The organism is Eubacterium sp. AF34-35BH, assembly GCF_003477765.1.
Lineage (GTDB): Bacteria > Bacillota > Clostridia > Lachnospirales > Lachnospiraceae > Eubacterium_G.
The window spans coordinates 340-49,435 of the sequence record NZ_QUDZ01000013.1 but is presented as its reverse complement, the minus strand read 5'-3'; the positions used below and the strand labels follow the sequence as shown (position 1 = coordinate 49,435).

Below are 49,096 nucleotides of genomic sequence, written 5' to 3'. Positions count from 1 at the left end.
AGTAGCGGGCATTATGATACGCCCCGGTCAGATAGACAGGGGAGTATCATGAATAATAGAAGTATAGTATATTGATACTCCATAACTTAATTTCTTTTATCTACAAACAATTTTACTTATTCAATGTATCAATATACTATACTTCTATTATTCATTATCGTTTACTTCTCGCTTTTTAATATTCGTTTTCCTGCTCGATGATGTCTATTGCTTCGGCAATACCACTTACCAGATGGGTAGCTTGTTTCTGGACAGATTCCGGTGAAGAATGAAAAGTAAATGAGACATCCACGGTTTCTAACATTGGAAGGTCATTATAGGAGTCGCCGATACCATAAATTTTATTTGCCTTTAAGTGTTTTTTCACAAATTTAATGCCAGTTCCTTTGGAATTTCCTTTGCAGACAATATCCACACTGGTTGAGTTCTGGTATCCGATGATTGTATCTCCGTATCGGGCATTGAGTTCCTCACAAAGTGTGCGGGACGCTTCTAAGCTGTCTAAAACATAGGATACACCGATAAATTCTAAATCAGACATATCATAGATGGACTGATAAATATCCGTGTCAACATCATATACTTTTTCCTGAACGCAACAAAAACTCTTTTCTGTTACAAGCAATGGATTGTAACCATATTTATTTTTGAAATGTAAATACATATTTTTAATGACAGAAAAGGGAATGGAGGCTTTATGTAGTATCTTATAGTTTTTATCCAAAATCAATGCACCTGACACAAGAATATAAAAGTCAAAATCGATAATATCTTTTGCATCAAAAAACACATCGAAAAGTGCGCGTCCGGTGCAGAGACCAAAGAGATTTCCCACTGCCTGAAACTGTTCTATTTTTTCTATGTCTTCCTTTCGAATATAGCCATTTTCTCCCTGATGGTAAAACAGCGTATTGTCAAAGTCACTTGCAAATATTATCATTTGATACCTCCTTAAAAACTTTCTATTGAAATAGTATAACACAACTGGTATAATAATAGCAAGAATTGGAATGCAAATAAAACCAAAAAGAAAAGAAAGCAGGTGAAATTATGCCATCTGGCAGAAAGGTATTCCTGAAAGAATTTTTTGTTTTAGCACTTCCTATCATGCTTCAACAATTATCAGGAACGATCTTAAATATTTGTGACACAATTATGGTAGGAAAAATATCAGATAAAGCGATTAGTGCTGTAACTGTAGCAAACAAGACATATTTAATATACGCATTATTCATATATGGAATCAGTAGCGGTATTATGATGTTTATGAGCCAGTATTATGGGGCTAAAAAATACAAATTGGCGAAAAATACATTAAAGTTTGGCTTGGAGGTATGTATCATTATAACAGCAATATTTGTTATTGCAATTGTACTTTTTCCAACTTTTTTTATACATATCTTTGTGAGCGGAAAAGAGATATTAGATTTAGGTACCCAGTATATTAGGATTGTTGTATGGTCCTATATCCCAATGGCATTAAGTCAGATACTGGCAGTGTATTTCAGAGTTTTTAAAAAGCAGAATATTCCAGGCGTAATGAGTATGGTTTCTGTAGGATTAAACATTTTATTTAACTATATGTTTATTTACGGAAAACTAGGGATGCCAAGACTGGAAATCGAGGGAGCAGCGTTAGCTACTACAGTAGCAAGATATATTGAGTTTATGTTTTTATTTACAATTCTTATGCTGTTTCATAATGGAAAAGAAATTTTTAAAGCAAGTGCTGTCAAATTAAGTATTTCAAAGAAAATAGAGATTATTCGAAAAACCATTCCGTTGATGTTCAATGAGGGAATGTGGGCAATTGCATTGAGTTTAGTATTCAGAAATTATTGCCGTGTAAGCGAGACATATATTCCTGCGATAACTGTAGTAGATAATGTCTTTGACTTGTTGAATGTAGCCTATTATGGTTGTTCCGTGGCAGCAGGTATTGTGATTGGAAAAGTTCTTGGAACAGGTAATATGAAAAAAGCATGGACGACATCGAAAAAACTCATTGCTATTTGCCTTACAACAAGTATCAGTGCCACGGTGTTAATTTGTGCCACATCGGGAGTTTTACCAAGATTCTTCTCATTGACGGGAAGTGTATATACGATGGCAACTACATTACTGATTATGAAAGCAATGTTTGGATGGACGCAGGGGTATAGTGAGACAATATACTATATTATCAGAGCAGGTGGGGATGTAAAAGCAGTTTTGGTAATTGATGGATTGTTTATGCTATATGGACCGTTTTTGATGAGTACAATTGTTTCTTATGGAACAAACTGGCCGATTCAGATTGTTTATCTCTGTACGGAAGCAACATATATTATTAAAATTATCGTTGCCACATATTTTTATCGGAGAAAGAAATGGTGTAGAAACCTAACAGAATAATTGTTTTTATATAAAATGATTGGAAGGTGGGGACTGAAAGATACTTTCAATCTTCGCCTTGGTTTTCATTGTAAGTATCAAAAGATTTTAGGAGGTAGAATATGATTCGAGTAGGTGCAGTTGGAGATAACTGTGTAGATATGTACGATAATATCGGTGAACTTTATGTTGGAGGAAATCCAGTGAATGTGGCTGTATATATTAAAAGACTTGGTGGAGAGTCAATATATGCAGGTGTGGTAGGAAGCGATGGCTATGGAAAATGGGTGAAAGAAGAACTGAACAAAAAAGGTGTAGATGTTTCTATGGTAAAAACAATCGAAGGCACTACAGCCATCAGTCATATTGATTTAATTGAGAAAGAAAGGGTGTTTGGCGAATATGAAGAGGGCGTATTGCCCAAACTGTATTTGACAGAAGAAGACTTGAGTAAACTGGCAGACTGTGATGTGGTTGTAAGCAGCGTGTGGAGTTATGCAGAACATTATTTTGAAAAAATTAAAAAACTGGGTGCTGTTACAGCCATGGATTTCTCTACAGAATTAGATTCGGAAATCATTGACGTAGTTGGACCTTATTTAGATTATGCGTTTTTCTCCTTTGAAGAGGGCGACAAGAAATTAGAAAATTTTATGAAGGATATTTATCAGCGAATAAAAGGAATGGTTGTCGTTACCAGAGGAGAAGAGGGCAGTGTGGTTTATGATGGTAAGGAATTTATCTATCATGGAATAGAACCTTGTGAGGTTGTGGATACATTAGGTGCAGGAGATAGTTTTATTGCAGGTTTTTTATATGGTATGTCAGAGGGATTATCCGTCAAGGAAAGTATGATAAAAGGAGCAAAAAACAGTAGTGTTACGATTGGATATAAAGGTGCATGGTAAAAGGAAAGGGAGTTGATACATATGGAAAAGAATATGCAGTATTATGTAAAAATATCAAATGAGGTAATGCTTAAAAATGTTCATAGAAGAAAGGCATTGACAAAAGACCTGGTGGAAAAATATTTATCTTCTGGCAAATATAATATATGTATTGTAGCCTCAGGTTCCTCTTTAAACGCTGCACTAACAGCAGAAATGTTTATGAATAAATATTTGGGAGCAAAAGTTACAATTATCAGTCCTACGGAGTATATGTATTACAGAAAAGCGTTAGTGAAAGATGATTTTATTATTGTGATTTCCCAGAGTGGATGTAGTACCAATATTATTGAAGCAGTGCTGGATATGAAGCAGGATGGAATTGTACCTATGGCATTGACAGGAGATATGGAAGGAAGTCTGAAAAGATATGTGGATACATTGATAGAATATGGTGTGGGAAATGAGACGGTAGAATATGTGACGTTGGGTATGATAACACTGGTGGAATATCTGATATTGTTTGCACTGGAGGTTTCACTTTCTAGAAAGGTTATTTCTGAAGGAGAATATAAAAAAATAGTGGAAGATATGATTCTCTGCTGTGGTGCAAACAAAGAGGCATATGATAAATCTGTGGTGTTTACAAAGAAATATTATAAAGAATTATTTCAAATGGACCGAGCGATTATTGTGGCAGATGGGGCCAATATGGGAATTGCCAGAGAGGCTAGTCTGAAATTTGGCGAAACGCTAAAAATTCCTGTGCTGTATTGTGAAAGTGAGGAGTATGTTCATGGACCGAATATGCAGTTGACGCCGGAGTATTCTGTGTTTTTTATTGATACGAATCCAAAGACAGACAGAATGTATGATGTCTTTAAGGCAACAGGAAAGGTGATACGTCACGTATATCTGGTAACCAACAAACCAGTACAAGATGGGGAGAATATACTACAATTTGATGTAGATGTTCTTCCAGAGCTGACACCGTTGTTTACTGTAGTGTTGTTTCAGTATATTAGTGCCACGGTAACAATCGAAAAAAATAACTTTAAATGTCACCCGTTTTTTGAGAAATTTGAAAAAACTATAAAGATAAAGACCGATGAATATGAAGAAATATATAAAGCGAAACATGAACAGTAATAGAAAATTTATATTAGAATTTATGGCACTGGCACTTCCAATTATGTTGCAGTCTTTGACTGGAAATATTTTAAATATTTGTGACACTATGATGGTTGGAAAGGTATCGTCCATTGCAATCAGTGCAGTAACAGTATCAAATAAAATTTTTATGATTTTTTCCTTATGTACATTTGGAATGGCAAGTGGCATTAGTATGTTTATGAGTCAGTACTATGGTGCAGAAAATATAAAAAAGGCAAAAAATACGTATAAGTTTGGATTACAGGCATGTATTATAATTGGAATATTATTTCTTGGAGCGTTGACTATTATGCCGGAGCCTTTAATCAGAATCTTTGTAAAGGGCGATGAGATTGTTTATCTGGCACTGAAATATGTGGATGTAGTAAAATGGTCCTATGTTCCTTTTGCAATAAATCAGATTTGTGCAGTTTATTTCAGAGTGTTTAAAAAACAGCATATTCCAATGAATGTAAGTATTGTTTCCGTTGGAGTAAATATTATATTGAATTATATTTTGATTTATGGAAAAATGGGAATGCCGGCTTTTGGTGTTAGTGGTGCAGCGACAGCTACTCTATTGTCCAGATGTATAGAATGTAGTACTTTATTGATAATTATACTGGTGATTGGTCGGGAAAAAGAAGTTTTTACACGAGGATATGGTTCATTAAGCAGAAGAATGAAAATGGAAATTATGAAAAAAACAATTCCGTTAATGTTTAATGAAGGAATTTATGCTGTTGCCTTAACGTTAGTTTTTCGAAATTATTGCGTGGTAAATGAGGCATATATTCCGGCAGTAACGGTGGTGGACAACGTATTTGATCTGGTTAATGTAGCGTTTATGGGATGTGCCCATGCGGCAGGAATTGTTATTGGGAAAGTTCTTGGTTCCGGTAATATCGAAGAAGCCAAAGCAAAATCAAAGAAATTAATTGTGTTAGGGCTGGTGGTCAGTCTGATGTGCAGTTTTGTTGTGATTACAATATCCGGTTTCGTGCCAATGCTGTTTTCTCTTACAGGAAATTTATTTGGCATGGCAACGACGCTTCTTCGAACAAAAGCTTTGTTTAGCTGGGGACAGGGGTATGGTCTTACCGTGTATTTTATTTTAAGGGCTGGTGGAGATGTAAAAGCAGTTCTGCTGTTAGATGGGTTATTTAATTTGTATGGACCGTTTTTGATTAGCACGCTTGTAACATATTGCACAGCTTGGCCGATACAGATTGTATATATGTGTACAGAAGCAACATATTTGTTAAAGATATTTATTGCTACATATTTCTATAAGCGTGGAAAGTGGTGCCGAAATCTTGCAGTAGAATAAAGAAAAAAGGAGGAACATGTATTATGAAAAAAATATTGAATCGCATGGCAAAAATCGGACTGGAGATTGTTATGTATCTTTTTGAACATATTTTCTTAGTTATTGGAATCGCTATTCTTATCATTTTGTTAATCGCAAAAATGTAATGAAAAAAATAAAAAATGAAAAAAAGGGTTGCATTCCACAAAATTAACTGGTATATTAAAAATACAAAGTGGATTGCTAATAGAACCAAAGTGCACGTTGGGCATATTCGAATCTGCTTCGGAAAATGAAATAAATAAAATTCAAAACAGAAAAATCAAAAACAAAAAGCGAAACAGAAGTCGCGGAAAGAGAGGAAAAAATGGCAGAAGTAACAGAGAAGGTAATATTACCAAAGTTTGACAAGGAAAAGTATTTTAAGGATGGAGAAATTGTATACGGTAAGCGTGAAGAAGTTGAGGAAGCAGCAGATAAGGTTTGTGCTGACGGATTCAAGAATATCGTTCTTCTTGGAATCGGTGGAACAGAATTTGAATTGGCACCAATCGAGTATCAGGTAAAGAAATACAGTGATATTGATATTTCAGCGTATAATGCGGCAGATGCAAATACTGTACATCCAAAAAATATCACAAAAGATACAGTTGTTGTTACAGCAAGTGCCAGTGGTGATACAGTAGAAATTGTTGAAGCAACAGAGTGGATTGTGGAAACAGGTGCTCAGGTTATTGCATTTACAAAGAAAGAAGGAAAGTTAGGAAAATTCTTAACAGAAAAAGGAAAAATTGTCATTGAGGCAGATGTAACAACTGGTGGATGTGAGTTTTCCTATGTACTGTTTAACTTTCTTGCATTTAAGATTATGAATAACAAGGGAGCATTCCCGAAATATAAAGAATTTGCAGATGGAATGAAGGGTGTATTCCAAAATCTTTATGACATCAGAGTACAGTTTGATGCCAGAGCTGAGGAAGCAGCAAAGAAATATTACAATGCTCCATACAGTATTTTCTGTGGAAGTGGTGCAGCATGGGGAGAGACATTACTCTTCGCTATGTGTATCTTAGAGGAAATGCAGTGGGTAAGAACACGTCCGGTGACATCCGCACAGTTCTTCCATGGAACATTAGAATTGGTAGAAAAAGGAGTGCCTGTATTTGTTGTTAAGGGTGAAGATGAATATCGTGCTCAGGATACAAGAGTTGAGAACTTCTTGAAGAAGATTGGGCATGAAGATGCAGTGGTTATCGATCTTGCAGAGTTTGCACTGGATGGAGTAGATAAGGAATTCAGACCGATTTACTCACCAATGATTACAACAGCACTTTTAACAGACAGAATGGCAAGTTATTATGAGACATATACAAAACACAATTTGAACTATCGTCGTTATTATCGTCAGTTTGAATATTAAAATATGGATATTGTCTAACTCTTGAGGGCGGGAAGATTTGCTTTTTACGTCCTCCCTTCCTATAATAAGAAATTGGAGGATATAAAAGATGAGTACACAGAAAATAGAATTGGCAGCAATGAACTGTCATCATAGATTTTATGAGTTGGAAGATTTCTTTGCAAGTGCAAAAGAGAATGGATATAAGTATGTAGAAATCTGGACCGGACCACAACATTTTTTTATGGATTACAATGGTTATGAAAGTGTGGAAAAACTGAGAAGATTAGAAGAAAAGTATGGAATTAAAGTCATTGGAATCTGTCCGGAGCAGACGAATCCGAAGCCGAATAATATGGCTGCAAAGGATGAAAAAATGCAGGAGAGGGTTTTGAAATACTTTAAGAATGCTATAGATGTGGCATGTGAAGTGAAAGCCAATCAGGTCGTGGTCACCAGTGGATGGGGATTTTTAAGTGAAAGTGTGGAAGAGGCATATCATAGAAGTGTCATTATGCTGAGAAAGGTGGCAGAGTATGCCGCAGAAAAAGGTATGAATCATATATAAAGATGATCCGGAAGGATATGCAGCAGCACTTACCAGACACGTTGCATTCTTTAATATTACACCACAGTTAGCACCTTTTGTTGGTGGTATCGCAGTATCTATGGAAGAAAAGGTTGCCACAGGGGAACTTGAGGGAGCCGCAGTAGATTCAGTAAAAGCAGCTTTGATGGGACCGTTATCAGGTATTGGTGATTCGATATTCCTTGGATGTATCCGAGTAATTGCTGTAGCAGTAGGTGCATCATTGGCAGCAACGGGAAATGTTTTAGGACCTATCCTTTATTTCCTTATTTACAATATTCCTGCATTTTTAGTTCGTATTTTTGGCGCACGTCTTGGATATGATTTAGGTTTCTCATTCCTGACCAATGCACAAAAGAGTGGATTGATGGATAAGATTATGTACGCCGCAGGTATTGTAGGTACAATGGTTATCGGTGCAATGAGTAGTAATATGTTCTGGGCAACACTCCCTACAAAGATTGGAAGTGGTGATTCAGCAACAACACTTCAGGAAATATTAGATGGCATTATGCCTGGTATGTTAGGAATTGCAGCACTTGGTATTTATTACTGGTTGTTAAAGAAGAAGGTAAACCCGATGATTCTTATTGTTGGTACCATGATTCTTGGTATTGTAGGTGCATTCTTCGGATTCCTGGCTTAGGATGAGTAAAAACGGTTAGATATAATCGGCAGATAAATATAGGGACCTGTCTGAATAGCAGGCAGGTCTCCAGTTATAAGGAGGTATTGGTATGGCAGTTGAAAAATATATTGATTATATAGATGATCCAAATGATACATATGAAGAATATTTAGAGAAAGCGAAAAAGTATAATTTCCGATGCGTATTTTTCGATGGGGAAGATCTGGATAGTTATCAAAAAGGTTTGGAAATATTAAAAGGAACAGATATTGTTTTAGCAGGAGCAATCGACTTCCCGGAAGGTGTTATGTCTTTAGAGGAAAAAATGAAAGATTTTGAAAAAATGGCGGCAATGGGAGTTCCTGAAATAGATTATGTTTTGAATCAGAAAGCGGTAGAATCAAGAGATTTTGAAACGATTGAAAAAGAGATGACAACGATTGCAGAATTCTGCAGAAAGAATAAGATAAAAGATAAAGTTATCGTTGAAATGTGTAAATTAGATGGCGATGAAGAAGCAAAAAGAAAAGTATGTGAAATTGCCTTAAAAGCAAAACCTGTTTATCTGAAAACTTCCACAGGAAGAAGTTTTAAAGGAGCAGATTTAAATGATGTAAAATTAATGAAAAGTATTTTGAAAGATGCAGTGAAAATCAAAGCTGCCGGTGGCATACATAATTATGAAGAGGCGAAGGCATTTATTGATGCAGGGGCATCAGCTCTTGGAGCAAGTGCTGGTATTGCCATTGTAGAAGGGGAGTCGAAATAAAAATTGAAAATTTATAAAATAAAAATAATGAGAAGCGAAAGGTGATGACAAAATAGATGAGAAAATATATTATTGCTACGCATGGACATATGGCTTACGGAATCAATACAACGTTGAATATGTTGATTGGTGCGCAGGAAAACCTTACAATTATTAATGCATATACGGATGAGTGTAAGGATCCGATACCGGAATTCGAAAAAATAATTGCAGAAAATCCGGAGGATGATATCGTTATTATGACAGATTTATTTGGTGGCAGTGTCAATAATAATGCTATGCTGATGACTAAAAATGAAAGAGTCCATGTTGTTACCGGAATCAATCTGGCTGTTGTAATTTCGATTGTTATGTCAGACAGTAGTACACCGACAAAACAGATGATAGAAGAGGCGGTAGCCAGTGCAAAAGACATGATTATTTATTGCAACAATTTGGCAGTGGAGACTAACGAAGAGGAGGAGAACTTTTAAAGAAGATAGAGATTGAAAGAAAATTATGCTGGTAATGGAGGAATCATGATTAAGGCAGTTATATTTGACATGGATGGTGTCATTATCGACAGTGAACCATTATATCTGGGGTGGTATAGGAAGTTTCTTGAAGAAAATAATATTTTTGTAGAAGATAGAGAATTTAATAAAATCGCCGGTGCCTATGCAAAGGTGGAAGAAGAACTTTTGGCAAAATGGTGGAATGAGGCGAAAGCAGATCATAAAACCGGTGAAGAGATATTTTGTTTATTCGATGAATTTTATGAAGAATATGTAAAAGAACATCCGTATTCGTATAATGATATTAAGGATAAAGATATTCATGATGTCATGTGTACGCTGAAGCAGAATGGTTACAAAATTGCCATTGCATCATCTACACCGATGGATGGTATTCAATATGTTATCAAAGAAATTGGCATTGTGGAGTTTGTGGATGTTATTGTAAGTGGTGAGATGTTTCAGGAAAGTAAACCAAACCCGGAAATTTATAATTATACATTAAGCAAATTGAACTTAAAGCCGGAAGAGTGTATTGCCATAGAGGATTCTACTTATGGAATACAGGCGGCAAAAGGTGCAGGGATTACTACATTTGCAAAGAGAGATGACAGATTTCATTTTGAGCAGGATATGGCAGATGTGGTAATTGATGATTTATTACAGATTATCAGATTTTTTAAAATATAAATATCATAACTTTCTCTAAAAGTATTAATTACTTTTACCCCTCGTCTTGTGGCGAGGGGGTTTTTGTTGCAAAAGCCCTGCAAGCGATATTGTGCTTGCACAAAATATCATTTGCAGGGCGTAAGAACAACGAGAAGCTGTGCTTCGAGATGCTCGCTTGCGAAATCGAGTAGGAGTCAGCCTACTCGATTTTAGAAAAAGGAATTTGAATATTAATGAAAAAATGCTATAATAATTGTATTAATCAAAATATTGTAAAAATAGATATAAGTACCATATTTTATCTGAAAGGCACGGATTATATGAAATTATTGAATAAGGATGAATTTATAGCCAATGAAATAAAATATATGCTCATTGAAAAAAAATATCAGGAAGGAGATAAACTTCCTTCGGAGAGAGAAATGGCTGAACAGTATGGAGTGCAGAGAGCGACCGTTAGAGATGCATACCATATTTTAGAAGAGGAAGGTATTATCGAGATTCGTGAGCGAAGTGGCAGATACATGAGACATACCAGAATTAAAACAAGTCTGGAGGAGATTAAATCGTTTCGGAAGAAATTAAATGATATTGGAATGAAAGTGAAAAATAAACTGATTTCCTTTGAGATTATTGAACTGGATAAAGAATTATATAAAAAGATGAAATTGCCGATTGGTACATCTGTATATAAAATTACAAGAATTAGAAACGTTGTAAGAGAGGACGGGGATTTCCCAATTGCTATTGAGTATTCGTATATCCCTGAAGCATTGGCAGATAAATTGTTACAATATAACTTAGAGGAAAATTCTTTATTTGAAATTTTGAGAACACAATATGGAAGAGTTCCGAAAAAAGAAGATCAGATTATTGAAATTGTATATGCCAATGAATTTGAGTCAAAAGCGTTAAAAGTAGATCAGATGACAGCGTTGATAAAAAAACATGGCATTACCTATGATGAAGAGGGTAATATATTGCAGTATCTTCATTCGGTAATGAATATGGATTGGGTAGAGTTTGAGAAAGGCAATAAAAAAATAGAAGAAAAGATAAAGGAGGCAGCCTATGGATTATAGAATGCCGCTATATATTCAGTTGCAGGATATTATTATCAAAAAGATTGAAGAAAAAAAATATTTACCAGGGGAAGCAATACCCAGTGAGAGAAAGATGGCAGAGACCTATGGAGTCAATCGAATGACAGTAAAGAGTGCAATCAATAAGTTGGTTGAACAGGGGTATCTGATTAGAAAACCGGGAGCAGGCACTTATGTGGCGCAGAGAGATTATAAAAAGATTGATTTGTCATATATGGATGAGATCACAGGAAACTCAGGTGTAACAGCTATGCTGACAAGGTCTGGTATGGAAACAAGCAGCAAGGTACTGGGATTTGGTGAAGTCGCTCATAGCAAATATTTAAATTACAAATTAGCTCTAGGTGGAGAAGAAACTGTGTACGGATTACATCGTGTACGTTTGGCAGGAAATCAGCCTTTTGCTATCGAGTATACATATATGCCGAAACAAGATTTTGAAGATATTGAAAATTTCGATTTTTCAAAAGTTTCATTGTATGATTATATGGATACAAAGGGACATATGCCAAGGCACTTTATACAGAATTTGATTATTTGTGAGGCAAATGAAAAGGTAGCGGAATTGCTTGGTGTGGAAAGAGGTACAGCAGTATTTAAAATTGAATCCCAAGGTGCAGATAAAGACTATAATTTGGTGGAATATACAAAAAGTTATATGAATCCGGCTTTTGCCGAATTCCGCTTCTTAGCAGAAGAAAAATAAGATAAAGTTACGAAGTATCAAACATCTAAAAATATTATAATTTTAGAAAAGAGATTGTTTCTGGTCCGAGAATATGATAAACTGGTTCTATAAAGAACCAGTTTATTTTTGTTATGGGTCGTGACCCTGTTGAGCTCGCGAAGCGTGCGAAATATCAACCACCCGCTATGCGGGTGCACGGTGTATGTTATACAAAAAAATCACCTTTCCATTTATAATGAGGTTGTTCAAGCCGAAATTATAAATGGAAAGGTGATTTTAATGGCAAATAAGTCAAATAGTTTAGCACACACCAAATGGATGTGTAAGTACCACATAGTATTTATCCCAAAGTATAGGAGAAAAGCAATATATGGAGTATACAAAGAAAGTATACGTGAAATATTGATACAACTATGTAGGTACAAAGGTGTGGAAATATTGGAAGGACATCTAATGCCAGACCATGTGCATATGCTAGTAAGTATTCCACCGAAAATAAGTGTATCACAGTTTATGGGATATCTCAAAGGAAAAAGTGCACTCATGATATTTGATAAGCACGCAAATTTAAAGTATAAGTATGGAAACAGACACTTTTGGGCAGAGGGATATTATGTAAGTACTGTAGGATTAAATGAGGCAACAATAAAAAAATATATCCAAGAGCAGGAAAAGCATGATATTGCAATGGATAAATTAAGTGTAAAAGAATACGAGGACCCTTTTAAGGGTAGCCGGTAGTACAAACGCCCTTTCAAGGGCGGCGACGAGTCAAGGGCATTAAGGCTTGAACAGAGTGAAAGCCAGCGTCTATATGCTCATTATCCATGGAAGTGGCTACTGAAATCGGGAACGGAAGGTGTTGCCACATCTGTTTATGGCAGAAATTTAATGCGTGGAATGATGCAGGTTTATGACGGTAACCAAAAGCGTTATGCACAAATTGCCGGACATGGCTTTCGTATTTTGGCAGAGGCAATGGAAAAGAATCTGCCGTATGAGCTTAAGTGTCCAGCTTTGTTGATATGCGGTACACAGGATCATGCCGGTTCGTGCATACGGTATAACAAAGCGTGGCATAGAAACACGAAAATTCCTTTAACATGGATTGAAGGAGCTGGACATAATTCTAATACAGACAAACCTGAACAGATAAATAGTTTGATAGAAGAATTTGTTACAAATATTTAACAATAGACAACTTCCAATTTGATGGAGTAATGGATATGAAAATACGAGAAGTGAATGAGAATAAAAAGCAGTTTATATCCTTATTGCTATTAGCTGATGAGCAGGAAAATATGATTGATCGCTATCTTGAAAAAGGTACTATGTATGCACTTGAAGATGGTAATGTAAAAGCTGAATGTGTTGTCACCGATGAAGGTAATGAAATACTTGAAATCAAGAATATCGCAGTTGATCCGGAAAATCAGGGAAAGGGCTATGGCAAAGCATTAATTGACTTCCTTGCAAGTAAATATGCAGATGAATATTCTATTTTGCAGGTTGGAACAGGTGACAGCCCGTTGACCGTACCGTTTTATGAAAAATGCGGATTTGTCCGTTCGCACAATATTCCGAATTTCTTTACGGACAATTATGACCACCCAATTTATGAGTGTGGTGTACAGTTAATAGATATGGTATATTTGCAAAGATGTTTATAACTTCCAGTTTAAGAAGTTTATGGGGACTGTCCCAAAGGTGACATCATATTGAATCAAGAAGAAAAACAGTAAGAAGGGACAGAGAGTAAATATGAGCTTTCTGTCTTTCTTTTGCCTTGCATATCAATAATTGATCCAGTAGACCAATTTTGATTCGTGTGGAATTATGTTTTGTTCAGTTGCATCTGGCTCAGTTGAGACCGGACAAAATGATTGAGGATAGACACGTCAATTTGAATTGTTTGTTTTCATAAAATGTGTTATAATCAAGTTAGTTAAAACTAACTAATTATATTGCAAAAAAGGTTACGCAGAAGATTCTGATATTTGAAAAGGACGAACAAAGCATGTGAAAGAGTCTTTATACGTGAATGTAAAACCACACGTCTGATGTTAAAATTGAAATTTTGGAGATTATTATGGCTTTTGATTTTAAGAAAGAATTTAAAGAATTTTATATGCCTAAGAATAAACCAGAGATTGTAAATGTACCTAAGGTAAATTATATTGCAGTTAGAGGAAAAGGCAATCCAAATGAAGAAGGTGGGGCATATCAACAAGCAATCAGTATTCTATATGCTGTTGCATACACATTAAAAATTAGTTACAAGACCGATTATAAAATTGAAGGTTTTTTTGAATATGTTGTTCCGCCATTGGAAGGTTTTTGGTGGCAGGATGATGCCGTTGGTGTAGATTATACAAATAAATCTGCTTTCAACTGGATTTCTGTTATTCGTTTGCCTGATTTCATTTCTAAAGCTGATTTTAACTGGGCGGTAGAAACAGCAACGAAAAAGAAGAAACTCGATTGTTCGTCAGCAGAGTTTCTTACGATTGATGAAGGATTATGTGTTCAAATTATGCATATAGGTTCTTTTGATAATGAGCCAGCAACAGTTGCTCTTATGGATGCTTATTTAGAACAAAATGGGTATGTTAATGATATTAACAAAGATAGATTGAACCACGAGATTTATATGTCTGATGCAAGAAAGGCTGCCCCAGAGAAATGGAAAACTGTAATTAGACATCCGATTAAGAAAGCGTAAAATCGGTATTTAACGAGGAGGTAATGATTATGAGTAGAAATATAAAAGGTGGTTTTTTAACATTAAGTGGTGTTGTTGGTATTGTAGGAATGATAATAGCAGCAATGCAAAATCCAGCAACTGCATGGGTAACGCCACCTGGAAGAATGATTGTAAGTATTTTAGAAAATGGATTATTGATTCCTACGGTTTTATTCCTTGTTCTTTTTATTTATGGATTGTATATTCTCCTAACGGAGAAAAACGATTGAGCAATACCGGTTTGTCGAATTAAGAAAACCGGTATTTGTGGAGGAGGAATTCTGTAATGAAATTTTTTGAAAATACCCGTAAGCCACAAGGCTTCGGCGGAAAATTGATGACGAAGATGATGAACAGTGGTCACGCCAAATTATCGCAATGGGGATTCTCAAATATCTCCGCAAAGTCTGATTCTGAAGTTCTGGACGTCGGCTGTGGCGGCGGAGCAAATATTGCTGTCTGGCTTGATAGATGTAGAAATGGCCACGTGACAGGAATAGATTATTCTGAGGTTAGTGTGGCAGAATCTCAAAAATTGAACGCCCTCGCCATTAAACAAGGGAAATGTAATGTAGTTCAAGGAGATGTATCTGCTATACCATTTTCTGACGCGACTTTTGATTATGTTTCTGCCTTCGAAACAGTTTACTTTTGGCCAGGATTAGTAAAATGCTTTTCCGAGGTCAACCGTGTGCTGAAAAGCGAAGGCATATTCCTGATTTGTAACGAGAGTGACGGAACGAATGCCGCAGATGAAAAATGGACAAAGATGATCAATGGTATGAAGATTTACACATCTAAACAACTTGTTGCCGCTTTGAAAGAAGCGGGTTTTACAGAGATCAAAACGTATTCAAATGCAAAAAATCATTGGATAAGTATTGTTGCAACGAAATAGCCAAATTCCAATTTATCTACGCGATGCATTCGCATTTCGCTTTGCTTCATGCTCATGTCGCGCTGTCGCGCTATGCATCAACACTTGAATGTGTCTGACTGTGAGCAAGCTCCCGTCAGCCAATTCAGTGTAGCTGCGCATCGCTTGTAGAAATGTGCAAATGCTAATTTGTTCATAAGATACTTTATTCTAGCTGAAGTAAGGTTGCCGTATTCATACTCGTTATCAAAAATAAGTGTGTTAGTATCCGGTCCAAACCCGACATTTTCAGAGATATACAAAATCTGTTTTTTGCCGTTAATTACAACACTTTTTCTGATAGCTGCTTTCAAAGTCCTAAATTCCTTTAATTCTCCTGTTTCCAATAATACTTTATACATTTTTTTATCCTCCTTGTTTCTGTGAGTTTGCAATGGCATATTCAGTACCTCCCATAATGAATTTTATGTACATAAAAAGTATTTCCTCGAGTGATTTACATTTTACACATAGGGAAAATGTAATTACAGATAATTCTAAAAATTTTTAAATGCCTACCTAAATTAAAAATAGAACAAGGGAAGAGATTTTTTGTTTATTTCGTCAAAACAGATTATTGAGGGAAATTGGACCATTTGTGCAATGGGAAGAATAGTAGTAGTGTTTAAATACAAATTTTGTTTGGGTTGACGGAAAAAAAGAAAAATAAATAATAAAAATTTGATATAATGTAAATATGAATATACCTATTCAATCAGTTATATTTAGTGGATTAAGAGGTGTAGGAAAGACAGTTCTTATAAATAAATTTAAAGATAAGATGAATATAAGGAATGGATAAAAGAAAATTAATTTATATTAATCGAAAACATACATTATTATTACAAAAGCGACTAATCCATATTCTGATTATGGATTAGTCGCTTAATATTATTTGAAGAATGTTTATAATAATCTTAAATATTGTTTATATGGAGGATCAAAATGTCATATATTGAAAGAAATATTTCACCAATTCTTAAAGATAGAGTACAAAAAAGTAAATGTACTTTAGTCGTTGGTGCAAGACAGGTTGGAAAATCAACATTAATTAAACATGAATTTTCAGAATACAATAGAACTAATTTTGACGATAGATTAACTAGAATACAAGCTAAAGAAGAACCTAAATTATTCTTTTTGAATAACCCATGTCCTCTCTTTATTGATGAAGTACAGAAAGAGGGCGCAATTCTGGAAGAGATTAAACAAATAGTAGATGAATCTGATGAAAGAGGGCAATTCATATTGTCGGGGTCCCAAAAATTAGAATTTATGAAGGGAATTAGCGAATCACTGGCTGGCAGAGTATCAATTTTTGAACTTTCAGGTTTGTCCATGCGTGAAATTAAAAAGATAAAATTTAATAAACATTTTGTGCCTACAGAGGATTATTTGAAAGAGCGTGAAAAAGAATTAAAGAAATATGATAACGTATGGGAAATTATTCATAAGGGTTCATATCCTGAATTATACGATATAGATCGAGATTGGCAGGAGTTTTATTCATCTTATGTATCAACATATTTAGAAAGAGACATAAATGAGTTGATTGCTACTGACAGTATTACATTTACAAAATTTTTAACGGCTGTTGCAGCCAGAACAGGTGAGCTACTTAATTATGCAAATATTGCAAGTGACATAGGTATAAGTGAAATGACTGTAAAAAAATGGATATCAATTTTAGAAAGAACAGGGATAGTTTATTTGTTACAGCCATATAGTGCAAGTGCATTAAACAGAGCTATAAAAACACCAAAAATATATTTTAGGGACACAGGACTTGCCTGTTACCTGACAAGATGGTTGACAGCTGATGCACTAAAGAATTCGGCAGTAGCCGGAAACATGTTTGAAACATTTGTTATTTCTGAAATTTTAAAAACGTATTCTAATGAAGGTAAAGATTATCGTTTCAATATTTATTACTATAGAGGTAAGGACAAAAGAAAAGCAGGAGAAAATGAAATAGATTTAATTATCGAAGAGAATGGAGTATTATATCCTGTTGAAATAAAAATGTCAGGTAATCCAAAGGCCATTATGGGAGCCACAAATCAGGTCCTTGACAAGATACCTGATAAAAAAAGAGGTATGGGAATTATTCTTTGTCTGATAGATAAAAAAACATATTTAAGAGAAAACCTGATAGCTTTGCCAATTGAATATATATAGATTATATTTTGTTAGAACATCAAATATATGGAAACATGTGCAGAGATAAGATGTATTGCGTAAGGAGATTATTATGGCCGAATTATGGGATGTATATGATAAAAAATTTAATAAAATAGAAAATACGACTTTAGTTAGAGGAGGAACAATGACTTTTTTTCATGCATCACAGACGAAAAATATAAAAATTTTAAAACCAAATATATCAAATCACGATATTCCTTTAATTTACTTTTCAGACAAAAGAGAGAATGTATTGGTGTATTTAAGCAATGCTATTGAAAAATTTTGTAAGGAAAAGCATTTTAAGTTTGAGGGCTTCTGGCATAAATGGGGACCGTATGGATTTGATAAAGATGGTAAGTTGTGCCTGGAAGAATATTATCCAAATGCATTGAAAGAAACGTATAGTGGAGTGGAAGGATATATATATTCATGCGACAATATATCAACATACAAAGAGTTAAATATTCACATTCCTAATGCATATATTTCAGATCGACCAACAAAAGTGGAACATTGCGAATATGTTTCAGATGCATATTATGAAGTAATAAAGGCTGAACAGGAAGGCTTAATAACAATTTGCCGATATGATGAATTTATAAAAAAGAGAAAAGAATGGTTACAGAAAACTATTCGAGATGAGTTTGCTAATAGTTTGTTGGCACCGGATTATAGATTTTTCCTTGAAAATAAATTTGCAGATATTTTAGCTGGTAAATAGAAAAATTGGAGCATTTATGAAATATACAATAAAAGAAAATCAATTGGATTATGAAACATATTACAACCTTAGAGAATCAGTTGGATGGAATAACTGGAGCAAGGTACAGGCACAGAAAGCACTCAAAAAATCTTATTACTCAATTGTGATTTATGATAATGAAAATGCAATTGGTATGGGAAGAGTTGTGGGCGATGGCATATATTTTACCATTGTAGATATTGTGGTAAGACCTGAATATCAGGGCAAGAAAATAGGAACGGCAATAATAAACTCTATTTTAAAGTATATTGAAAGAAATATGTATGATGGAAGTAGAGTGAGCGTACAATTGTTAGCAGAGGCAGGTAAGGAACAATTTTACATAAAGCAGGGATTCAAACTTGTGCCACATCAGTATTGTGGACCGGCACTGAGAAAAATAATATATAAAAAATAATTAAGATTTCAGGAGATATAAAATGCATCAAAGTATTTTGAAGAATTAAAAGAGCAGATGCAAAAGCAATATGAATATCATCAAAATATACTTTCTGACGAGACAGAAAAAGTGAAGTTTAATGATAGGCAAATAGGTTATATGGAGGCTTACACACAAGAATTTATAGAGGAAAAACAGCAGGATGTAGTTGATTATATTTTTGGGTGTTGGCCGGGGCAGCAGGCAGAAAAACTTGCTGAAGTAATAGGATATTCTAAATAGACACATAGGAATTAGATAATTTTATTTATATAAATTAAGGAAGTTGCTTGAAAAGGAAAAAATGTATGTTATAATGTAACTACAAGAAAGTTGTATTCTCTGTTGCGGAGAGTTTAAATATGAGCAGAAAAAATAGTTGCTAAAAAAGTTCTGAGATGTTCAGAGCTTTTTTTATATGGAGGATAAAGTATGTATAAACCGGAAGAACTGAAAGAATTACAGAGAAAACCTAAAATTAATGATATTTCACTTATAGTATTAAAAAGATATTATGCTATGTATTTAGTACCATTTATATATACATATAACATAATAAAACCTAGTGGAGATAAGGGTAGAATCAAATTGAAATTTAACAAAGAAAGTTTTTGTCATTTATTGGGATTGGAAACAATTGCAAAAGGAAGCGTAAAATACAAAGAGATATCAGAGTATAGGGGACATAAAGGGTGGAATAATATAGAAAATGGTGAAATTGATTTTAAACATTTAAAGAACTTAAATAAGAAAAAATTTCAAAGTGTAAAAGCAAAATTTGTGTATTTTTACTTGCTTCCTGACTTAATAGAACAACCCATAGCGGTGTTATTCGATAATAAAAGAGTGAATCCTAGAGTAAAAATTGAAAGTGAAATTTTATTTTATAATAAATATGAAAATGCAGTAATTCACTTGGGAATTGATAAAAACGAAAAAGAAGATTTATATTACCCAAGAACTTTTTTTGTAGAAAAGCTAGGAAAAGATAATGTTGAGGACATTTACACAGTTAATCAGATTAAAATAACAGTAGAAAAAGAGAAAAGAATAATTTGTATATAATAGTAATAGTTGTTGTAAAAAATTAAAGTTGTTTAATAGGAAAAAGTTTTATTAAAGAGGCAGTTTGGTGCATTTTAATAAGACTTTTTTGTTTGAATAAAAATAATTAACGTATATCTGATTCAACCCCCAGTTGAAAAATATCGACTTTTAATTTATTGAAAGCCATCTCCATATTATATATAATTTCATTATCGGAGGTGATTACATGGAAAATACAGTCAATATTTTGGCAACTAATATACAAACATATCGTAAAAAATCCGGAATGACACAGGAGGAACTTGCAAATAAGTTGGGAGTTTCTTTTCAGGCAGTTTCAAAGTGGGAAAATGCAAAGTCATTGCCGGATATTTTATTTTTGCCGGTTTTAGCAGAACTGTTTAACTGCAACATAGACGAACTTTTTTCAAGGAAATCAGAACCAAATGTCAATAATGAATATTGTACAGAATTGCCATGGGAGGACGATGGTGTTATTCGTGGTGTGGTTTGCAAAGGTAGAAAAATTTTACAAAAAACAGACAAAATAACTGAAAAGTTTACTTTTGAAATAATTGGTGATGCAAAAAGTGTTCAAAGCCAGTGCAATATATATGTTGAAGGTTGTGTTTCAGGTGGATGCAATGCAAATGGAGAAGTGAATATTACCGGGCATTTAAGTGGTGGTTGTAACTCAAATGGAAATGTTACGGTTGGGGGACATTTCTCAGGAGGGTGTAATGCAGGTGGAAATATAACAGTTGGTGGTGATTTATCGGGTGACATCAATTGTGGAGAAACGGTTCAGGTAAATGGAAATGTTAAGGCAGATAAAATAAAGGGCAACCTTGTTTGTAACTCGATAAAATGTGACAAGGTTGAAGGCAATGTTGTTTGTAATTCAATAGATAGTGATATTGTTAAAGGGGATATTAAAGTTAAAGAATAAATTATCCCCCAAGATGTCCCAAAATGTCCCTCAAGGAGACATTTTATTTTATGGACTACTAGTAAAATAGAATAATATTGAAAAGGCAGATTAAAAAATCTGCCTTTTTTTATAACTTGTATTTATAATCTAAAAGGTGAGATTGCTTAAAAAGCATAATGTAAAAAATCGATGATTATGCATTGAATGTATAATGATTTGTCAGTATACTTAAACCGAAATAACCATATAATTTATGAATCAAGGTGAACGTTATGACAAAAAGAAAAGCATTGGAAATTTTATTAAATATTATAGGAATTGTGCTATTGGTTCTTTTGGCAATTCCATACATTACATACAATACCAAAATAGTAGACCCAAATGCCATGCTACCTTTTGAGGCGTGGAACAGGGCAGGAATGATACTAACACTGGGATTTGTTCCGTTGTTAGCAATAAATATTCTTAGTTTTATTTTATAAAGTTTAAAGAAAAAATTATGGATTTATATTTTTTATTCCAAGTATAATACGCTTTATTATTGTTTTAAGTTAATGGATAAATTAGAAAAAGGAGAAGATAAAAATTGAATTTAGAAGAACAAAAGCAGTATGTTTTAAGTGGAAAAATGTACAATGATTTAACAGATGAATTGGTTAAGGCGCGTGAAGATACAGTTTTTTTAACCAACCAGTACAATGCAAGTTTCGGTCAGCCATCAGAAGAAAGGGAAGCTATTCTTAAGAAGTTGTTGAAATCAATAGGTAAAGGTGTTCATTTTGAACCAAATTTCAGATGTGAGTTTGGCTACAACATTTCTATTGGAAATAATTTTTATGCCAACTTTGACTGCATTATGTTAGACGGTGGTGGCATTGAAATTGGCGATAATGTGTTGTTTGGACCAAGAGTTGGAATATATACTTCAAATCACGCAATAGATTCCTGGGAGCGTACTCATGGTGCATGCTATGCCAAACCAGTAAAAATCGGAAATAACGTTTGGGTCGGAGCCGGAGTCCACATCAACCAGGGCGTAACTATTGGAGATAACACAATTATAGGTTCAGGAAGTGTAATCACAAAGGATATTCCTGCAAATGTAGTTGCAGCAGGTGTGCCATGCAAGGTCATACGTGAAATAACTGAGGACGACAAAACAGGTTATCGCCCATAAGTTAAGCAGTATAGATGCTTAAAATATTATGAATATTAATATATTGAAAATATATGTGTAGGCGAAATGTATATGAATATCAAGTTAGGAGAAATTGCAAATGTGGAAAATTAAACATATATTTGATGGTGACTATGGCTGTGAGGAGAGAAATCCAAACGAAGCTCCCAAAGTATCGGTGACCTTAATAAATGAAGATAATGAAGCGAAGATTATATCTGTAGAGGATCAGTGGCTTACAGATAACAATTTAGATGAAGGCGATGAATGGCCTTATTTGGCACTGTCAGAAGAATAAATTTCTCACACGAAAATTCAACGAACCCCCTTTGACATTTTTAAAAATTAAAAATATAATAACTTATTGAAACGAGTAGCAATAGCGTAAATCCAGTTTTGGCTACTCGTTTTTTCAGTTTTATAATGCAGTTAAAAAGTGTGTTGCTTTATGCGTAAGTCCAACTTATAAATAAGCGCACACTTTTTTTGCGTAGAAAGGGAGGAGAAAATAAAAATGGCTGAAAACAACAAAATGAGGAAAATGCCGGTTAATAAACTGATGGTTCAAATGGGAATACCGATGATTTTATCTATGGCATTGCAGGCAGTTTACAATATTGTAGATAGTGCTTTTGTTGGAAATATGAAAGAGGGAAGCGAGGCAGCACTGAACGCTTTGACACTGGTATTTCCTGTACAAATGCTAATGGTGGCAATTGGAATTGGTACAGGTGTAGGAACCAATGCACTTCTTGCAAGAACGCTGGGACAGGGAAATAACAAAAAGGCTGCAAAAGTTGCAGGAAACAGTTTGTTTTTAGGAGTAATTATTTATGTAATATGTTTGTTCTTTGGAATATTTGGAGTAAGAGTCTACATTGTATCACAGACAGTTGATTCACAGGTTATTTCAATGGGGACATCTTATTTAAGAATATGCTGTGTATTGTCTTTTGGAATTGTATTTTTTTCATTATTTGAAAAATTGTTACAGGCAACAGGACGATCACTTTATTCAACAATTGGTCAGGTAGTTGGGGCAGTAGTAAATATTATCCTTGACCCAATTATGATATATGGTCTTGGACCTGTTCCACAAATGGGAGTAGAAGGGGCTGCCTATGCAACTGTAATCGGTCAGATTGCATCAGCAGTATTGTTATTTATTTTCCATATAAAATTAAATAAAGAATTTGATCATGGCATAAAATATATGAAACCAAAGGGTAGGATTATTAAAGAAATATATTCAATCGGACTTCCTGCCATTATTGCACAGGCTCTTATGTCAATAATGGTTTATGTTATGAATCTTATTTTGAAATTTAGCCCATCAGCCCAGACGGCATATGGCTTGTTCTACAAAGTGCAACAGTTTGTACTGTTCCTTGCATTTGGACTAAGAGATGCAATCACACCGATTATTGCTTTTGCTTACGGTATGGGTAGTAAGAAGCGAATAAAAGACGGTATAAAATATGGTCTAATATACACAGGTGTATTAATGATTTTAGGCATTGCCATTACAGAAATATTCCCGGGAGCATTTGCAACATTATTTAATGCAGGACAATCAAGAGAATATTTTATCGGTGCAATGAGAATTATTTCAGTAAGTTTTATTTTTGCAGGAATCAACGTGGCATATCAGGGAATTTATCAGGCATTAGATGGAGGAATCCAATCACTTATAATTTCGCTGATTAGACAATTGGTTCTCATATTACCACTTGCAGGAATCTTTTCTGTTATTGTAAGAAATGGGCAGGTAGGTGTCTCTCTAATATGGTGGGCATTTCCAATAACAGAGGCAGTAGCCTGTTTAGTGGGATATGTATTTTTGAAGAGAATTGTAAATAAAGACGTTGAAAGTTTAAGCTAAAAGTAAAAAACACATTCAAGTTATATGACGATATTAAAAGGCAATAGATTTACAATTAAAGTTTGCTAATAAGAAAATCGTAGTAACATAACTGAATGTGTTTTTTATTTTATAAGTATTACTGAAAATTGAGAATATGCTATAATATAGAACAGATTTAAAATCGTAAATACTTTTTTGATAAATCAAATGATTTTAGAATATTGTGAAATAAAAAAGCTAATAAATTATAAAATGAAATTTGGATGAATTTCTAAATTTTAATTTGGAGGAAAAACATGGAAATAAAAGAGATAATTCAAAAAAATCAAGGCTACAATAGCAACAACTTAAACGTGCCAAAGTCATTAAAAGCTACAGCACAGAAACTATGTTTTGAATACAATCAGACAGGACCGGACGAGGCTGAAAAGCGTAGAGAGATTCTTAAAAACTTACTTGGAAAATGTTCTGATTTAACATTTATTGAACCATCATTTCACTGTGATTACGGATTCAATATTTTTGTAGATGGACTGGCAGTTATTAATTACAACTGTGTAATATTAGACACATCACCTGTACATATTGGGGCCAATGCTTTCATCGCACCGGGAGTATGCATTGCCTGCGCAGGACATTCCATTAATCCTGAGCAAAGAGCGAAGGGAATCAGTACATCAAAACCAATTACTATCGGAAAAGATGTGTGGATAGGTGCCAACGCTGTCATCTGTGGTGGAGTTACAATAGGAGAAGGTAACATAATTGGTGCAGGAAGTGTTGTAACAAAAGATATACCACCAATGGTAGTAGCTGCTGGAAACCCATGCAGAGTGATTCGTGAAGTAAGAGAAGATGATAAAATTCAGCCGGAGGATTTGGCATTTTAGGAAAACAGAATATTTATATTGTGTAAAGATGTCTTTTTAGGCATCTTTATTTAATAATAGGAATGATTACTATTTTGCTTGACTTAAATTCGAAAATAGGATATACTCTCTATTAAGAATAAATCCTAATAAGGAGAAGCAATGATAACCAGAAGGAATACTATTCAAAAAGAGTTAATACGAAATGCTGTATATGAGATGAAAAGACATGCTACAGCAAATGAAGTGTATGATTTTTTAAAAGAAACATATCCTACAATTGGAAAGGGAACAGTATATAGAAACCTTGATATATTGGCAGAAGAAGGAACTTTGAGAAAAGTTGAAGTGCCGGATGGACCTAATAGATTTGATTTTACTTTGACAAATCACTATCACGTCAGGTGTGTAAAATGTGGTGATGTGTCAGATGTGGATATGGACGAAATACCAAATTTGCTGGAAAGAATTCATGACACTCATGGAATTGAATTTCTAAATTGTGATATTTCATTTAAAGGTATTTGCCCAAAATGCAGAAAGAAGCTAAAGGAGGAATAACATGGATAAAAAAGCAATGTATAAACTAAGTTATGGTTTGTTTGTACTGACGGCAAGGGAATCAGAAAAGGACAACGGATGTATAATTAACACTGCAATTCAGGCAGCTTCGGAACCGAACCAGTTAAGCATCTGTGTTAACAAAGCAAATTATACTCATGATATGATTGAAAGAACAGGAAAATTTACAGTATCAGTTCTAAGTCAGAATGCACAGTTCGAATTATTCAAACATTTTGGTTTTCAGTCAGGAAGGGATACAAATAAGTTTGAATCATTTAGAAAGTGTACAAGAGGTGAAAATGGTATTTATTATATTACAGAGGGTACAAATGCATACATTTCTGTAACAGTTAATAAAACAGAAGATTTAGGTTCACATACAATGTTTATCGGTGAGATAACAGATATGGAAGTGTTAAGTGATATTCCATCGGCAACATATGAGTATTATCAGAATAATATTAAGCCTAAGCCACAGGCAGTTGGAAAAACAGATGATGGTCAGACAATATGGCGATGTAGGATTTGTGGATATGAATATGTAGGAGAGGAATTACCGGATGATTTTATATGCCCTTTATGTAAGCATCCGGCGTCAGATTTTGAGAAAATAGTAAACAAAACGGAGGTAAAAGAAATGGAAGAAAACAAATATGCAGGAACACAAACAGAGAAAAATTTACAGGAGGCATTTGCAGGGGAATCACAGGCAAGAAATAAATATACTTATTTTGCTTCTGTGGCAAAGAAGGAAGGCTATGAGCAGATGTCTGCATTATTTTTAAAGACAGCAGATAATGAGAAAGAACATGCAAAGATGTGGTTCAAGGAGTTAGCAGGAATTGGTGATACAAAGGAAAATTTAGCAGCAGCTGCAGAAGGCGAGAATTATGAGTGGACAGATATGTATGAAGATTTTGCTGAAACAGCTGAGGAAGAAGGCTTCCCAGAGCTTGCAGCAAAATTCAGGGCAGTAGGTGAGATTGAGAAGCACCACGAAGAAAGATATCGTGCACTCCTTAAGAATATTGAAACTGCACAGGTATTTGAAAAGAGTGAAGTTAAGGTGTGGGAATGTCGTAACTGTGGACATATTGTAGTAGGAACAAAGGCTCCGGAAGTATGTCCGGTATGTAATCACCCACAAAGTTACTTTGAAGTACATGAAGAAAATTATTAACATAAATTGATATAACAGGAAAGTCCCACAGTTTGACATAAAAGTTATAATCAAATGTAATCTATTTAAGAATTATATTAAAGTTTTCACTCATCACCGGATGAGTGGTAATAAAGCATTCAAGACTAAATCGTAGGTACGGTGTTTCGGCATTATAAGATTTAGTTTTGAGTGCTTATTTTTTTGAAAGGAGATTAAGGAATTATGGAAATTGTTAATAATCAGGGAAAGTGGGCTGAGTTATTGGCGCAGGTAGGAGCGTCTGATTTTTATGAAAAAACGGGTATATCAAACCAGCTGAAATATGTGACGATGAGGGTTGCCCTCATGTGTGGATGAGAAAGAAACTAATTTGAAAGTTTAGAACAAATAAAAGGTTGTAATATTGCTTTTAATTATTGGTATTGTTATATTTTAACAAGAGTTATCTATTATAAAATTGTTATGTGCTTTAAAGCCATGAAAACAAAAACATGGGAAACACTGTTTGACTAAAAGAAAAAGAGGAAGACAATATGGAATTTTATATGGATGACTATGTTTATAGGTTGGAAATTTAGGAGGTAAAATACATTGAGCAGTAAAACAGCATATTTTCACCTACCGGGATTATTTGAATTTTACGAACTATATAAAGTGTTCCTGCCAATTTTCAGGGAGCATAGAGAATACTTTTATGATTGGTGTGATATAGGTTCCATATATGGCTCACCTATGGATTGTATCTGGAGTGGTGGTCGTGTTGAAGTTGGAGAAGCAGAAACGTGGAAGGTGCTTAATTTAATGCAGGAATACGGCATTTCGGCAAGACTTACTTTTAGTAATTCATTGTTAAAAGAGGAACATCTTTCAGATAAAATATGCAATGACATTTGTTCTTTGTTTGCACAAAACAAAAGTGAAAAAAACAACCAGACTCGGATTAATATACAAAATGCATCAATGGAAAGTTGTGGTACTCAAAATCAAAAAATAATTAATAGCTATGTTTCAAATGGCGTAATAGTTCATTCAGATTTGTTACTTAATTACCTGAAAAAGAATTATCCTGAATTATATTTTGTATCATCAACTACAAAGGTCATAACAGATTTTCAGGAATTTTTAAAAGAATTAAATAGAGAAGATTTTAGGTATGTTGTACCTGATTTTCGATTAAATAAAGAATTTGATAAACTAAAAACATTATCAGAAAAGCAAAAGGATAAAGTAGAGTTTTTGTGTAACGAATGTTGTTGGTTTGGATGCAAGGACAGAAAAGTCTGTTATGAAGCAGTGAGCCACAAAAATCTTGGAGAAGATTTTGAGCATTATTGTAAGGCACCAGATTCAAGTGGTGGATATCAATTTTCAAAGGCAATGGAAAATCCGGGATTTATTAGTGTAGAAAATATTAAAAATGTATACTTGCCAATGGGATTTACCAACTTTAAAATAGAAGGAAGAGGACTTGGAAGTGCTTTGGTTTTGGAATTTTTACTTTACTACATGACAAAGCCTGAGTACCAAATCAATGTTAGAGAAAAAATATATTTAGATAACATGTTGGATTTATTTTGATTTAGAAAGGGTGATAAAAATATAAAGAATGCAAAGACAATTGCAGAAATTATGAGCAATGCAGGTTATGACGTGGAACTTGTTAAGATTTATGTTGATATAGGTTTATAAGTAAAAAAACGGAGGTACAAAAATGTCAAAAACATTCGTAGTATATTATTCATGGTCAAATGGAAATACAAAAAGAATTGCCGAAAAAATGGCAGAAGAATGTAAAGGGGCAGAAATTGTGCATCCTATGGAAATTCAGTTTGACTCACAGGGTGGTCCAAAACTTGAAACATCAGAGAGCAAGATAGGGCAGTGGATTGCAGAAATAATAAGCAGTTTATAGAAAATCAGTATATAATGGTAAAGAGAAAAGCAGGATAACTTGAAAGTGATAGTTAATCTTGCTTTTTTTCATAATAAATAATAATTAAAAAATCATAAATTAGAAAATTCTATTGCTTAATTTTGTCATAAATATAGCTAACACTGCTGAAATAATTCTAACAAAAACGGTGCTCCACCAAATCATTATCTGTCCACCTAAAAGTGGTGGTAATATAAGCATTAATACAAGCATAAGGACAGGTTCAATAAATGTCAGTATATAGGATGATACTGCTTTTTCTGTTGCATAAAATCCGGCTGTTGATATTCTTGTAATTGCAACAAATGGAACAGAAATCAAAAAGATAGGAATGATTTTAGCAGTCTCTGCATTTACTGCATCTGAAGAACCAAATAACGTTCCTATATGCCATCTGCCAAGGTACATGATGGCACAGCCGATGAAAGCTAGAATAATAGCAAAAATATATGCCATACGTTTAACTTCAGCTAAATCTTTTTCCTTATGTTCACCATAATATTGGCTCATAAGTGGCTGACTGCCGTCACCTACCCCCTGTAAAATCAAATAGATAATACAGACTATATAGGATATGCAGGCATAGGTGGCAATCGCTTGTTCTCCACCATAGGATGCAGAAAAACGATTGATGATTACCAAAGAAATATTAGGTGTTAGTGCAAGCCCAAAAGGAGCTAAACCTACTTTGAAAATTGATTTGCAAAGGTTACTAAATTCCACTTTATTTACACTAATAACCAAATTCTTTTTTAATATAGAATATAAGAGAGCAATAAGTAAGGTCACACCTTGACTGATAATCGTAGCAAGTGCAGCCCCTGTTATTCCAAGGCTGTAAACCCATACAAATAAGAAATCAAGAATAATATTAGTGGCAAAACCTCCAAGCATGGCAATCATTGCAAAAGAAGAATTTCCAAAGTTTCGAATAAAAGGAATTAGTCCGGTTCCTCCAATTTGCAATATAGTACCCAAGGCAATGATTTTAATATAGCTTGTTGCATAATCAAGTATCAGTCCATCTGCTCCTAAAAGAGTTAATACAGTATGAGCAGAAAAGAAAGTAAGTAAAGTAAAAATAATACTTGCAGCTATAAGTAGCCACCATGAAGCAGCAATAAACTGTTTTGCTTTTTGATGGTTTCCTTCTGCCATATTGATAGAGTAGTAAACAGCACCACCCATGCCAATGCCGGTTCCCACTGACTGTATCAGTGCAACAATTGGATAAGCTATATTGATTGCAGAAAGACCGGCATCACCTATGGTATTGCCAACAAAATAACCATCTACAATTGCATAAATACCTGACAGGGCAAATGCAATGATAGAGGGGATGACAAATTTAAAAAAAGTGTTACGATTACTCATTTTCTGTTGAATATCCGTTTCGAAATAAGTTTATAAAAAGTTCTGTATCATTATTCATTCTGGTAACGTTATCTACCCCCATGTGATTTATGGCAAACAGCTCTCTTTTATGCAGAGCTTCAATAATTTCACCGGCATAAATCTTCCCTTCCCGTGTAAGTTTTATTAATTTATTACGTTTGTCTGTTTCATCAGTAGATAATTCAATATAATTATTTGAAGAAAAATCTTTTAGAATTGTATTTATGGTTTGTTTAGGAATAGACCAATTTTGTGAAATACTTTTCTGGGTGCAATTATCTTTTGCTTCATAAAGAGAATAGAGTACAAGCACGCCGTTAGATGACAGACCATGCTTCTTTGCCCAATCCTCATACATGGCATTTCCCTCCTTCCAAAGAGCATAAAATCTTTGTAATTGTTCAAATTTATCTTTTTTGCTATTCATATTTACCTCCAAAAAAAAAATGGTACGATAACGTACTAATGAATTATAGTCCTATATAGGACTAATGTCAAGAAAAAAAGTATGACATAAAATGGATATGCGAATCTGTCGATATAAGGTATAGTATATGCATTGAATTTAACAAATCGGAATTGGCACAACATTTTTGGATGAGTAAATGTTGAGTTTTACATTGTGGATATGATAAAATAAGGTCAGATAAATTGGACGAAACTATTATAAAACTTATGTATTCAGTGATTGATTTGTGTCGGATGAAACGCATATTGCAATGTTTTGTATCGGGCAATCAAGGAATATAAGTTTATCTGAAAGGAGTATTGTTATGTACAAAAAAATAATATCATATCTGTTAATTTTTACCTTATTTTTAGGAACATTACAAAATGTAGGAATAGTCAGAGGTGATACAGGAAATGAAGAAAGCTGGGAAATAGATTTATCATCGAATAACACCAGTATGACATTTATGTACGAACCAAAGAGTGATGGAATATATCAGATATATACGAAAGGATCCTATTGGAATAGGGTTTTATTGACGGTAAAGGATATTTCTACGGGAACAATTATTTCTAGTACAACAGGTGATTGGGCAACTGCACGAAATGATCATTTAGAATTATTTAACTATAAAAGATATTCATTTACTTTTTCGTTGATTGATGACGATGAGGGATTTGCTGGAAATGTATCAATTAATTTGTTTAAAGAAGGTTTGCAAGATTTATTTACAATTGAGAATGGTGTATTAAAAGATGTTAGTGAGTATTCTCAAAATTTTATTATACCAGAAGGCGTAAAAGAAGTTGACTCAAATATATGCGGTAAACTTGGAAAATATTATAATTATTTTCCGTCTACTTTAGAGAAAGTAGACGCATATTATTTGGGACGAGTAACTAATATATCATATTATGATATTGATGTGAATAACAATTATTTAAAATCTATAGATGGAGTAATATATTCAAAAGATGGAAAACATCTAATAGCATTTCCTCCATGTGGTAAGAGTGATTTTAAGGTGGCGGATGATACAGTTTATATAGATAATTACGCATTTGCGTATTCTTATGTTAGAAATGTGGAATGCCCAAATACAATTGTGAAAATAGGAGAGGAAGCATTTGTACAAGGGAGTATAAAGAAAATACATTTAGGAAATAAATTAGAAGAGATTGGATATGGAGCGTTTTGGGATTGTACTGCACTAGATTCAATGGAATTACCAAGGACATTGAAAGTAATTGGAGGGACGGCATTTTACAGTTGCACAGACTTAACAAGTATAACATTACCAGAGAATTTAGAGGAAATAGGCTACCATGCATTTTGCAATTGCAAAAATCTAAGTACATTAGTAATAAATAGTAATATATATTTGGATGATGGAATATTTGAGTCATGTTCAAAATTGAATGATTTTAGCGTAGGGGATAAGTGCAATAAATATAGCGTTAGGGATGGAATATTAATACAAGATGATGATAGGTTATATTTATATCCAAGTGATAAAGAAGGTGATTACACTGTTCCTTTATTTGTGAACAGCATAAGCGATGGTGCTTTTTATAATAGTCAAAAGTTAACTAAGCTATATATTCCATCAAATTATGAGGGAAATGTTCCTATAATACAATCACCAATGATTGATGAAATTATCGTTGATGCGGGAAATAAATATTATTATTCAAAAGATGGAGTATTATTTGAGATTGTTTATGGCGAAACAAAATTATTGCAGTATCCAATAGCAAATAAGAGAACTGAATATACAATACCGTCTGATGTAGATGAAATAGAATATTATGCTTTTTGTTCGTTTAATGATGCAATACGTCAATTAAAAACGCTTGTCATTCCTACGGGAATATATGTTCCTGATTGCTTAATTTTTGACACAATTGCAGAAACGAGATGGTGGCATTGGGAAGGGGCTGTAGAACAACCATACCTTACAATAAAAGGCTATGATGGTTCCAGTGCACATGACTATTATTTAAAAAATGGTGAAGATGAAAACTTAAAGTGGGAAAGTTTGGGAAAAGAAGACACACAGATAGACAACGACAAAGATGACAAAGACGAAAATAAATTTATGCTTAATTATGATGCCAATAGTTTTACACATTCTTCAAATAGTAATAAATATTTAACAGCTGGATTTAAGGGAGTAAAAGACTATAAGTTAGATGAATCATATTTCAATAAACTGATAAAATATAGTACAAAGGGAGAGAAAAATAGAATTAAACAAAGCATGAATTCTTCGTGGGGAGGTTCCTGCTATGGAATTGCTACAACCATGGGGATGGTATATAAAAATATGATAAATATATCGGAAATTAATAGTAATTCAGCAAATTGTTATTATAAGTTACCATATCCTTATAAAGATAAAAAGTTATTGAATACCATTCAGTATTTTCAATTATCTCAATCTTTAGAATATGGAGGGTCGTATGCAGCCAGTAAATCTTTTACCACGAGAGGGAAGAATGATGAAGCGGATAGTTTGAGTGAATTTTTGAAAGCTGTTGTAAAAACAGTAAAAGAAGAAGGAGTATCATTATTCACATTCGCAACAAAAGAGTCAGGACATGCAGTGTTAATGATTAATTGTGAAGAAACAGATGAAGGCTATAGGATTAAAATGTATGATGAAAATACATATAATGATAATCATAAACCAGGTTATTATAGTTATTTTGATATTTCATCCGATTATAAATCTTTTTCTTGGAAAGATGAAGGGTTGACAAATGAGAATTATATGCAAATGCAAATTATTGATTGGAATTTGATGAAACAATTAAATGGTAATGGTTCTTCGTCTGGAAAAAAGGGAAAAGGGCATAGTTTTGTTACAGTTGGTTTAGATGATTCATTTACAATTAGAAATAATGAAAATGAATATTTAACATGGGATGGAAATTCTTTTTCGGGAAATTTAGAGATATTATCTGAGAATTATGAATATAAAAATATTTCGGAGAGTAATTCTGAGGCAATGGTTAATTTAGAGGTTGAAAATAGTGAGTACTTTACATTTTGTGACATAACAGGAGAACTTAATGCAAGTATTGAAGGTGATGACAAGTATCAATCAATAGAAGCTTCTAATGTATCTTTAGTTAAAATGAATTTGAATGAAGGTGTTATTATTGATAGTAATAATGCAGAGTACCAGTTTAAAACTTTTATAACAACAGATGAAAAAGTGTCAGAAAATGAAAATAATCTTATATCTGTATCTGCGAAAACAAAAGGGAAAACGACTTTATCTGTTAATAATACAAATGTAGATGTAACAAATGAAAATGGTATGGACGATATATATACATCTAATTATGTAGGTGTGAAAACAGCAACGAAGACATATAATACTTCAAGTAAATATATTTCTGTTGATAATATATATAAAAATCATACGCATCAATATGTTCTTACAAATTCAAAACAAGCTACATATGCAGAAAACGGATTAAAAACGTATATATGTGATATATGTGGAAATATAAAAACTGAAAATATTGCTAAATTGATGAAAAAGAATAATAAGCCTGCTAAATCTTCTATTAAGAAAATTAAGAAAAAAAAACACGGCTTAATAGTGACGTGGAAAAAAGTTAAGGGAATAAAAGGGTATGAATTACAATATTCGCTCAAGAAAAATTTTAAAGGCGCAAAAACAAAGACAATAAAAAAAGTATCAACTACTACTGTTGCTATAAAAAAACTTAAACGTAAGAAAAAGTATTATGTAAGAATTAGAACATATATCGTTTCCAATAGAAAGAAGATATATTCTGATTGGTCTAAGTTTAAAGTAAAAAAACCAAATAGTAATAGTTTATTCGGATATAAGAAACTCCAAAATACTACAGGGATATTCTTGTATAGTGGAAATATTCTTTTAATGGAATTTTTATGATCTGAAAAGTTGCTTTTAAAAATCAAAATTTATTGTAGTTTTATGCTAACTTCCAGTTTATAGCGTAAATATACACAATCTTGACAAATAAAGATAACACGTTTATTATCGTAATTAAATTGATTTAGAGCTTGTCTCGGCATAAATGAAGACTATAGATTTTACTGTTTCTGAACACAACAGTGCGTCTATAGTCTTTTTTGTTTTTGTGGCAAAATGCAAATATAAGAATTGCCTTGATAAAACAGAAAGTGTGGTTGTAGCAATGAAGGAATTAAATCAGAAAGAGGGACTGTAGCAATGAGCAGATTAGAATGGACAAAGAAAATAATTATAATAATGGTTGGTTCAGTAGTGGCAGCATATGGTATCACCCTTGCCCTATATGCCGGGTTTGGTGGTGCGACTCTTGCAGTTTTGTGGCAGGGAATTTCTAAAACTTTTCATGTAAGTATAGGGATGGCATCAATGATAGTTGCGATAGTTATGATTGCATTTGCATTTTTTTATGACAGATTTCAGATACATATTGGTACTGTTTTATATCAGATTGTATATAGCTTTTGCGTGGATTTATTTGCAAATATGCATGTATATAGTACGCATTTGTGGATAAATGCACTTATCATGGTAATGGGAGTAATCTTTTTTGCAGTGGGAACGGGAGTTTATGCGGCAGCATCTTTAGGACGTGGTTCGTATGAGGCATTAACATTTTCGCTGGCAGATAAGAATGGCTGGCAGGTAAAAGTTGTGCGAATGATACTTGATGTTGCAATGGTTGTTATAGGCATTGCTCTTGGTGGAAAGTTTGGTTTATGTACTATTTTTACAATCATTATATCAGGACCGGTTATTCAGTTTACAGCATCAAAAACAAAAAAAGTATTGAACATCTAAATGGAGAGGATGTGTATAATAAAAGAATAAATCGGAATTTGTGGAGAGATTTCCTGAACTTTCCTTATTTTACAGGCTTTTCAGCCCATTAGATAGTGAAATGATATGTATTTTCCCTTATTTTTGCCCTTATGCGGAATCCGTAAGGGAAATAAGGGAAATTTTTGTTTAAGCGTTGCTCGCTACTTTATCAAGAAGTCTTGCGGAATCCCGTTTTGCTTTTCTTGTTGAGTGAGCGTAAATATTCATTGTGGTACTGACATCAGAATGTCCTAACAGTTCCTGTACATCTTTCGGAGCCGCCCCGTTGGAGAGCAGGTTGCTGGTATAGGTGTGACGTAACTGGTGGAAGTGAAAATCTTCAAATCCTTCCAGCTTCTTTGACACTGACCTGCAAGCAATGCCGAGTGTACTCGGCAGTTCCAGACTACCATCCGGTCTGAGGCAGACAAAGGATATTTCTTTATAATCTGCCGGGACTTCCTGCGTTCCGTCAAGGTGATAGTATTCATAATACACCCTGTTTTTTACATGCACCTCTTTGTAGTAGTTGCGGTGGTAAAGTTCCCCGTACTGCATCCGGCTTTTCAGTTGTTCCCGTCTTGCTGCTTTCAATATTTCAGTCAGTGTATCTCCAAAATCAACAATCCTTACTTTCTTTCGCTTGGTTGTTCCAATCACATTTTTATGCTTCGTTCCGTCATAACGGATACTGCGTTTTATGGTCAGGCATTGTTCTTCAAGGTTGATGTCCTGCCATGTAAGACCACAGGTTTCCCCGATACGAAGTCCTGCATAATATGCGATCTGAATCGGCAGAATTGCAGGTGGATTTTTCTTTTCCAGATACTTGATAAGCCGCTCGTAATCCTCATGTGAAATCGGCTGTGTACCTTCTTCTACCTCATCATCAGAAAAGAGGTCAACTTCCTCTGCCTGTCGTTTCAGCTTGATATATTGCATTGGATTGAAACTGATTAACTGTTTTGGAAATACTGCAAAACGGAAAGACTGCTGTAACACTGCGGAAAAAGAATGGATATAATCTTTGCTATATCCTTTTCGCACTTTTCCATCCGGAAACTCGCCACCGAATGTAAGCAGGTCGAGAAAACTCTGTAAATGTTCAGCGGTAACTGTTTTTAACTTTCGGTCTGCAATCGGGTGTTTTTTGATACATCGGATTGCACCAAGATAATTTTCCACTGTGCCATTGCTGAGTGTTCCGGCTTTCAGTTCTTCTTCCGCCCACATATCCAGAAGTTCTCCTACCGTAAGGCTTTCTGCCCTTGCGACAAACTTCTTATTTTCATAATCTTCCAGTGCTTTGCGGAGAAGCTTTTCCGTCTCACTTTTACTTTCGGTTCCGGCGTATTCTTTCTGAACCATTTTTCCGCTTGCGTCCTCTACATAGAAGCGATAGTACCATTTCTTTCCTTTTTTTCTAACAGATCCTTTTGCCATAATCGTATGTCTCCTTTCGATATCAGACAATCGGAACTGCTGAAATGCTTCTTGCGTGTAAGTATATCACAACTCCGGTTGTCTTACTATACCGATTCAGAATCCTCATACATAACTTCGGATAAAAGATTTGCAAGCCTTTGTTCTGCCGCTTCCGGTTTCTTTGAATAGAGCCTTACAACATCTGCCATATCGTTAAATGCGTTGACAGTATGCGTGATCTCCCTGAGAAACATAATCTCATTATATTCATCTTTCGATTCAAATCCCATTACTTTAGCAATGTCCGCATCTTTGGTACTGCCTTTGTAATTTTTACAGGCGAACTGAAACGAATCCAGAAACAGTTCATATTGCTTTAACATTAACAGCAGTAAGTCTTTAGAAAAAGCGTCTTCTGTTTTATTAAGATCAAGAGGTAACTGTTTGAGAATATCGCCCATCACATCACGAATCTGCAATTCTTTCTTATCCGTAATATCAGTTTCATATTCATCGGTTTCCCCTTTGAGCCATTCAATCGATACATGAAGTGCTTCCGAAAGACCTTCCAGTACCATCTTTTTGGTATTGTCAATCGAACCATTCTCATAACGCAGGATTGTGGAAGCGGTAACTCCCATCTTCTCTGCGACATAAGGCTGTGTCAGATTTAATTCGAGACGGCGCTGTTTTGCCCTGCTGCCGATCAGCTTGCGTAGTTCTTTATCTTTCATGCTGATGTGCCTCCTTTTTCGGTATGTCATTACTATACCACGCAACAAAATACATTGCAATATGCAATTAATGGAAAAAGAATAAAATTTCATAATGCTTGACAAAGCAATATAAACACGCTATACTGACAGCACAAATGAAATTGCATAATGCAATTTAAAAGGAGGTGGTCATATGACACAAAGAAAGATTGCCTTATCTATTGAAGAAGCTGCTGATTATACGGGAATCGGCAGGAACACCCTGAGAAAACTGGTGGAATGGAAGAAACTTCCGGTATTAAAGGTCGGGAGAAAAGTCCTGATCAAAACGGATATGCTGGAACTTTTTATGGAAGCCAACGAGGGCAGAGACTTGAGGGATAAGGGAAATGTGAAAGCAGTCACAAGAAACGGTTCAACTTAAAAAAGCGGTTCCCGAAGAAACCGCCAAAGGTTCTATCAGACCGGAGTCATGATATACCTACACGCAAACAGATTATACCATGTACTTCGTCTGACAGACAACAGGAAACTTATGTTTGGAAGAAAAAGAAAGGACGATGATATTTATGGCAAGATCAACAAAGAGTTATGAGGAGCGTATGCTCCAGTTGGAAAAGAAAGAACAGGAAAGCCTTGAGAAAGCAAAACAGTATGCAGCACAGAAACGGGAACTGAAGAAACGTCAGAAAGATGTGGAAACCAAAAAGCGGACACACAGGCTCTGCCAGATTGGTGGTGCGGTGGAATCGGTGCTGGGTTCTGCGATTGAGGAAGATGATATCCCAAAGCTGATCGGCTTCTTAAAAAGGCAGGAAGCAAATGGGAGATTCTTCTCAAAGGCAATGCAGAAAGAGCCAGTTGCGAATACGGAGGAAGTGTAATGCCGGAGGGAGTGGATTTTTCATTCCCTTCATTGCTTTTTCATGAAGGGCGCACTTATGGACAACCAGAGGTCGTCCGTATAAGTTTGCCACAGGTGGCAACCGGTCTGCGCTTACGCTTGCCGGGCTCGTTCCGTCGGCGGGCATTTCATGCAGACCTGCTCATGCCGCAGGAGGCACTCTTCGCCAGAGGGGCGCATTCCATGCAGGCTGTTATTCACAGGGCACTCTTACGCAGAGGGCGTTCCGGCAGATACCATTTTCTTTTTGGGAAAACGTTACCTGCCGGAAATCAAAGCCGGATACGGCAGAAAGGGGGAAACGGATCATGGCGATTTTTCATTATACAGTAAAGATTGTTGGACGCAGCAAAGGGAAATCCATCATATCAGCATCTGCCTATCTCAATGGTGATGTGATGAAAAATGAAGAAACCGGCAGAATCAGCTACTACACTTCCAAAAGAGAAGTTGTTTATACCAGCCTATTGATGTGTGAAAATGCACCACAGGAATGGCTGAATGTACCTGCTGAAAATATCAGACGGTTCCAGAAATCTGTCCGATATAAAAGGGCAGATAACAAAGAAGCCGCACTGAAAAAATTTAAACTTACTTTTCAGAAGCAGCGTTTATGGAATGAAGTTTTGAGGATAGAAAAAAGTGCAGATGCACAACTCGGCAGGTCATTTGAGTTCTCACTTCCGAAAGAATGGAACAGACAGGAACAGATTGATTATACAACCGAATATATTCAAAAGACCTTTGTAAATAAGGGAATGTGTGCGGACTGGAGTATCCACGATAAAGGAGATGGAAATCCCCATGTGCATTTACTTGTGACGATGCGACCATTCAATCCAGACCACTCATGGGGGAACAAAGAAATCAAGGATTGGGAGTTTGTCAGAGATGAAAATGGAAATATTGTGGTGGATGAATCCCATCCGGACTGGTGGCAGGATAAAAAGGACCCTGACCGTCATGGAATCCGAATCCCGGTATTGGACGAAAACGGTAATCAGAAAGTCGGTGCAAGGAACCGTAAACAGTGGAAACGTGTATTAACCGATGCTACCGGATGGAACAGTCCGAAAAATTGTGAACTGTGGCGGAGTGAATGGGCGAATGTCTGTAATTCACATTTGAAAACGGAAAATCACATTGACCACCGTTCTTATGCAAGGCAGGGGAAATTAGAGATACCGACGATCCATGAGGGCGCGGATGCCAGAAAAATTGATGAGAAATTTCAAAATGGGCAGACACAATCAGCGTCATGGAAAGTGGTAGAAAATCAGATCATAAAAAGACAAAATGCACTGCTGGATAAAATACAGATTTCTTTCGGAAAGGTATCCGGTGCATTGACACAATGGAAGGAGCGATTGGATGACATTAGAAGAAAGCCGGGAAGTCATTCCCATGATGGAGACAATGATAAACCAGATCGAGGAACAGCAGAATTTTATGGCAGCGATGGTACAGGAATTGCAGGAACGGGATCGACAGCTCCTGTCTTTTCAGGAGCAGAACCAGAGTTTAAAAAGCTTAAACAGCGAATTATCCAGGCTGCTAAATCTTTTGCCAGATACAGAAGAACTGCTCTCACAGATCGAGCAACAGAAAACCAGAATCGAACAGTTGGAAAACGAGAATCAGCAATGGCAGGAATTAACGCAGAAGCTGAACAACGAGAACAGCTTATTGCAGAAACAGAACAGCGAATTGCTGACCTTAAACAGCAGATAGAGAAAGCGAGGGAGATCGATGAGCGAATGCAGAAACTTAGAGAACGTCGGGCAGGTGGAAGAACTTCTGCTGATGACCGAACAGATGCAGGACGAACTGGATCAGAAAGACCAGACAATCCAGGAACTAAACAGGCAGCTAAGCGAATCGCTGACCTTGAACGAGAAATTGAACAGCGAAAACAGAGCCGAGAATATCGAAGCATTGCGGACAAGATTAAGGCAAACAGAGGAACGATTGACCAGCGAGACAGACAGCAGGAAAAGAGCCGACGCAGAAGCCGTGGCATGGAAATTTAAGTATGAAAAAGCAGAGCAGGAAAAACTTTATGCACAGACACACCAAAAGACGGTAGAGGTAGCTGTTGAGAAAAAAGTGCCTTATGAGAAATGTGAAAAATGTGACCGTACTGCTTACCGGAAAGCAAAAGAAAAATGCGATAGCCGTAAAAGCCAGTTAGAAAAGAAATATAAAAATATGACGATTGGTTATGAAAGTATCTTGTTTCTACTGGCATGGTACAGCATAACAACAACACTGTTTACTGCGATTCTTTCGCCGGTTTTCCTTAACGACTGTATCGTCTTTTTCGGTGCGTTAGGAAAAGGAATGGGAAGTTTATTTCGGGAGTTTGTGACAGGTGCAGACTCTTTCGGACAGTTAAGCAGTGGAATACCTAACAGTATTCTTTCCGGGATTGTGTACTGGCTGATTGCCGGTACTGTCATGGCAATTTTATTCGTAATAACCGGGTGGCTGATAATCGGGATTGGTTATCAGGTAGGAAAAATCTACCGGAAATATTGTTGGGATATCATCAGTATCGTGGTAGCGATAACGAGTACAGCTGTTGTAATTTACTTTGGAGAATGGATTAAAAACGCTAATCCGATAAATCTTATTGTATTGCTATTACTGTCGCATATTATTTATATTGGAATCAGATGTTATGTGAAAGACTGGATGGAAGAACGAGGATATTATTAAAAGAGGACAGGGAAATTTCATAATCTTCCTGTCCTTAGTAAGGGACTATTGATTGTTTATATAAAGAAAAAGTATATAAATAAATCTTGACAATTAGTACGAACTCGGACTATACTATAAAAGTCCGGATTCGTACTAATTTAAGGAGAAAAAAGATGAGAAAAGATAATAATATGATAATACAGTTGCAACGATATTATGCTTTATGGAAAGAATGTACAGCAATGTATGAGGAATGGTCAAAGGATCAGGGACTGTCTTCAAATGGAGTTTTTGCTTTGTATTCATTTTATGAAAGTAATGGAAGATGCACGCAGAAAATGATAAGTGAAAAATGGAATATACCTAAGCAAACGGTAAATACGATACTAAAAGATTTTCAGAAAAAAGGATACATCAATATGGTATCTGATGATTCAGACAAGAGAAATAAGCTGATATGCCTCACAGAATCAGGAATGGAATATACGAAAGATATCATAGAAAAACTGCACTCAAAAGAAATATATGTAATCGAAAAAATGGGATTAGAGAATATAGAAAGTCTTAATGATAATACAGAGCTGTTTATCAGACTTTTCAAGGAAGGAGATTGTAAGAAAAATGAATCATAAATCATTATTTTTTAAATATGTTATTCCATCTATTATAGCATTTGCATTATCAGGAATATATGCGATAGTGGATGGATATTTTGTAGGCAATACCATAGGAGATGCTGGAATTTCGGCTATTAATATTGCATATCCGATTGTGGCTTTGATTCAGGCTCTTGGAACAGGAATTGGTATGGGAGGAGCTGTTTATTACTCAATTAATGCAGCAGAAAAGAAAGGAAAACGGGCAGAAGAATTTATTGCTACAAGCTGGTGGCTTCTTGTAATAGTAAGTGTTATCAATACCATAATTATTTACTCCTTTTCGTCTAAAATTTTAGGATTGCTTGGAGCAGATGGAATTATATTAACAAATGCGACAGATTATATCAAAATTATAGCACTTGGAGCAATATTGCAGATTCTTGGAACTGGAATGATGCCATTCATTAGAAATTATGGAAACTCTTTCTGGTCAATGTTTGCGATGGTTGGTGGATTCATAACCAATATTGTTCTGGATTTTATCTTTGTATGGATATATGAAATGGGCATGAAAGGTGCAGCCACAGCTACAATAGCCGGACAGGGTGTGACTGCAGCAATTGCAATCATATACGCATTATATAATAAAAAGTTTTATGTGTATGTATCCTTAAAAAATGTAAAAGAAATGTGTGGCGCTATATTCAGAGTAGGTCTTGCACCATTTGGGCTAGCATTGACTCCTAATATTTCATTGGTGTTTATAAACCGATTCTCCGCTTCTTATGGGGGAGAAAAAGCTATTGCAACTTATGCATGTGTATCCTATATTATCTGTATCATATATCTCATATTGCAGGGCGTAGGTGATGGAAGTCAACCTTTAATGAGCCGTTTTTATGGTGAGAAGGATCAAGAAAGCCTGAGAGGAGTTCAGAGAATGGCATACATTTTTGCAATAATTCTTGCTGTTTGTGGTGGAATTATCATGTATGTAAACAGAGCAAATATTGGAGGGGTTTTCGGAGCTTCTTATGAAGTAAGTATTGAGATTTCTAAAATTGTACCTATATTTTTAGTGTCATTACCATTTGTTGCGATTACCAGAATAGCGACAGCTGGATTTTATGCTACTGAAAAAAGTGGATTGTCATACATTCTTACATTCATTGAACCAGTATTGATGCTGATATTTATGCTTGTTTTACCACCTTTATTTGGTGGACAGATTATGATATGGTGGAGTACGGTATTGGCACGTGTTTTTTCAGCGATTCTGGCATTCATACTAATAAAATATTGCGAAAAGGGAGATTTGCAATATGGAATACAGAAAATTTAACAATCAGATAGTAGCAAGAATAATCTAGGTTTATCTATTGTATTTTTAAGGACAGCCTCATAGCAATAGGGCTGTCCTTTTAAAATTATGAAGCTAATTTTTAATAAATTCTAGTAGATTTTGATTGGAATAATCATAACTCTAATGAATCTTCAGCATCTACCCACATCTGTAAATTCCCATCAAGATATAACCTTGCATATTCTAATGGCTCATCGATTGCAAGCGATGTCAAAGCACAATCAGATCCAGGTGTGGTTCTTAAATTTTTTTCTGCTTCCCAACAATCAATACGGAGTATATAGCCCGTATTAGTATATACATCAATGCTGTTGCACTGTGGATTGTATTCTGCAAATATTGTTCTCATCGTATCCCATCTCCTTATCATTTAATCAATCAGTAGTAGCAAAAATTAAGAAGCATTTCAATCAGTTCACCATGTCACTTTTATTTTGTGTTATACTGTCTTATAGATTTTTCTTGCCCTTGTATTTGCCCTTATCAGAGTGCATAAACACTGATGGGACGATATAACACAAGGGAAATAATAAGGGAAAGCTCACCTGCGACAAATCCAGTGTTTTCAAGGGGTTGCGAAGAATTTAATAATAAAATATAACAGTTATTAAATTTCTTAAAACAGGTGAAATCTCAATCGGAATTTGTAGATGCAAGATAACCAAGAGTATATAATTGACAAGCAATGAATCATTTGCTATTATTGAGCCGTATATAAATAAGACAGTTCGTTTGTACCATCCTGTCTCTAAATAAAACCAGGACTATTATTTTATAATTCATAATTGGAATTTTTTAGAAAAGTAATCTATTAAGACACGGGTACAGATGTATCCGTGTCTTTTTATGTAATAAGAAATTCCTTCAGAATTTCTTATTACATAAAAAACGTTCCACTATGGATGCACACTTGCACGAAAGGAAAAATGTTGCTAAAGCAACACGTGCTCGGTGCGTAGAATATCGCAAGCGACATTCTTGATTATACAATTACAATACAAGCAAATGGAGAAAAGTTTTATGTATATTTTAAAAACGGAGGCTAGTTTTGACTCAGCGCATTTTCTTGCAGGATACAACGGAAAATGTAGCAATCTTCATGGACATAGATGGAAGATTGTTCTTGAAGTTCAAGCTGAGGAACTAAAGGACGACATTCAACATAAGGGGATGTACGTAGATTTTGGAGAATTGAAAAAAGATTTAAGAAACCTTGCAGACTCAATGGATCATGCCTTAATTATAGAAAAGAATTCATTGAAGCAGACTACTTTGGAAGCTTTAAAAAGCGAGAATTTCAGGATTATTGAACTTGATTTTCGTCCGACAGCAGAGAATATGGCAAAGTATTTTTATGAGAAAATAAGAATACTTGGATACAATATGAAAGCTGTAACGGTATATGAAACTCCTGTCAATAGTGCAACTTATATGGAATAATTATAAATAATTTTCTAATCTGAAAGGAGTTATATATGAGTAAATATGAAGTAGTTGAAAAATTTGTAAGTATCAATGGTGAAGGAACTAAAGCCGGACAACTTGCAGTTTTTATACGTTTTAAAGGTTGTAATCTTAATTGTAAATATTGTGATACCAAATGGGCTAATGAGCAAGAAGCACTTTCTCAAACAATGACGGAAGAAGAAATACTTGATTATGTTTTATCAACGGGAGTTAAAAATGTCACTCTTACAGGTGGAGAACCATTGTTAAGAAATGACATTGAAAAAGTTATTACAGTTCTTGCAGAAAACAATCTGAATGTTGAAATAGAGACTAACGGTAGCATTTATCTTGACAAAATCCGTAAGCTTAACAAAGAAAATGTAACTTTTACAATGGACTATAAGCTTTCCTGTAGTGGAATGGAACAGTCCATGAATCTGAAAAATTTTGAAGTTTTAAATAAAAATGATACTGTTAAATTTGTAGTAGGAAACCGAGAGGATCTTATAAAGACAAAACAGATTATAGAAAAATATAATCTGTATGGAAAATGTAATCTTTATATAAGTCCGGTATTTGGGTTGATAGAGCTTGAGGAAATAGTTGATTTTATGAAAGAGAATTTAATGAATGATGTTAATATGCAGATTCAGTTACATAAAATAATATGGTCACCAGATAAAAAAGGAGTCTAATATGGAAAAACATAAGAAAATAGATACTAAAGCAATTGAATATCATATAGCTGGTATTCTTAAAGCTCTGGGTGATAATCCTGAACGAGAGGGATTAAAAGACACACCTAAAAGAGTTGCAAAAATGTACGAAGAAGTTTTTGAAGGAATGAATTATACAAATGAAGAAATTGCAGATATGTTTAACAAAACATTTGCACTTGATAGACTGGAAGAAGCGTCCGAAAATGTAGAATGTAAAAGTCAAAATGGAACTTCTGACATGGTAGTAGTAAAAGACATAGAACTTTTCAGTTATTGTGAGCATCATCTTGCACTTATGTATGATATGAAGGTAACAGTTGCTTATATTCCAAAGGGAAGAGTGATAGGTCTTAGTAAGATAGCAAGAATAGCAGATATGGTATCAAAAAGATTGCAGCTTCAGGAAAGAATAGGAAGCGATATTGCAGATATTATGCAGATGGTTACTGGAGCAGAAGATATAGCAGTACTTATTGAAGGATGTCATAGTTGCATGACTGCGAGAGGAATTAAAAAAACTAACACAAAAACATACACACAAACATTAAGAGGGAGATTTAATAATGAAAGCAATGGTTTTATTCAGTGGTGGAATAGATAGTACAACATGCCTTGGTATGGCAGTAGAAAAATATGGTTCAGAAAATGTTATTGCATTATCAATAGCATATGGTCAGAAACATACAAAAGAGATAGAAGCATCAGATAAAATTGTAAAATATTATAATGTAGAACATATTTATCTTGACCTTGCAAAAATATTTCAATATAGCGATTGTTCACTATTATCACATTCTGATAAGGAAATACCTAAAGAATCATATAATGACCAGATTAAGAGTACAAATGGTTCACCTGTGTCAACGTATGTTCCATTTAGAAATGGATTATTCTTATCAAGTGCTGCAAGTATAGCAATTTCAAAAGGCTGTAGTGTAATATATTATGGTGCGCATGCAGATGATGCAGCTGGAAGTGCATATCCTGACTGTAGCAGTGATTTTAACAATGCAATAAATGAAGCAATATATCTTGGAAGTGGAAAGCAGATTAAGGTTGTAGCACCATTTATCAATGCAACTAAAGATCAGGTTGTAAAAAAAGGGCTTGAGATAAATGTACCATATAAATACACATGGAGCTGCTATGAAGGTGGAGAAAAACCTTGTGGTAAATGTGGAACATGTATAGACAGAGCTAAAGCGTTTGAGTTAAACGGAATTAAAGATCCGGCAATGGAATAAAAGGGAGAAGAATTATGACAGGAAGAAGCAAAGAAGAAACAGCAGACATAACATTATTAGGTAATCAGAAAACACAGTATCCATGTGATTATGCACCGGAGATGTTGGAGACTTTTGAGAATAAACATCAGGGAAATGATTATTTTGTAAAATTTAATTGCCCTGAATTCACAAGTTTGTGTCCCATAACAGGTCAACCGGATTTTGCCACTGTTACAATATCATATGTACCCAACATTAAAATGGTGGAGAGTAAATCATTAAAACTATATTTATTTAGTTTCCGAAATCATGGTGATTTTCATGAAGATTGTATGAATATAATTATGAAAGATTTGATAAAACTTATGGATCCAAAATACATTGAGGTATGGGGGAAATTTACTCCTAGAGGTGGAATATCAATAGACCCTTACTGTAATTATGGAAAGCCTGGAACAAAATGGGAAGAAATTGCATTTAATAGAATGGCAAATCATGATATGTATCCGGAAAAGGTTGATAATAGATAGGAACAAAGATACTGGATTTATTGGGATAAGGTTCAAAGAGTAGATAACCTGAAACATGGTTATCTATTTTTAATTGTCTCGATTTTCTTTACCATTAAAGTTATAATGTTTAGAAAGATTTTAGGAGAGCAAGTCATGAGTGAGTGGAATCCAGAATTATATGATAATGAACAGTTTATTGAAAGAGATTTGTAATTAATATTTGAAAATATATGGAGAAAGTCAATTTTGGATAAAGAAAGAAGAAAAAAGAAAGTAGCATTTATATGTGTTCATAATTCCTGTAGAAGTCAAATCGCAGAGGCACTGGGAAAATACCTGGCTTCTGATGTTTTTGAAAGTTATTCTGCAGGTACTCAAACAAAGCCACAGATTAATCAGGACGCAGTGAGAATTATGAAAAAAATGCATGGAATCGATATGGAAAAAAATCAATATTCTAAACTTATTAGTGAGATTCCGAAACCTGATATAGCTATTTCAATGGGATGTAATGTAGGTTGTCCTTTTATAGGAAGAAGTTTTGATGATAATTGGGGGCTTGATGATCCAACGGGAAAAAGTGATGAGGAATTTGAAATAGTTATTAAGGAGATAGAACGAAAAATAATCGAACTTAAGGAGAGCATAGACCAGTTATAAATTTCGTTGTGCAGGAAAGTAAATGAAGATATATGAGACGGAAAATAGAACAGAAAAGAAAAGATAACAGACCAGCTATTAATAGTTTGGGAACAGTCTGTTAGGGCTACACATCTATTTCTTTCCGATAAAGAAGTAGAGCAGATTAAAAAGTATGTGCCACAGGCATTAAACAGCGTCGAACATTTAATAATTGCAGAAAATGAGCAAAAAGAACCGATTTAGATGAAGAGGGAAATCCGTATCCGCTTTTGTATATGAAAATGCAAAATTATTGCTGTAAAATAGTGGTTTATCAACATTTACAATAACATTATGCAAAGTATTTAAGCTACAATAATTGAACGATTTGTAATTTAACTTATGAGAAATTAGAAAAGGTAATTTAGTATGACAAAAGAACAATGGTATAAGCAGTTATTTGAACGTCTAGGCAAATCAAAATTTCGCAGTAGTTTTTACCTAAAACAAAAGGACATAGACTACATCAACGAAAAAGGATTAGAAACAATCAGGAAGCATGCTGAGGATTTTATTGCTAAAAGAGAAGCACCGGCGCATATACCAAATGACGGAAAGCAAACTCCAATGAAAGGGCACCCGGTATTTATTGCACAGCATGCAACGGCAACATGTTGCAGGGAGTGCATTCGCAAGTGGCATAAAATAAAACCGGGAGTAGAATTAAGTCAGGTACAGCAGGACTATCTGGTGGATGTGATTATGACGTGGATAAAAAGAAATATGTAAAAAATAGAGTATAGTATACAGCAAAGTAAATAAATACTAAGCAGCAAAGAGCAGAATAGGATATATAGTAAATAATAGAAAATATTATGCACCAAAGGGCAGAATAGGATATACAGTAAAAGATAGAAAATATAATGCACCAAAGGGCAGAAAATAATATATAAAGGACAGGTAATATTGTATGGTTAAAAAGATTATAAAAGGAAAACAGATTTTTGCAAGAAAAGCACAAAGTGCCACAGAGGCAGATAAACAAGTTGTAACAGATTTATTAGATACACTTAAGGCTAATAGAGAAACCTGCGTTGGTATGGCAGCTAATATGATAGGAGTTAATAAATCAATAATAGTTGTGGCAACAGGACCATTTCAATTTGCAATGATAAATCCTGTAATTACAAAGAAATCAGTAGAGTACAAAACGGAAGAAGGATGTCTTTCTTTGGAGGGTATACGACCTTGTATAAGATATGAAGAAATTGAGGTTGATTATTTAGATTCAAACTTTAATAAAAAACATGACAAGTATACAGGTTTTACAGCACAGATTATTCAACATGAAATAGACCACTGTAATGGAGTGGTTATTTAGATATTTTTTCAAAAGTACATCCTTTTTAGGCAAAACAAGCAAAAGGGATGTATTTTTCCAAGCAGAAAATTGAAAAAACAAAGATAATTCCCCAAAAGTACACCCCTTTTAGCAAAAAACAAGCAAAAGGGATGTATTTTTCCAAG

Annotated in this window: 59 protein-coding genes and 1 pseudogene; 53 read left to right on the top strand and 7 right to left on the bottom strand. The window is 34.5% G+C overall.

Annotated features, from left to right (window positions below; all coding sequences use genetic code 11):
- Nucleotides 1-175 precede the first annotated feature (175 nt).
- Nucleotides 176-940, bottom strand: coding sequence for an HAD family hydrolase (locus DWZ69_RS11580; protein ID WP_118000654.1), 765 nt, complete (start codon nucleotides 938-940; stop codon nucleotides 176-178).
- 110 nt (nucleotides 941-1,050) lie between these two features.
- Between DWZ69_RS11580 and DWZ69_RS11575 the strand changes: the two genes are divergently transcribed.
- From DWZ69_RS11575 to DWZ69_RS11490, 18 genes are all read left to right on the top strand, one after another.
- The gene (locus DWZ69_RS11575) at nucleotides 1,051-2,394 is read left to right on the top strand and encodes an MATE family efflux transporter (RefSeq protein ID WP_118437141.1); all 1,344 of its coding nucleotides are present in this window, start codon (nucleotides 1,051-1,053) and stop codon (nucleotides 2,392-2,394) included.
- 101 nt (nucleotides 2,395-2,495) lie between these two features.
- Entirely contained in the window at nucleotides 2,496-3,281 is a 786-nt protein-coding gene (gene frlD / locus DWZ69_RS11570; RefSeq protein ID WP_118437139.1) for a fructoselysine 6-kinase, read from the top strand.
- Between the two features lie 21 nt (nucleotides 3,282-3,302).
- A complete protein-coding gene (locus tag DWZ69_RS11565) occupies nucleotides 3,303-4,409 on the top strand; it encodes an SIS domain-containing protein (protein WP_118437138.1) in 1,107 nt (368 codons plus the stop codon).
- Nucleotides 4,375-5,742 carry an MATE family efflux transporter gene (locus DWZ69_RS11560; RefSeq protein ID WP_199640877.1) on the top strand — a complete coding sequence of 456 codons (1,368 nt, stop codon included), beginning with the start codon at nucleotides 4,375-4,377 and terminating at the stop codon, nucleotides 5,740-5,742. Before DWZ69_RS11565 ends, DWZ69_RS11560 begins: the two co-directional genes overlap by 35 nt.
- 346 nt (nucleotides 5,743-6,088) lie before the next feature.
- A complete protein-coding gene (locus tag DWZ69_RS11555; RefSeq protein WP_118437134.1) occupies nucleotides 6,089-7,141 on the top strand; it encodes an SIS domain-containing protein in 1,053 nt (350 codons plus the stop codon).
- 88 nt (nucleotides 7,142-7,229) lie between these two features.
- On the top strand, nucleotides 7,230-7,688 hold the full coding sequence (locus DWZ69_RS11550) for a TIM barrel protein (RefSeq protein WP_118437132.1): 459 nt from the start codon (nucleotides 7,230-7,232) through the stop codon (nucleotides 7,686-7,688).
- The gene (locus DWZ69_RS11545; RefSeq protein WP_118437130.1) at nucleotides 7,678-8,355 is read left to right on the top strand and encodes a PTS system mannose/fructose/sorbose family transporter subunit IID; all 678 of its coding nucleotides are present in this window, start codon (nucleotides 7,678-7,680) and stop codon (nucleotides 8,353-8,355) included. Before DWZ69_RS11550 ends, DWZ69_RS11545 begins: the two co-directional genes overlap by 11 nt.
- Nucleotides 8,356-8,446: 91 nt before the next feature.
- Nucleotides 8,447-9,106 carry a deoxyribose-phosphate aldolase gene (gene deoC / locus DWZ69_RS11540; RefSeq protein WP_118000678.1) on the top strand — a complete coding sequence of 220 codons (660 nt, stop codon included), beginning with the start codon at nucleotides 8,447-8,449 and terminating at the stop codon, nucleotides 9,104-9,106.
- Nucleotides 9,107-9,162: 56 nt separating this feature from the next.
- Nucleotides 9,163-9,579, top strand: a complete 417-nt coding sequence (locus DWZ69_RS11535; protein WP_118437128.1) for a hypothetical protein — start codon at nucleotides 9,163-9,165, stop codon at nucleotides 9,577-9,579.
- Between the two features lie 45 nt (nucleotides 9,580-9,624).
- Entirely contained in the window at nucleotides 9,625-10,290 is a 666-nt protein-coding gene (locus DWZ69_RS11530) for an HAD family phosphatase (protein ID WP_147337655.1), read from the top strand.
- 302 nt (nucleotides 10,291-10,592) lie between these two features.
- Nucleotides 10,593-11,354, top strand: coding sequence for a GntR family transcriptional regulator (locus DWZ69_RS11525; RefSeq protein ID WP_118437147.1), 762 nt, complete (start codon nucleotides 10,593-10,595; stop codon nucleotides 11,352-11,354).
- Nucleotides 11,344-12,081: a GntR family transcriptional regulator gene (locus DWZ69_RS11520; protein ID WP_118437126.1), complete on the top strand. Its 738-nt coding sequence runs from the start codon at nucleotides 11,344-11,346 to the stop codon at nucleotides 12,079-12,081. Before DWZ69_RS11525 ends, DWZ69_RS11520 begins: the two co-directional genes overlap by 11 nt.
- 261 nt (nucleotides 12,082-12,342) lie before the next feature.
- On the top strand, nucleotides 12,343-12,804 hold the full coding sequence (gene tnpA, locus DWZ69_RS11515) for an IS200/IS605 family transposase (protein WP_118437124.1): 462 nt from the start codon (nucleotides 12,343-12,345) through the stop codon (nucleotides 12,802-12,804).
- 150 nt (nucleotides 12,805-12,954) lie between these two features.
- Nucleotides 12,955-13,254, top strand: a complete 300-nt coding sequence (locus DWZ69_RS11510) for an alpha/beta hydrolase (protein WP_243081052.1) — start codon at nucleotides 12,955-12,957, stop codon at nucleotides 13,252-13,254.
- Nucleotides 13,255-13,289: 35 nt separating this feature from the next.
- Nucleotides 13,290-13,733, top strand: coding sequence for a GNAT family N-acetyltransferase (locus tag DWZ69_RS11505; protein WP_118148958.1), 444 nt, complete (start codon nucleotides 13,290-13,292; stop codon nucleotides 13,731-13,733).
- Between the two features lie 419 nt (nucleotides 13,734-14,152).
- The gene (locus tag DWZ69_RS11500) at nucleotides 14,153-14,785 is read left to right on the top strand and encodes a GyrI-like domain-containing protein (RefSeq protein WP_118437122.1); all 633 of its coding nucleotides are present in this window, start codon (nucleotides 14,153-14,155) and stop codon (nucleotides 14,783-14,785) included.
- A 29-nt stretch (nucleotides 14,786-14,814) separates the two neighbouring features.
- Complete coding sequence (locus DWZ69_RS11495; RefSeq protein WP_020993165.1) at nucleotides 14,815-15,036, top strand: hypothetical protein; 222 nt, start codon at nucleotides 14,815-14,817, stop codon at nucleotides 15,034-15,036.
- Between the two features lie 56 nt (nucleotides 15,037-15,092).
- The gene (locus DWZ69_RS11490) at nucleotides 15,093-15,704 is read left to right on the top strand and encodes a class I SAM-dependent methyltransferase (protein ID WP_118437120.1); all 612 of its coding nucleotides are present in this window, start codon (nucleotides 15,093-15,095) and stop codon (nucleotides 15,702-15,704) included.
- A gap of 77 nt (nucleotides 15,705-15,781) precedes the next feature.
- Here DWZ69_RS11490 and DWZ69_RS11485 read toward each other — a convergent pair whose 3' ends face one another.
- On the bottom strand, nucleotides 15,782-16,084 hold the full coding sequence (locus DWZ69_RS11485) for a hypothetical protein (RefSeq protein WP_147364292.1): 303 nt from the start codon (nucleotides 16,082-16,084) through the stop codon (nucleotides 15,782-15,784).
- Nucleotides 16,085-16,667: 583 nt separating this feature from the next.
- On the opposite strand from DWZ69_RS11485, the gene DWZ69_RS11480 reads away from it, so the two are divergent.
- From DWZ69_RS11480 to DWZ69_RS11410, 17 genes and pseudogenes are all read left to right on the top strand, one after another.
- A complete protein-coding gene (locus DWZ69_RS11480) occupies nucleotides 16,668-17,900 on the top strand; it encodes an ATP-binding protein (RefSeq protein WP_118437116.1) in 1,233 nt (410 codons plus the stop codon).
- 73 nt (nucleotides 17,901-17,973) lie between these two features.
- Nucleotides 17,974-18,627 (top strand): hypothetical protein, encoded by a 654-nt coding sequence (locus tag DWZ69_RS11475; protein ID WP_243081051.1) that lies wholly within the window; start codon nucleotides 17,974-17,976, stop codon nucleotides 18,625-18,627.
- A 16-nt stretch (nucleotides 18,628-18,643) separates the two neighbouring features.
- A complete protein-coding gene (locus tag DWZ69_RS11470) occupies nucleotides 18,644-19,066 on the top strand; it encodes a GNAT family N-acetyltransferase (protein ID WP_118437114.1) in 423 nt (140 codons plus the stop codon).
- 111 nt (nucleotides 19,067-19,177) lie between these two features.
- Nucleotides 19,178-19,330: a hypothetical protein gene (locus tag DWZ69_RS11465; protein ID WP_158573393.1), complete on the top strand. Its 153-nt coding sequence runs from the start codon at nucleotides 19,178-19,180 to the stop codon at nucleotides 19,328-19,330.
- A 189-nt stretch (nucleotides 19,331-19,519) separates the two neighbouring features.
- Nucleotides 19,520-20,152 carry a PBECR4 domain-containing protein gene (locus tag DWZ69_RS11460; RefSeq protein ID WP_118437110.1) on the top strand — a complete coding sequence of 211 codons (633 nt, stop codon included), beginning with the start codon at nucleotides 19,520-19,522 and terminating at the stop codon, nucleotides 20,150-20,152.
- 208 nt (nucleotides 20,153-20,360) lie between these two features.
- Nucleotides 20,361-21,083: a helix-turn-helix domain-containing protein gene (locus DWZ69_RS11455; protein WP_118437108.1), complete on the top strand. Its 723-nt coding sequence runs from the start codon at nucleotides 20,361-20,363 to the stop codon at nucleotides 21,081-21,083.
- 254 nt (nucleotides 21,084-21,337) lie between these two features.
- Entirely contained in the window at nucleotides 21,338-21,547 is a 210-nt protein-coding gene (locus DWZ69_RS11450; protein ID WP_118437106.1) for a hypothetical protein, read from the top strand.
- 104 nt (nucleotides 21,548-21,651) lie between these two features.
- Complete coding sequence (locus DWZ69_RS11445) at nucleotides 21,652-22,242, top strand: sugar O-acetyltransferase (protein WP_199640876.1); 591 nt, start codon at nucleotides 21,652-21,654, stop codon at nucleotides 22,240-22,242.
- 100 nt (nucleotides 22,243-22,342) lie between these two features.
- A complete protein-coding gene (locus DWZ69_RS11440) occupies nucleotides 22,343-22,540 on the top strand; it encodes a hypothetical protein (protein WP_118437104.1) in 198 nt (65 codons plus the stop codon).
- A 216-nt stretch (nucleotides 22,541-22,756) separates the two neighbouring features.
- Entirely contained in the window at nucleotides 22,757-24,124 is a 1,368-nt protein-coding gene (locus DWZ69_RS11435) for an MATE family efflux transporter (protein ID WP_118437102.1), read from the top strand.
- Nucleotides 24,125-24,402: 278 nt separating this feature from the next.
- Nucleotides 24,403-24,996 (top strand): sugar O-acetyltransferase, encoded by a 594-nt coding sequence (locus tag DWZ69_RS11430; RefSeq protein WP_118437100.1) that lies wholly within the window; start codon nucleotides 24,403-24,405, stop codon nucleotides 24,994-24,996.
- Between the two features lie 141 nt (nucleotides 24,997-25,137).
- Nucleotides 25,138-25,536, top strand: coding sequence for a transcriptional repressor (locus DWZ69_RS11425; RefSeq protein ID WP_117999189.1), 399 nt, complete (start codon nucleotides 25,138-25,140; stop codon nucleotides 25,534-25,536).
- Between the two features lies 1 nt (nucleotide 25,537).
- A pseudogene (locus DWZ69_RS12405) lies at nucleotides 25,538-25,993 on the top strand (flavin reductase family protein); the annotation flags it as partial.
- Between the two features lie 54 nt (nucleotides 25,994-26,047).
- The gene (rbr, locus tag DWZ69_RS12400) at nucleotides 26,048-26,719 is read left to right on the top strand and encodes a rubrerythrin (RefSeq protein WP_347497535.1); all 672 of its coding nucleotides are present in this window, start codon (nucleotides 26,048-26,050) and stop codon (nucleotides 26,717-26,719) included.
- 204 nt (nucleotides 26,720-26,923) lie between these two features.
- Nucleotides 26,924-27,058 (top strand): hypothetical protein, encoded by a 135-nt coding sequence (locus DWZ69_RS12360; RefSeq protein ID WP_022164621.1) that lies wholly within the window; start codon nucleotides 26,924-26,926, stop codon nucleotides 27,056-27,058.
- Between the two features lie 234 nt (nucleotides 27,059-27,292).
- Nucleotides 27,293-28,279: a hypothetical protein gene (locus DWZ69_RS11415; RefSeq protein ID WP_117999187.1), complete on the top strand. Its 987-nt coding sequence runs from the start codon at nucleotides 27,293-27,295 to the stop codon at nucleotides 28,277-28,279.
- A gap of 133 nt (nucleotides 28,280-28,412) precedes the next feature.
- Nucleotides 28,413-28,613 (top strand): hypothetical protein, encoded by a 201-nt coding sequence (locus tag DWZ69_RS11410; protein ID WP_199521879.1) that lies wholly within the window; start codon nucleotides 28,413-28,415, stop codon nucleotides 28,611-28,613.
- Between the two features lie 99 nt (nucleotides 28,614-28,712).
- Here DWZ69_RS11410 and DWZ69_RS11405 read toward each other — a convergent pair whose 3' ends face one another.
- Nucleotides 28,713-30,008: an MATE family efflux transporter gene (locus DWZ69_RS11405; RefSeq protein ID WP_117999186.1), complete on the bottom strand. Its 1,296-nt coding sequence runs from the start codon at nucleotides 30,006-30,008 to the stop codon at nucleotides 28,713-28,715.
- A complete protein-coding gene (locus DWZ69_RS11400; protein WP_117999185.1) occupies nucleotides 30,001-30,456 on the bottom strand; it encodes a MarR family transcriptional regulator in 456 nt (151 codons plus the stop codon). The genes DWZ69_RS11405 and DWZ69_RS11400 overlap by 8 nt, the downstream gene beginning before the upstream one ends.
- A 346-nt stretch (nucleotides 30,457-30,802) precedes the next feature.
- On the opposite strand from DWZ69_RS11400, the gene DWZ69_RS11395 reads away from it, so the two are divergent.
- The 3 genes from DWZ69_RS11395 to DWZ69_RS11390 all read left to right on the top strand — a co-directional run bounded on the left by DWZ69_RS11395 (nucleotide 30,803) and on the right by DWZ69_RS11390 (nucleotide 35,314).
- Nucleotides 30,803-34,414: a leucine-rich repeat domain-containing protein gene (locus DWZ69_RS11395; protein WP_158573392.1), complete on the top strand. Its 3,612-nt coding sequence runs from the start codon at nucleotides 30,803-30,805 to the stop codon at nucleotides 34,412-34,414.
- Between the two features lie 145 nt (nucleotides 34,415-34,559).
- Entirely contained in the window at nucleotides 34,560-34,712 is a 153-nt protein-coding gene (locus DWZ69_RS12140; protein ID WP_158561064.1) for a hypothetical protein, read from the top strand.
- Between the two features lie 2 nt (nucleotides 34,713-34,714).
- Nucleotides 34,715-35,314 carry a YitT family protein gene (locus DWZ69_RS11390; protein WP_117999183.1) on the top strand — a complete coding sequence of 200 codons (600 nt, stop codon included), beginning with the start codon at nucleotides 34,715-34,717 and terminating at the stop codon, nucleotides 35,312-35,314.
- A 168-nt stretch (nucleotides 35,315-35,482) separates the two neighbouring features.
- On the opposite strand, the gene DWZ69_RS11385 is transcribed toward DWZ69_RS11390, so the two are convergent.
- Nucleotides 35,483-36,778, bottom strand: coding sequence for a tyrosine-type recombinase/integrase (locus tag DWZ69_RS11385; RefSeq protein ID WP_024738906.1), 1,296 nt, complete (start codon nucleotides 36,776-36,778; stop codon nucleotides 35,483-35,485).
- An 86-nt stretch (nucleotides 36,779-36,864) separates the two neighbouring features.
- Nucleotides 36,865-37,494 carry a helix-turn-helix transcriptional regulator gene (locus tag DWZ69_RS11380; protein WP_024738907.1) on the bottom strand — a complete coding sequence of 210 codons (630 nt, stop codon included), beginning with the start codon at nucleotides 37,492-37,494 and terminating at the stop codon, nucleotides 36,865-36,867.
- Nucleotides 37,495-37,669: 175 nt separating this feature from the next.
- Here DWZ69_RS11380 and DWZ69_RS11375 point away from each other — a divergent pair, with 175 nt between their 5' ends.
- From DWZ69_RS11375 to DWZ69_RS11345, 7 genes are all read left to right on the top strand, one after another.
- Nucleotides 37,670-37,900: a helix-turn-helix domain-containing protein gene (locus tag DWZ69_RS11375; RefSeq protein ID WP_002578307.1), complete on the top strand. Its 231-nt coding sequence runs from the start codon at nucleotides 37,670-37,672 to the stop codon at nucleotides 37,898-37,900.
- A 145-nt stretch (nucleotides 37,901-38,045) separates the two neighbouring features.
- Nucleotides 38,046-38,360 carry a DUF3847 domain-containing protein gene (locus DWZ69_RS11370; protein WP_024738908.1) on the top strand — a complete coding sequence of 105 codons (315 nt, stop codon included), beginning with the start codon at nucleotides 38,046-38,048 and terminating at the stop codon, nucleotides 38,358-38,360.
- Entirely contained in the window at nucleotides 38,360-38,713 is a 354-nt protein-coding gene (locus DWZ69_RS12395) for a hypothetical protein (RefSeq protein ID WP_024738909.1), read from the top strand. The genes DWZ69_RS11370 and DWZ69_RS12395 overlap by 1 nt, the downstream gene beginning before the upstream one ends.
- Complete coding sequence (locus DWZ69_RS11360) at nucleotides 38,689-40,410, top strand: MobA/MobL family protein (RefSeq protein ID WP_117636791.1); 1,722 nt, start codon at nucleotides 38,689-38,691, stop codon at nucleotides 40,408-40,410. Before DWZ69_RS12395 ends, DWZ69_RS11360 begins: the two co-directional genes overlap by 25 nt.
- The gene (locus tag DWZ69_RS11355) at nucleotides 40,349-41,098 is read left to right on the top strand and encodes a DUF6040 family protein (RefSeq protein WP_009243742.1); all 750 of its coding nucleotides are present in this window, start codon (nucleotides 40,349-40,351) and stop codon (nucleotides 41,096-41,098) included. Before DWZ69_RS11360 ends, DWZ69_RS11355 begins: the two co-directional genes overlap by 62 nt.
- A 155-nt stretch (nucleotides 41,099-41,253) precedes the next feature.
- A complete protein-coding gene (locus tag DWZ69_RS11350) occupies nucleotides 41,254-41,712 on the top strand; it encodes a MarR family transcriptional regulator (RefSeq protein ID WP_108817235.1) in 459 nt (152 codons plus the stop codon).
- Nucleotides 41,702-43,021: an MATE family efflux transporter gene (locus DWZ69_RS11345; RefSeq protein WP_108817236.1), complete on the top strand. Its 1,320-nt coding sequence runs from the start codon at nucleotides 41,702-41,704 to the stop codon at nucleotides 43,019-43,021. Before DWZ69_RS11350 ends, DWZ69_RS11345 begins: the two co-directional genes overlap by 11 nt.
- A 133-nt stretch (nucleotides 43,022-43,154) precedes the next feature.
- On the opposite strand, the gene DWZ69_RS11340 is transcribed toward DWZ69_RS11345, so the two are convergent.
- On the bottom strand, nucleotides 43,155-43,391 hold the full coding sequence (locus DWZ69_RS11340) for a DUF6061 family protein (protein ID WP_002578301.1): 237 nt from the start codon (nucleotides 43,389-43,391) through the stop codon (nucleotides 43,155-43,157).
- Between the two features lie 671 nt (nucleotides 43,392-44,062).
- Between DWZ69_RS11340 and queD the strand changes: the two genes are divergently transcribed.
- From queD to DWZ69_RS11295, 8 genes are all read left to right on the top strand, one after another.
- Entirely contained in the window at nucleotides 44,063-44,482 is a 420-nt protein-coding gene (gene queD / locus DWZ69_RS11335; RefSeq protein WP_117999182.1) for a 6-carboxytetrahydropterin synthase QueD, read from the top strand.
- Nucleotides 44,483-44,517: 35 nt separating this feature from the next.
- Nucleotides 44,518-45,186 (top strand): putative 7-carboxy-7-deazaguanine synthase QueE, encoded by a 669-nt coding sequence (queE, locus tag DWZ69_RS11330; RefSeq protein WP_117999181.1) that lies wholly within the window; start codon nucleotides 44,518-44,520, stop codon nucleotides 45,184-45,186.
- Nucleotide 45,187: 1 nt separating this feature from the next.
- On the top strand, nucleotides 45,188-45,811 hold the full coding sequence (gene folE, locus DWZ69_RS11325) for a GTP cyclohydrolase I (protein ID WP_117999180.1): 624 nt from the start codon (nucleotides 45,188-45,190) through the stop codon (nucleotides 45,809-45,811).
- The gene (queC, locus tag DWZ69_RS11320) at nucleotides 45,774-46,454 is read left to right on the top strand and encodes a 7-cyano-7-deazaguanine synthase QueC (protein ID WP_118437094.1); all 681 of its coding nucleotides are present in this window, start codon (nucleotides 45,774-45,776) and stop codon (nucleotides 46,452-46,454) included. The genes folE and queC overlap by 38 nt, the downstream gene beginning before the upstream one ends.
- Nucleotides 46,455-46,468: 14 nt before the next feature.
- Nucleotides 46,469-46,966, top strand: a complete 498-nt coding sequence (gene queF / locus DWZ69_RS11315) for a preQ(1) synthase (protein ID WP_055214233.1) — start codon at nucleotides 46,469-46,471, stop codon at nucleotides 46,964-46,966.
- 228 nt (nucleotides 46,967-47,194) lie between these two features.
- Nucleotides 47,195-47,608 (top strand): arsenate reductase ArsC, encoded by a 414-nt coding sequence (locus DWZ69_RS11310; protein ID WP_117999178.1) that lies wholly within the window; start codon nucleotides 47,195-47,197, stop codon nucleotides 47,606-47,608.
- A 390-nt stretch (nucleotides 47,609-47,998) separates the two neighbouring features.
- Nucleotides 47,999-48,358 (top strand): DUF4186 domain-containing protein, encoded by a 360-nt coding sequence (locus tag DWZ69_RS11300; RefSeq protein ID WP_117999177.1) that lies wholly within the window; start codon nucleotides 47,999-48,001, stop codon nucleotides 48,356-48,358.
- A 181-nt stretch (nucleotides 48,359-48,539) separates the two neighbouring features.
- Nucleotides 48,540-48,950 (top strand): peptide deformylase, encoded by a 411-nt coding sequence (locus tag DWZ69_RS11295; protein ID WP_117999175.1) that lies wholly within the window; start codon nucleotides 48,540-48,542, stop codon nucleotides 48,948-48,950.
- The last annotated feature ends 146 nt before the right edge of the window (nucleotides 48,951-49,096 follow it).

What these genes read in the sequence shown, in the direction of transcription:
- DWZ69_RS11580 (WP_118000654.1), bottom strand. Translation starts at nt 940, where the DNA reads ATGATAATATTTGCAAGTGACTTTGACAATACGCTGTTTTACCATCAG.
- DWZ69_RS11575 (WP_118437141.1), top strand. Translation starts at nt 1,051, where the DNA reads ATGCCATCTGGCAGAAAGGTATTCCTGAAAGAATTTTTTGTTTTAGCA.
- frlD (WP_118437139.1), top strand. Translation starts at nt 2,496, where the DNA reads ATGATTCGAGTAGGTGCAGTTGGAGATAACTGTGTAGATATGTACGAT.
- DWZ69_RS11565 (WP_118437138.1), top strand. Translation starts at nt 3,303, where the DNA reads ATGGAAAAGAATATGCAGTATTATGTAAAAATATCAAATGAGGTAATG.
- DWZ69_RS11560 (WP_199640877.1), top strand. Translation starts at nt 4,375, where the DNA reads ATGAAGAAATATATAAAGCGAAACATGAACAGTAATAGAAAATTTATA.
- DWZ69_RS11555 (WP_118437134.1), top strand. Translation starts at nt 6,089, where the DNA reads ATGGCAGAAGTAACAGAGAAGGTAATATTACCAAAGTTTGACAAGGAA.
- DWZ69_RS11550 (WP_118437132.1), top strand. Translation starts at nt 7,230, where the DNA reads ATGAGTACACAGAAAATAGAATTGGCAGCAATGAACTGTCATCATAGA.
- deoC (WP_118000678.1), top strand. Translation starts at nt 8,447, where the DNA reads ATGGCAGTTGAAAAATATATTGATTATATAGATGATCCAAATGATACA.
- DWZ69_RS11535 (WP_118437128.1), top strand. Translation starts at nt 9,163, where the DNA reads ATGAGAAAATATATTATTGCTACGCATGGACATATGGCTTACGGAATC.
- DWZ69_RS11530 (WP_147337655.1), top strand. Translation starts at nt 9,625, where the DNA reads ATGATTAAGGCAGTTATATTTGACATGGATGGTGTCATTATCGACAGT.
- DWZ69_RS11525 (WP_118437147.1), top strand. Translation starts at nt 10,593, where the DNA reads ATGAAATTATTGAATAAGGATGAATTTATAGCCAATGAAATAAAATAT.
- DWZ69_RS11520 (WP_118437126.1), top strand. Translation starts at nt 11,344, where the DNA reads ATGGATTATAGAATGCCGCTATATATTCAGTTGCAGGATATTATTATC.
- tnpA (WP_118437124.1), top strand. Translation starts at nt 12,343, where the DNA reads ATGGCAAATAAGTCAAATAGTTTAGCACACACCAAATGGATGTGTAAG.
- DWZ69_RS11510 (WP_243081052.1), top strand. Translation starts at nt 12,955, where the DNA reads ATGCGTGGAATGATGCAGGTTTATGACGGTAACCAAAAGCGTTATGCA.
- DWZ69_RS11505 (WP_118148958.1), top strand. Translation starts at nt 13,290, where the DNA reads ATGAAAATACGAGAAGTGAATGAGAATAAAAAGCAGTTTATATCCTTA.
- DWZ69_RS11500 (WP_118437122.1), top strand. Translation starts at nt 14,153, where the DNA reads ATGGCTTTTGATTTTAAGAAAGAATTTAAAGAATTTTATATGCCTAAG.
- DWZ69_RS11495 (WP_020993165.1), top strand. Translation starts at nt 14,815, where the DNA reads ATGAGTAGAAATATAAAAGGTGGTTTTTTAACATTAAGTGGTGTTGTT.
- DWZ69_RS11490 (WP_118437120.1), top strand. Translation starts at nt 15,093, where the DNA reads ATGAAATTTTTTGAAAATACCCGTAAGCCACAAGGCTTCGGCGGAAAA.
- DWZ69_RS11485 (WP_147364292.1), bottom strand. Translation starts at nt 16,084, where the DNA reads ATGTATAAAGTATTATTGGAAACAGGAGAATTAAAGGAATTTAGGACT.
- DWZ69_RS11480 (WP_118437116.1), top strand. Translation starts at nt 16,668, where the DNA reads ATGTCATATATTGAAAGAAATATTTCACCAATTCTTAAAGATAGAGTA.
- DWZ69_RS11475 (WP_243081051.1), top strand. Translation starts at nt 17,974, where the DNA reads ATGGCCGAATTATGGGATGTATATGATAAAAAATTTAATAAAATAGAA.
- DWZ69_RS11470 (WP_118437114.1), top strand. Translation starts at nt 18,644, where the DNA reads ATGAAATATACAATAAAAGAAAATCAATTGGATTATGAAACATATTAC.
- DWZ69_RS11460 (WP_118437110.1), top strand. Translation starts at nt 19,520, where the DNA reads ATGTATAAACCGGAAGAACTGAAAGAATTACAGAGAAAACCTAAAATT.
- DWZ69_RS11455 (WP_118437108.1), top strand. Translation starts at nt 20,361, where the DNA reads ATGGAAAATACAGTCAATATTTTGGCAACTAATATACAAACATATCGT.
- DWZ69_RS11450 (WP_118437106.1), top strand. Translation starts at nt 21,338, where the DNA reads ATGACAAAAAGAAAAGCATTGGAAATTTTATTAAATATTATAGGAATT.
- DWZ69_RS11440 (WP_118437104.1), top strand. Translation starts at nt 22,343, where the DNA reads ATGTGGAAAATTAAACATATATTTGATGGTGACTATGGCTGTGAGGAG.
- DWZ69_RS11435 (WP_118437102.1), top strand. Translation starts at nt 22,757, where the DNA reads ATGGCTGAAAACAACAAAATGAGGAAAATGCCGGTTAATAAACTGATG.
- DWZ69_RS11430 (WP_118437100.1), top strand. Translation starts at nt 24,403, where the DNA reads ATGGAAATAAAAGAGATAATTCAAAAAAATCAAGGCTACAATAGCAAC.
- DWZ69_RS11425 (WP_117999189.1), top strand. Translation starts at nt 25,138, where the DNA reads ATGATAACCAGAAGGAATACTATTCAAAAAGAGTTAATACGAAATGCT.
- DWZ69_RS12360 (WP_022164621.1), top strand. Translation starts at nt 26,924, where the DNA reads ATGGAAATTGTTAATAATCAGGGAAAGTGGGCTGAGTTATTGGCGCAG.
- DWZ69_RS11410 (WP_199521879.1), top strand. Translation starts at nt 28,413, where the DNA reads ATGTCAAAAACATTCGTAGTATATTATTCATGGTCAAATGGAAATACA.
- DWZ69_RS11405 (WP_117999186.1), bottom strand. Translation starts at nt 30,008, where the DNA reads ATGAGTAATCGTAACACTTTTTTTAAATTTGTCATCCCCTCTATCATT.
- DWZ69_RS11400 (WP_117999185.1), bottom strand. Translation starts at nt 30,456, where the DNA reads ATGAATAGCAAAAAAGATAAATTTGAACAATTACAAAGATTTTATGCT.
- DWZ69_RS11395 (WP_158573392.1), top strand. Translation starts at nt 30,803, where the DNA reads ATGTACAAAAAAATAATATCATATCTGTTAATTTTTACCTTATTTTTA.
- DWZ69_RS12140 (WP_158561064.1), top strand. Translation starts at nt 34,560, where the DNA reads ATGAAGACTATAGATTTTACTGTTTCTGAACACAACAGTGCGTCTATA.
- DWZ69_RS11390 (WP_117999183.1), top strand. Translation starts at nt 34,715, where the DNA reads ATGAGCAGATTAGAATGGACAAAGAAAATAATTATAATAATGGTTGGT.
- DWZ69_RS11385 (WP_024738906.1), bottom strand. Translation starts at nt 36,778, where the DNA reads ATGGCAAAAGGATCTGTTAGAAAAAAAGGAAAGAAATGGTACTATCGC.
- DWZ69_RS11380 (WP_024738907.1), bottom strand. Translation starts at nt 37,494, where the DNA reads ATGAAAGATAAAGAACTACGCAAGCTGATCGGCAGCAGGGCAAAACAG.
- DWZ69_RS11375 (WP_002578307.1), top strand. Translation starts at nt 37,670, where the DNA reads ATGACACAAAGAAAGATTGCCTTATCTATTGAAGAAGCTGCTGATTAT.
- DWZ69_RS11370 (WP_024738908.1), top strand. Translation starts at nt 38,046, where the DNA reads ATGGCAAGATCAACAAAGAGTTATGAGGAGCGTATGCTCCAGTTGGAA.
- DWZ69_RS12395 (WP_024738909.1), top strand. Translation starts at nt 38,360, where the DNA reads ATGCCGGAGGGAGTGGATTTTTCATTCCCTTCATTGCTTTTTCATGAA.
- DWZ69_RS11360 (WP_117636791.1), top strand. Translation starts at nt 38,689, where the DNA reads ATGGCGATTTTTCATTATACAGTAAAGATTGTTGGACGCAGCAAAGGG.
- DWZ69_RS11350 (WP_108817235.1), top strand. Translation starts at nt 41,254, where the DNA reads ATGAGAAAAGATAATAATATGATAATACAGTTGCAACGATATTATGCT.
- DWZ69_RS11345 (WP_108817236.1), top strand. Translation starts at nt 41,702, where the DNA reads ATGAATCATAAATCATTATTTTTTAAATATGTTATTCCATCTATTATA.
- DWZ69_RS11340 (WP_002578301.1), bottom strand. Translation starts at nt 43,391, where the DNA reads ATGAGAACAATATTTGCAGAATACAATCCACAGTGCAACAGCATTGAT.
- queD (WP_117999182.1), top strand. Translation starts at nt 44,063, where the DNA reads ATGTATATTTTAAAAACGGAGGCTAGTTTTGACTCAGCGCATTTTCTT.
- queE (WP_117999181.1), top strand. Translation starts at nt 44,518, where the DNA reads ATGAGTAAATATGAAGTAGTTGAAAAATTTGTAAGTATCAATGGTGAA.
- folE (WP_117999180.1), top strand. Translation starts at nt 45,188, where the DNA reads ATGGAAAAACATAAGAAAATAGATACTAAAGCAATTGAATATCATATA.
- queC (WP_118437094.1), top strand. Translation starts at nt 45,774, where the DNA reads ATGAAAGCAATGGTTTTATTCAGTGGTGGAATAGATAGTACAACATGC.
- queF (WP_055214233.1), top strand. Translation starts at nt 46,469, where the DNA reads ATGACAGGAAGAAGCAAAGAAGAAACAGCAGACATAACATTATTAGGT.
- DWZ69_RS11300 (WP_117999177.1), top strand. Translation starts at nt 47,999, where the DNA reads ATGACAAAAGAACAATGGTATAAGCAGTTATTTGAACGTCTAGGCAAA.
- DWZ69_RS11295 (WP_117999175.1), top strand. Translation starts at nt 48,540, where the DNA reads ATGGTTAAAAAGATTATAAAAGGAAAACAGATTTTTGCAAGAAAAGCA.